The organism is Microbacterium sp. NPDC007973, from assembly GCF_042958465.1.
In the GTDB taxonomy this organism is placed as follows: domain Bacteria; phylum Actinomycetota; class Actinomycetes; order Actinomycetales; family Microbacteriaceae; genus Microbacterium; species Microbacterium galbum.
This window is the reverse complement of sequence record NZ_JBIBJJ010000002.1, coordinates 113927-169132: the sequence shown is the minus strand read 5'-3', so window position 1 is coordinate 169132 and position 55206 is coordinate 113927. Positions and strand designations below refer to the sequence as shown.

The window sequence follows — 55206 nt, the reverse complement described above, 5'->3', positions numbered from 1 at the left end:
CGCCGAACCAGATGCCCCAGGCGCTGGTGCGTCGAAGGACCCTCTGCACCGTCTCGGTCTCGTCGGCGCCCAGGGCGTGGCCGATGAGGGCCTGCGCGGCGATCGCGAGCGCGTCGAGGGCGAAGGCGGCCGTCGAGAAGATGGTGAAGGCGATCTGCCACCCGGCCAGTTCGTCGGAACCCAGTCCGGTGGCGACCGCCACGGTGGCGAGGAAGGCCACCCGCAGGCTGAGGGTCCGCAGGAACAGCCACCCCCCGGATCGTGCGGTCCCGCCCCATCCCTCGCGCTGCGGCCGGACGGAGGCGTCGTGTCGACGCGCGAGCGCGCGTACGACGAGGACGTACGCGCCCACCATGCCCCACTGCGCGGCGACCGTGCCGATCGCGGACCCCGCGATGCCCCATCCGAATCCGTAGATGAACACCGCATTGAGGGCCGCGTTCGCTCCGAAGCCGATCCCTGCGATCCAGAGCGGGGTGACCGTGTCCTGCAGCCCGCGCAGCAGCCCGGTGGCCGCGAACACCACCAGCATGGCGGGCAGGCCCCACATCGAGATCGAGAGGTAGACGCGGGCGTTCTCGGCCACGTCGGGGGCGGCGCCGAAGAGGTCGACGACCAAGGGGGTCACGATCGACCCGACCGCGGCGAGCACCCCGCCCAGCGCGAGAGCCAGCCACATCCCGTCGATGCCCACCGACACCGCGCGACCCGTCTCGCCCGCCCCGAACCGCCGCGCGACCGCGGGCGTCGTCGAATAGGCGAGGAACACCATGAGCCCGACGATCGTCTGCAGCACGGCGCTCGCGATGCCGAGACCCGCCAGGGGAGCGACACCGAGGTGCCCCACCATCGCGGCATCCACGATCAAGAAGAGCGGCTCGGCGATCAACGCGCCGAGCGCAGGCACCGCGAGCCGCAGGATCGAGCGGTTCAGCGTCGCGGGCGGCGGTGTCGTCACGGTCCGAGCCTAGGCCGGGCCTCCGACGTCGCTCGGCGCCCGCACGCCGCGCGGCGGCGGCCCCACCCGGCGCAGGGTCAGGGATCTGCCCCACGTTCGGCCCGATGCAGTGGATGCCGCTGAGGGTGGGCGGATCTCGGAGCGTGGGCGAGGCGCGTGAGGGCGGGGCGGGCGCGGCGCAGGGTCGGGGATCTGCGCAACCTCCGTCCGATTCGGGGGGATGCCGCTGAGGTTGTGTCGATCGCGGAGGTTGCGCGATGCGAGGGGGACGGGGCGGGCCCGCCCGGCGCGGGGGCGCTCGGGTCGATGCGCGGAACGGCGACGGCCTGCGTTCCGCGTCCACGCGTGGCGCGCCCCGCATTCCGAGCCCGCACGGATGCGGGGCACTTATCCTGTCTCCATGACCGACACCCCCCGCTCCGGTCTCGCGCTCGACGAGCTCAGCGACGAGATCCGCCCGCAGGACGACCTGTTCCGCTACGTGAACGGCCGCTGGCTGGAGCGCACCGAGATCCCCGACGACAAGGCCCGTTGGGGCTCGTTCCACCTCATCGCCGAGCAGGCCGAGGCGGACGTGCGCACCATCGTCCAGGAGTCGCAGGAAGCCGAGCCGGGCAGCGAAGCCCGCAAGATCGGCGGCCTCTTCGCGAGCTTCATGGACACCGAGCGCATCAACGCCCTCGGCGGCGAGCCGCTGGCTCCGCAGCTCGCGGCCGTCGACACCGTCACCGACATCCCCTCCCTGCTCCGGCTCATCGGCGAACTCGAGCGCGACGGCATCAGCGGCCTGCTGACGCTGTTCGTCGAGCCCGATCCGGGCGACCCCACCCGCTACGTGCCGGTGGTCTACCAGGGAGGCATCTCGCTGCCGGACGAGAGCTACTACCGGCTCGACAACTTCGACGAGACCCGCACCGCCTACCGGGCGCACATCGCCCGCGTGCTCGAGCTCGCCGGGGTCGCCGAGGCCGCGGCATCCGCCGATCGCGTGTTCGCGCTCGAGGCCGACCTGGCCGCGCATCACTGGTCGCGCGAAGACAGCCGCGACGCGGTCAAGACGTACAACCTCAAGACGTGGGACGACACGCTCGCCCTCGCCGGAGTCGACCTCGAGCCGTGGCGTGCGGGGGTCGCCCCGGGTCACGAGGACGCGCTCGCCGAGGTCGTCGTGTACCAGCCGAGCTTCATCGAGTCGCTCGGCGGTCTGCTCGTGGCCGAGCGTCTCGACGACTGGAAGGCGTGGCTGCGCTTCAAGATCGTGCACGCGGCGGCGGCGTTCCTGTCCGACGGGTTCGTGGCCGAGAACTTCGCGTTCTACGGCACGCAGCTCACGGGCGTGCCCGTGAACCGCGAACGCTGGAAGCGCGGCGTGAGCCTCGTCGAGGCGGCGCTGGGCGAGGCGATCGGCAAGGTCTACGTCGAGCGGCACTTCCCGCCCGCCGCGAAGGAGGCGATGGACGGCCTCGTCGCCCACCTCATCGAGGCGTACCGCCGATCGATCCGCACGCTCGAGTGGATGACCGAGGAGACGCGCGAGCGGGCGCTGGCCAAGCTCGACGCCTTCACGCCCAAGATCGGCTACCCGGTTCGCTGGAAGGACTACTCCGACCTCGAGATCGACGCCGACGACCTGGTCGGCAACGTGCGCCGCGCCCACGTGTGGGAGCACGACCGTCAGCTTGCCAAGGTGGGCCAGCCGATCGACCGCGACGAGTGGTACATGACCCCGCAGACGGTCAATGCGTACTACAACCCGCTCATGAACGAGATCGTGTTCCCCGCGGCGATCCTGCAGTACCCGTTCTTCGACGCCGAACGCGATGCGGCGGCGAACTACGGCGGCATCGGCGCGGTCATCGGTCACGAGATCGGTCACGGCTTCGACGACCAGGGCAGCCGCTTCGACGGCGACGGATCGCTGCGGGACTGGTGGACGGATGCCGACCGCGCGGCGTTCGAGGAGCGGACGAAGGCTCTCATCGCCCAGTACGAGGCGCTCGTGCCGCAGGGACTGAGCGAGGAGCACCACGTCAACGGCGCCCTCACCATCGGCGAGAACATCGGCGACCTGGGCGGGCTCGGCATCGCCATCGCCGCGTACCGTCTCTTCCTCGAGGAGCAGGGTGAGGCGGAGGGCGAGGGTCCCGTCGTCGACGGGTTTACCGGCATCCAGCGTCTGCTGCTGAGCTGGGCGCAGATCTGGCAGCAGAAGGGCCGGGATGCCGAGACCATCCGCCTTCTCACGATCGATCCGCACTCGCCGAACGAGTTCCGCTGCAATCAGATCGTGCGTAACATCGACGCGTTCTACGAGGCGTTCGAGGTCACCGAGGGCGACGCTCTCTGGCTGGACGCCGACCAGCGCGTCACCATCTGGTGAGACGGCGTTTGTTGTCCTGCTGACCCGGAAGGAGCCACGCTCGTGGGCATGCCCCCGCTTCCCGAGCCCGCCCTGCCCGAGCCCGCCGGAGGGCCGGTGGAATCGTCGCGACGCGACGCCCCGGCCCTCCGCGGCGCGGGGCGCAAGGGTCCGAAGCGACTGCCCCGGCGGGCGGCGGCTGGCCGCCGCTCCTTCACCGCGACGCTGCGCGCGCTCGACGAGCTCGCCGCCTCGGGGGCGAAGGTGTCGGTGCGCATCGACGACCTCGACGGCGGAACGGCCGTGCTCTCGGGCGACGACTTCGTCACTCTGCCGGTCGGCGGCCTCGGCGTCGTGCCCCTGCTCGTCGAGACGGCTGCTTCGTTCGAGTCGGGTCGCCTGGACGCCCTCGAGATCGTCGATCGCGCGGCGGTCGCCGGCGCCGTCAACGGCGGCACCTGGCAGCACCTCAAGGCGCCGGCACTGCCCCTGACCGATCTCGCGATGCTGGCGGCATCGACGGGCGACGCCCTCGCTGCGAACGCCCTGCTGCACCGGGTGGGCCTGCAATCGGTCCGCGCGCGCCTGGAGCAGTTGGGCCTGCGCCGCACCGCGCTGCTCGACCGGTTCCGCGACGATCGGGGTCCCGACGACGCTCCGCACGTGGCCCTGTCGACCGCCCGCGAGATGGCGCAGGTGTTCGCGGGACTGGTGAACTCGACGATCGTCTCGCCCGGGGTCAGCGCCCAGGTGGCGGAGTGGCTGAGTCTCAACCACGATCTCTCGCTCGTGGCATCCGCCACCGGCCTCGATCCCTTCGCCCACGAGAACGATCAGCACGGGCTGCTGTTCATCAACAAGACCGGTCGCGCGCCCGGGGTGCGCGCCGAGGCGGGGGTGCTCGGCGGACCGCGCGCGGGCGTCTCGTACGCCCTGATCGTGAACTTCGACGATCTGTCGATCGCGCACCGGCTGCGCGCCCACGACGCCTTCCGCGTGCTCGGCGTGGAGCTCATGGAGTACGTGTACTGAGCCTCAGGCGGCGCGGATGCTCCACACGCTCCGCGAGCACGTCGCGGCCGAGGTCGCCACGACGATGATCGCCGCGCAGCCCAGCAGCACCGGGGCCGCTCCCACCCGCTCGGCGAGGGGGCCGACGACGATCTCGCCGACCGGGACCGCGACGAACGACCCGACCATGTCGTAGGAATACACGCGCGACAGCGCCGCACGGGGGATGTGCGTCTGCAGCGACTGATCCCACGCGATCGCGAAGAGCTCGATCGCGATCCCCCCGATCGCGAAGGCCGCGATGAGCACCGGCACGACCGGCGCCGCCCCGAGGGCCGCGGCCGGCAGGGCCGCGAGGGCCATCGCCGCGACGCCGATGCCGAGCGCGCGTCGCGGCCGCCAGCGCAGCGCCACGACCGCACCGAGCGCGAGCCCCGCCGTCTGCGCGGCGACGATCAGGCCCCACGCGCCGCGCCCGAAGCTCTCGTCGGCCACGAGCGGTCCGAGCACCGTGGTCGCACCGACGAAGGCGGCGTTCAGCACGGCGAACTGCAGCACGACGATCCAGACCCATCGACGCGCCGCGAACTCGCGCCAGCCCTCGCGGAGGTCGCTCCAGACCGAGGCGCGCTCGCCGGGCGCGGCATTCCGCGTCGACGGCAGGCGAAGGCGTGAGAAGAGCATCGCGGCGACGGCGAAGGCGGCCGCGTCGATCGCGAGACCCCACCCCGGTCCGACGGCGGCGACGACCACGGCGCCGACCGACGCGCCCACGATGCTGCCGCCGTTCAGCCCGAGCCGCAGCAGCGCGTTGGCCGGTCGCAGGAGCGGAGCGGGCACCGTGTCGGGCACGAGCGCCGCCGCGGCCGGGAGGCTCACGGCGGCCACGGCACCGTTGACGACGCTCAGGATGACGAGCAGCGGGATGCCGGCGGTCCCGGTGAGCACGAGTGCGGCGATCGCCCCCTGGGTCAGCGCAGCGGCGACGGACGACCCCACGAGAACGGCGCCGCGGGGGAGACGGTCGGCGATCACTCCGCCGAACAGCAGCATCCCGACGTTGGCGATCGAGCGGGCGGCGACCACCAGCCCCAGATCCGCCGCCGACCCGGTGAGGTCGAGCACCGCGAAGGCCAGGGCGAGCGGCGCGACGGCGTTGCCCACGATCGTCGTGGTGCGCGCGGCGAGCAGCCATCGGAACGGCGCGAGGGCGAGGGGGCCGCTCACCGGGGATTCCCGTGACCGGCCGCCGGGCGCGGTGTCGAGATGCCCACGGGGAACAACGCCGCGGTCATCGACACCGGACGCGTGCCCGGCGTGCGCGGCGGACGGGCGGCGGCGTGCAGCAGCGCGGAGGCCTCGCCCACGTGCTGCACGATCCGGCGCCAGACGGCGGGGTCCACCCACAGCTCGGCGTCGGTCGATATCGCGGGGCCGTCCGCGCGCAGCGCGGCGCGGCGGCGCAGCTCCTCGACGATCGCTTCGAGGTACTCCGTCTCGCCCTCGGGGGAGCGCTCGCCGTGAGGCGTATCGGGGTCGTACCGCCGTGACGACGACTCGTGGCGGTAGCGCTTCGCCTCGCCGCCGCGCAGGCGCACGACCTCGACCACGCGGACGAGGCGCGCCCGCTCCAACACGCGCAGGTGATAGCTCGCCGACGCTTGCGACACGCCCAGTTCGCGCCCTGCCTCGGCCGCACTCATCGCCGCGCCGGTGAGCAGCGACAGCAGGCGCAGCCGCAGCGGATGGGCGGTGGCGCGGAGTTCCTCGAGGCGCGACATCCCGCCATCGTGCCGCGGTCTGCCTCGACCGTCAAATGAGTCTTTGGGGGTCGAGGGAATGGTGCCCCAACCGCGGCGTCCGCGCAATCCCTCCTCCACCGGTCCGGGCCGCTGGGACGCTGGTGGCCTCGAAACGAAAGGAAGGACCGAAGCCATGTCCGAGACTCCTGCCACCACCGACCCGTTCGCCGATTCGTCCGGCCCCGAGGGCCACTCGATCACCGACTGGACCGACCTCGGCCGCGAGATGTGGTCGTACCTCACCGGCCGCGGCGCTGCCGTGAACTACTCCTTCGTCGACATGACCGTCGAGGTGCCGCGCGACATCGGCCCCGACGCTCCCCGCGCGACGTGGAAGCTCAACGGCACCCTCCGCGTCACCACGAGCGACGACACCGCGGCCGGGTCCGACCCGTACCGCGGCAACTGAGAGGCGGCGCCGTCATGGTGCGCCTCGACATCGACCTCGCCTTCTCCGAGCAGGAGAGGGGGGATGCCGACTCCCCGCCGTTCGAGGGGACCGTCACGGCCTCCGGCACCGAGGTGCGCATCGTCGTGAACGACCCCTCGCGCCTGCCGGGGAACGGCCGGCGGACGCTCGCCGAGCTGTCCACGGTCGCCGATGCCCTGGCATCCCGGGGGATCTCCGTGAAGCTCGAAGGACCGGACGGGCCCATCCTGCAGCTCGGTGACATCAAGAGCGGCGCGCTGCAACGGGTGATCACCGGGTCGAAGCACATCCGGCTCGGCTCGGTGGCGGCCGTGGCGCCGTTGCTCGTCCGCCGCAACGGGGACCGGACGTTGACGTTCCCGGTTCCCCCCGAGACGCCGCTTCCGCTGGTGCCCACCGTCAACCGCACCGTGCGCCGCCGCGTCACCACCACCCACTACACCCCGGGGTCGGGCCGGCCGCGGCTCATCTTCGCGGTGGGCGACTCGTCGTGGGACGGCTCGCGGCCGCGAGAATTCGACCTGCTGCCCACCAAGACCGTGATCGGATCGGGTGACGAGGCCGACCTGCGTCTGCCCGGACTCGCTCCGGTGCACGCCGAGATCCGACACGAAGGCGATGACGAGTACGTGCTGTACGGCTTCGACGCCGTCGGCGGAGGCGGCGCGCGCGACCAGGGCCCCGGGCGCGACGGCGGGGGGCGCATCCTGCGCACCGGCGCGCGCATCGAGCTGGGCGACTGGCGGCTGGCGTACTTCCGCGCCGAGTTCGCCGACCACGGTCGCCCGTACGGCGGACGGCAGGGCGGCGAGTTCGCGCGTCAGCGCAAGCAGCCCCCGCGCGGCGGTTCGGGCCCGCTCAGCCGCGCGAGCGATCCCGACTGACGGCGCTCGACGCCGGCCGATGGTCTGTTGCCCACGGCGAGACGGCATCCCGCTGACGAAACCGGTGCAGCCTGCAACCGAGATTTCAGAGGGATGCCGTCTCGCCGTGGTCGGGCTGCTCGTAGTGCTGCAGAGAGCGTCGAGCCGCGGGCCCGCCATGCGGACGGGTGCCGAGCGGGGCGCGGTGGCCGGGCGCTCGGCATCCGCGATCTAGAAGACGATCGTGTGGTTCCCGTGCCGGATGACGCGGTCTTCCGCGTGCCACAGCACGGCGCGCGAGAGCACCTGCCGCTCGACGTCGGCGCCCCGGCGCGCGAGCTCGGCCGCCGAGTCCGCGTGGGTGACGCGCACGGTGTCCTGCTCGATGATCGGGCCCTCGTCGAGGTCGCTCGTGACGTAGTGCGACGTTGCGCCGATGAGCTTGACGCCGCGCTGCTTCGCCTTCTTGTACGGCTCGGCGCCGATGAAGGCCGGCAGGAACGAGTGGTGGATGTTGATGACGGGCACACCGATCTTCTCGAGGAAGTCGGGCGAGAGGATCTGCATGTAGCGCGCGAGCACGACGAAGTCGACGTTGCCGACGAGCAGCTCGAGGATGCGCGCCTCGGATGCCGACTTGTCGGGCCCGGGCGTCGACGGCACGTGGAAGAAGGGCACGCCGAACGAGCGCACGTCTTCTGCGGCCGTGGTGTGGTTCGACACGACCATCGGGATGCTCACGGGCAGGTCTCCGCGACGGTGACGCCAGAGCAGGTCGAGCAGGCAGTGGTCCTGCTTCGAGGCGAGGATGGCCATGCGCTTCGGCGTGGACAGGTCGGTGAGGGTCCACTCCAGCTCGAAGCCCTCGCCGAGGGTGGTGGCGATGTCGGCCTCGATCTCGGGCAGCGCGACGGTCAGGTTCGGGCGGTGGAAGACCACGCGCTGGAAGTACGCGCCCCCGCGCGGGTCGTCGGAGTACTGGTCGAAGGCGACGATGTTGCCGCCCTGACGCGCGATGAGGGCCGAGACCGCGGCGATGATGCCGGGGGTGTCGCTGCCGTGCATGATGAGGCACGCGTGATCGGGCTGCAGGTGGGGGCTCGCGGAGACCATCGGACCATTCTGCCGTGCGCGGGTGACCTCGCCGACCACCTGCTGCGACGTACCGGGGCGCGTTCGGTGGCCCCGGGGCCACTCTGTCGCCCCGGGGCCACCCGCGTACGGTGCCGCCGCCCACACAGCCAGGGCCGCCCGCGCCGGCAGAGTCGCCTGCGCACGGGGCCGCCGCCCGCGCCACCCCGCCCGGCGATGTCGGTGACCGGGTCTAGCCTGGAAGACGTGACCAGCACCCTCCGCCTCGACCGGCCGGGCTGGCGCACCTGGACGCTGTGGGCCGTCGGCGTGCTGGCCTACGTGGTCTCGATCGTCAACCGCACCTCGCTGTCGGCGGTGGGAGTGGATGCCGCCGTGCGCTTCGGCGCCGACGCGTCGGCGCTGTCGATGTTCGCCGTCATCCAGCTCTTCGTCTACGGCGCGATGCAGATCCCGGTCGGGCTGCTCCTCGACCGCTTCGGCGCGCGCCCGATGATCGCGATCGGCATGGTGCTGATGGCGGTGGGCCAGCTCGTGATGGCCTTCGCGGATGCCGTGGGGATCGGCATCCTGGCCCGCGTCCTCATCGGGGCGGGCGACGCCGCCGTCTTCCCCAGCGTCCTGCGCGTGATCGCGACGTGGTTCCCCGCGCAGCGGGCGCCGCTGCTGGTGCAGCTCACGGGCATCATCGGCCAGATGGGCCAGATCGTCGCGGTGGTGCCGCTGGCGGCCCTGCTGCACGCGACGAGCTGGAGCGTCGCCTTCGGCAGCGTCGCGGGGCTCGGCGTGCTCTTCGCGATCCTGACCTTCGCGATCATCCGCAACCGCCCGCCCGAGCGCCGAGCCGATCCGGTCGACACCTCCGTCGACACCCAGACCGGCGCGATCCGCGTGGTGCGTTCGGCGCCGGATCTGCGGCAGGGATTCCGCGAATCGTGGGCGCACCCCGGCACGCGGCTCGGGTTCTGGTCGCATTTCGCGACGCCCTTCGCGGGAACGGCGTTCATGCTGCTGTGGGGCTTCCCGTTCCTGACCGCAGGGGAGGGGCTGGAACCCGCGGCGGCATCGGGCATCATGACACTGTTCGTGCTGTTCGGGATCGTCAGCGGTCCCGTGATCGGCGCGCTCTCGAGCCGCCACCCGCGCCGTCGATCGCGGTGGCTCGTGCTGCCGACGGTCGTCTTCCAGGCGCTCGTGTGGATCGCGGTCGTCGCGTGGCCGGGGCCCGCCCCGCTGTGGCTGCTCATCGTGCTCATGTTCGCCCTCGCCACCGGGGGACCGGCGTCGATGATCGCGTTCGACCACGCGCGCACCTTCACACCCAGTCATCGCCTCAGCACCGCGACGGGCATCGTCAACGGCGGCGGCTTCCTCGCCGCCCTCCTGGCCATCCTCTTCATCGGCATCGCGATGGACGTGCAGGGCGCGGGCAGCCCCGAGAGCTACTCGCTCGACGCGTTCCGCGTGGCCTTCCTCACGCAGGTGCCGCTGTGGCTCATCGGGGGCATCGCGATCGTGGTGGAACGCGGCCGCACCATCCGCCACGTCGGCGGGGTGCTCCCGCGCTGACGCGGCGTACGGCTGACGCGCTGACGTCGGCGACCGGGATCGGCCGTACGTGGGACACGAGCCCCCCGCACCGCGGTGCGAGGATCGGAGGCATGAGCTCCATCGACATCCGCACGCTCGACACCGTCGGCGCCGTGCACGAGGCCTCCCGCGTGCTGGACCGCGTGTGGGGCGACCGGGGGACGATGCCGGCGAACATCCTGCGAGCACTGGAACACGCCGGTGATTACGTCGTCGGGCTGTACGACGGCGACGCCATGATCGGCGCGTCGGCGGCGTTCTTCGGGCCGCCCGCCGCGCGCACGATGCACTCGCACATCACCGGGATCGTCGACGGCTACCAGGGGCGAGGCCTCGGGCGACAGCTCAAGATCCACCAGCGCGACTGGGCGCTCGAGCGCGGCGTCGGGCACATCACGTGGACGTTCGACCCGCTCATCCCGCGCAACGCCCACTTCAACCTCGCGGTGCTCGGAACACGCGTCACCGACTACCTGGTGAACCAGTACGGCGAGATGGATGACGAGGTCAACCGCGGCGACGAGTCCGACCGGCTCCTGGTGTCGTGGGCGCTCGCCGAGCCGCCCGCGCCCACCCCGACGGATGCCGAGATCGCGGCGGTCGTCCCGGTGCCCGACGACATCGCGGGTCTGCGCCGCAGCGACCCGGCGTCCGCCGCCGTGTGGCGCCGGCGGGTGCGCGACGAGCTGCGCGGGCACGTGGCATCCGGTCGCCGGATCGGCGGATTCGACCGGCGCGGATACCTGATCATGGGATGACCGCGTCGCCGGGCCGGTCGAGGACCGATCGCCCGGCGACGCGGCGGCTCACTGCTCGGTGATCGGCTGGTCCTTCTCGGCGGCGGGGTCACCCGGGCCGGGTCCCGGCCGCACTGCGGCGTCGTCGCGCACGTCGATGCGCGTGACGCCGTCGTGCCGGCTCACATCGAAGCGGGGCGCGGCGTCGTCCTCCGTCGCCTTCGGTGCGCTCGTCAGTTGGTCGTGACGGTTCTCTTCGAAGCTCTTCTCGTCGCTCATGGTGTTGTGCTCACTCCTCGCCGGCCGAGCGCCAGGCGTCGGACTCCATGTGCGAGCCCGCCTGCGGGCCCATGTGCAGCATCCCGCCGTCGACGACCCAGCTCGCACCCGTCACGTACGAGCCTGACGGGGAGGCGAGGAACCGGATCACGTCGGCGATCTCCTCGGGCTTGCCGGGGCGGCCGAGGGGGATGCCGGGGCGGTGCACGCGATCGGCATCCTCGGCCGACATGTCGTTGATCGGGGTGGCGATCTCTCCCGGAGCGACGGCGTTGGCCGTGATGCCGTACTGGCCGAGCTCGAGGGCCATCGTCTTGATGAGGCCGCCGACGCCGTGCTTCGCGGCGACGTAGGGGGCGGAGCCGACGCGGGGCTGGTGCTCGTGCACGCTCGACACCACGATGAGGCGCCCGCCGTTGCCGGAGGTCACCATCCGCTTCGCCGCGGTGTGCAGGGCGAGGAAGGCGCCGTCGAGGTTCAGCGAGATGTCGGTGCGCCACGTGTCGAAGTCGAGGTCGAGGAACGAGCCGCCGATCCCGCCCCCGGCGTTGTTGACGAACACATCGAGACCGTCGAGCTCGTCGGCCATGGCGTTCACGGCATCCGGGACCGCGTCGAAGTCGGTCGCGTCGAACTGCGCGACGATCGCGCGCACGCCGCGCTCTCGGACGGCCGCGGCGGTCTCTTCCGCGCCGTCCTGATCGGAGTGGTACGTGACCGCGACGTCCATCCCGGCGTCGGCGAGGGCGAGGGCGGTGGCCGCGCCGATGCCCGAGTCGGAGCCGGTGACGATCGCGTGGCGGGGAGTGAAGTCGTCGCTCATGCCGGTGACGCTACGCGCGCGGCATCGCCGGGTCGTCGGCCTTGCCAGGGTCGCGCGCGGGCGTTACGGTCGCGGACCGTCTCCGCCGAGCGCCGTGCACGACTCCTGCAATTCCCTGCGTCGGCGACCGCTCGCGCTCGCCCGACGTCCTTCTGCAGGAGTTCGCACGGGCGCCATCCGCACCGGCGTCCGGCCTGCCATTCCGCCCGCGTACCGAGGCACCCACGAGCCCCCGATACCCTCCCCTCATGCCCCTCCTCCGTCCCGCCGCACCCGTGACCCTCGACGCCGTGGAACTCCGCGTGCTGCACATGCCGCTCGTGTCGCCGTTCACCACCTCCTTCGGCACCGAGACGGTGCGCGAGGTCATCATCGTCACCGCGGAGACGGCGGACGGCCGCGGGTGGGGCGAGGTGGTCACGCAGTCCGAACCGTCGTACTCCAGCGAGTACACGCAGGGGGCGTGGGACGTGCTCTCGCGTTTCCTCGCACCGGCGCTGCTCGCGCGCCGCTCCTTCGCTCCCGAGGAGGTCGCCGGCATCCTGAGCCCGGTCGTCGGGCACCGCATGGCCAAGGCGGGCCTCGAGCTCGCGGTGGTCGACGCTGCGCTCCGCGCCGAGGGGAGAAGCTTCGCGCAGTACCTCGGCGCCGTGCACGACCGGGTGCCCTCCGGCGTCTCGGTCGGCATCCAGCGCGACCCGGCCGCGCTCGTCGACGCCGTCGGGGGCTACCTCGACGAGGGGTACGTGCGCATCAAGATCAAGATCAAGCCCGGTCGCGACATCGACGACACCGCGGCGGTGCGCGAGGCGTTCGGCGGCATCCCTCTCCAGGTGGATGCCAACTCGGCTTACACCCTCGCCGACGCGGACACGCTGGCGGGGCTCGACGCCTTCGACCTGCTGCTCATCGAGCAGCCCCTGCAGGAGGACGACCTCGTCGACCACGCCACCCTCGCGAAGCGCCTGCGCACGCCGGTGTGCCTCGACGAGTCGATCGTCTCGGACAAGGCCGCCGCCGACGCGCTCGCCCTCGGCTCCGCGGCGATCATCAACATCAAAGCCGGCCGGGTCGGCGGCTACCTCGAGGCCGTCGCGATCCACGATCGCGGGCTCGCCGCGGGGATCCCGGTGTGGTGCGGGGGCATGCTCGAGACGGGGATCGGGCGCGCGGCCAACGCCGCCCTCGCGGCCCTGCCGGGGTTCACTCTGCCCGGCGACATCTCGGCATCCGCCCGCTTCTACACCCGCGACATCGTCACGGAGCCCGCGGTGGTCGAGGACGGACACGTGCGGGTTCCGACGGGACCCGGCCTCGGCGTCGACATCGACGCGGCGGCGCTCGAGGAGTTCACCGTGCACCGCGAGCGGATCACGCGATGAGCAGCGCAGGCTCGGGTCTCTCGGAGACCGACCGCCACGACGTGCCCTGGGGGCGGGCGCCCGTCGACGGCATCCCGATCCCGCCCTTCGCGGATGCCGCGGAGCACCGCACTTACCTCCGTGCCCTTCAGACGTTCGTGCTGCTGCTCGACCGGGGCGAGCCGACGGCCGCCACGATCGCGCTGGCCGCCGCGCTCGAAGCAGAGCTCACGCGGACCTCGCGCGAGGCGCCGACGCACCTGTCGCCGCTGGCGCTGCGGGTCAGCCTGTCGACGTTCTTCCCGGCCCCGTGGACGCCCGAGGCGCTCGCTTCGGCGCTCAACGGCTTCGGCTCCGGCGTGCCCGTCCGCGGTCGGGGCGGGTGGTCGTGGGGCGGGGATCCCGACTACGCCGCGCGGCCCGCGCGGCACGGGTGGGAGATCGAGCGGCACGAGCGCGGCTCGTTCAGCCACGCGACGCTCGCGCACGAGGGCGACCTCGTGCTGCTGTGGATGGACATGTTCCGCAACCGCTTCCCGTATCCGATCGCGCACGTCGCCGACCCCGCGGCGCCGGCCCCCGGCTCCCTCGCGGACGCCGCCCGCGCCACCCTGGCCGCCCACGCCGAGAACGTCGCGATGCCGTATCTGCAGAACTGGATGCGCGAGCGCGAGCACGCCCGCGACGGCGGGCCGGGAGAGGCGGGATCGCTTCGATAAACTGGATGCCGCGCCCTCGCGCTCGATCCCCACAGCTTTCCCGACCATTGGAGCCACCGTGGCCGAACAGTCCCGCCTCGACAAGGTCATCGCCCTCGCCCGCCACCGCGGGTTCGTCTTCCAGGCCGGTGAGATCTACGGCGGTTCGCGCTCCGCGTGGGACTACGGTCCCCTCGGCACGGAGCTGAAGGAGAACATCCGTCGCCAGTGGTGGCAGACGTTCGTCCGTGGCCGCGGCGACATGGTGGGTCTGGACTCGAGCATCATCCTCCCCAAGCGCGTGTGGGAGGCCTCGGGTCACGTCGCGACCTTCACCGACCCGCTCGTGGAGTGCCTGAGCTGCCACAAGCGCTTCCGCGCCGACACCCTCATCGAGGACTTCGAGGCCCGCAAGAACCGCAAGGCCGAGAACGGTCTCGCCGACATCCCGTGCCCGAACTGCGGCACCAAGGGCCAGTACACCGAGCCGAAGTCGTTCTCGGGCCTGGTCAAGACCTACCTCGGCGTCGTCGACGACGAGTCAGGCCTGTACTTCCTGCGTCCCGAGACCGCGCAGGGCATTTTCGTGAACTTCTCGAACGTGCTCACGGCATCCCGTCGCAAGCCGCCGTTCGGCGTCGGCCAGGTGGGCAAGGCGTTCCGCAACGAGATCACCCCCGGAAACTTCATCTTCCGCACGCGCGAGTTCGAGCAGATGGAGATCGAGTACTTCACCCCGCCGGCCGAGGCGAACGAGTGGTTCGAGCACTGGGTCGAGGCGTGCTGGAACTGGTTCATCGAGCTCGGCATCGACCCCGAGAACATGAAGCGCTTCGACGTCCCCGAAGACGACCGCGCGCACTACTCCGCGGGCACGATCGACGTCGAGTACCGCTTCGGGTTCCCGGGCAAGGAGTGGGGCGAGCTCATGGGCGTCGCCAACCGCACCGACTACGACCTCAAGAGCCACTCCGAGGCGTCGGGCCAGTCGCTCACCTTCTTCGACCAGGCCTCGGGCGAGAAGTACACGCCGTACGTGATCGAGCCGTCGTTCGGCCTGACGCGCGCGATGATGGCCTTCCTCGTCGACGCGTACCGCGAAGAAGAGGTGCCCAACGCCAAGGGCGGCACCGACACCCGCACCGTGCTCAAGCTCGACCCGCGCCTCGCGCCCGTCAAGGTCGCGGTGCTGCCGCTGTCGCGCAACGAGCGCCTGTCGCCGCTGGCCCGCGAGACCGCCGACGCGCTGCGCGCGGCGGGATGGAACATCGACTTCGACGACGCCGGCGCGATCGGTCGCCGCTACCGCCGCCAGGACGAGATCGGCACCCCGTTCTGCGTCACGGTCGACTTCGACTCGCTCGACGACAACGCCGTGACCGTGCGCGACCGCGACACGATGGGCCAGGAGCGCATCGGCCTCGACGCGCTGCACGGTTACCTCGCGGAGCGCTTGCGCGGCGCCTGACCTGCGTCACGGGAGACCGGATGCCGGGGCCTCGGGGCCGTGGCATCCGGTCTTCGCGTTTCGAGGATGCGGGGTGCCGCGGGTGACGGCGTCTTCGCGCCCGGTTTCCGGGCCAGACAGCCGGGCCGGCGTGCGCGACGGGGTCTCGCGCCGGGTGGGACGGCGTCCGCGGTGCGGAACGGGGGAGGAGCCGTGCGCGGCCCACTGTGGACGATGGCCGAGGGGGCGGCGGGGTCTTCGCTAGCCTGGGGCGACGACCGACGCCGAGGGGGCACGATGGAAGTCGAACACACGGGCGCACGCTCGGGAATCTCCTGGCCCCCGCAGCCGGGGGCGCTCGTCGACACCGGGCGGTGCCCCTCGTGCTTCACCGCGATCACGGTCTCGCCCTGTCCCGCGTGCGGTCTCGACCTCACCGACGCACGCACGGCCCGTGTGCTCGATCTGTCGCAGCGCATCGTCGCCCTCGTCGACGAACGCGCGGAGGCCCTCCTCCTCATCCACCGGGCGAGCGAGGGCGCCGCATCGAGCCCGGTCCTCGCGACCGAGGCCGAACGGCATCCCGTGCGTCCCGCGCCCACGCCCGAGCCGGCGCCGGCGTCGGCGCCGGTGCTCGCTGGGCCCGCTGCGGCCCCCGCGGAAGTCCCCGCCGCAGCGATGTTCCCCCCGCCCGGTTCGGCGACCGACATCGCGGCACCGCCGTCCCCCCGCCCGCCGTTGCCCGCGGCCCCGGGCGTCCCCCGCACCTCCACGACCCCGGTCGCCGCGGCCCCCGCCGATGTGCACGTGCCGCCCGGCGACGAACCCTCTGCCGTCGGCTCGACCGCAGCCGATCCGGCGAAACCGCGGCGTTCGAGCGTGCAGGTCTTCCTGCTCTCGACCGGTGTGGTGCTGCTGGCGGTGGCAGCGGTGTTCTTCCTCACGGTCGCGTGGATCAGCGGCGGTCTCGTCCTGCGCTCGGTCATCATCGGCCTCGTCACCGCGGCCGTGATCGCCACGGCCTCGCTCCTCCGCCGGCGCCGGCTCGAGGCGACGGCCGAGGGCATCTCGCTACTCGGTATCGCCCTGGTGGCGCTGGATGTCTGGGCCGTGCGCGCCAACGACCTGGGGGGAGCGGCATCCCTCGATGCGGCCGTGTACTGGGGTGCGGCGACCACCGCCGCGGGGGCCGCCTTCGTCGGCTGGTCGCGGCTGTCCCGGTTGCGCGCGCCGTTGTCGATGGCGGTGGTCGCCCTGACCGTCGGCCCCGCCGTCCTGGCCGCGGGAGTGGTCGGATCCGACACGCTGCTCGCCTGGTACGTCTCGGGCCTCGTCGTGGTGGTGCTGGCGATCGCCGCCCCCCTTGCTCCGTTGCTCGGCCGCCCGACGCGTGCTCCGCTGCGGCCGGAGATCGCCGCGGTGCGTGCCGTCGCCGGCCTGGCGGCGATCGTGGCGCTCGCGGCCGCCCTGTTCCTCGACCCGGAGTCCACGTGGGCGCCGGTCCTGCCGTCCGCGGTGCTCGCCCTGGCCCTCGCGGCACACGCGTGGACGATGACCCGCCGGGGCGAGTCGCGACTCGCACCGGTCGCCGCGATCACCGCGGTGCTCTCCCTGGGCGCCGGGGTGGCCGTCGCCGTGGTGCGGGCGGCCGATGCGACGCTCACCGTGACGGTGCCCGTCGTGGTCGCCGCGGTGGTGGCACTCGCCCTCGACGTCGCGGGGCGTCGGGCGGCGCCCGGCCTTGCGCGCACGACGTTCGCCGCCGGCGCGATCACCGCCCTCGCGGTCGCCGGGCTGGCGTCCCTCGCGCCGGTGGGCGCCGCCACGGGCGCGGTGTTCGTCCAGCTCAGCGGCGTCGTCCCGGTCTTCGGGCGGTCCGCCTTCGACGTCCGCCACCCGGATGCCGAGGCCACAGCCGCCGTGATCGCCCTCGCGGCCGTCGTGGCTCTCGCCGCCATCGCCTGGCGCCTCACGGGTGCGTGGGGCAGCCGGCGTCTCGCCGCCCTCGCGGCCGGTGCCGCGATCGCGCTCCTCGCCGGACCCCAGCTGCGGGTCCTGCTGCTCGTCGTCGCGTGGTACCTCGCCCTCGCGCTGGTCGCGGTCGTGGTGCTGCTCCGCCGTCGCGGCGTGCTGACCCGCGAGGGGACCACCCCTGTCGGGGCCGCGTTCTCGCCCGTCCCCGGTGCGACGGCGGCGGTTCCTCCGACGCGCGCCGACGCGCCGCGCGCGGTCGGTCATCCGGACGCTCCGGCATCCATCGCGGCCGGGCCCGTTCCGATCGCCCCCGCTCCCGCTGCGCCGACGCCAGGAGCGGAGCCGATGGTTCCGGCGGATCCCGGGGCGATGCCGCTCGAATCGGCGGTCCCCTCGGCGGTCCCCGTGGTCGCCGGCGGCGTCGTGCTCGCCGTCATCGCGGGGACGATCGCGCTGCTCGGCGGGTGGGTCCTGTCGTTGGCCTCACCGCTGGCGTGGGGTGTCAGCACGGTCGTCGTGATGGGCGTCATCGCCATGGCGGCGGGGGTTCACCGCTCGGTCCGGGTGGCCTCCACCGCCGGCGTCGTCGCCTTCGTCTCGGCCAGCGCGTTGCTCCTCCCCTCCGCTCTGCGCGCGGGCGCCGAGGTATCGCTCGCGGGGGGAGCCCCCGCGGCATCCGCCGGTGTCGTGGCCGCCGGCTGCCTTCTGTTCCTGGTGTCGCCGCTCGCCCGTCGGGTGCGACTCGACGTGACCCAGCGTGCGGCCGGTGCGCTCACGGCGACCATCGGCGCGGGGCTCTCGATCGGGGTGGCGCTGCTCACGGCGCCGCCCGCCGCCGACGCCTGGATCGCGGGGGCGGGCCTCGTCGCCGCCGTCGCCACGATCGCCCTCGCGGGGGCGCCGAGCCTGGCCTCGTGGCGGATCGCGCGACCCGCGGCCGCGCTGACGGCACCGTTGTTCGCCGCCGCCACCACCGACACGGTGCTCCGCCTCGCCGGCGCGACCGCGTCCGCGAGGACGATCGCCGCCGCCGCCCTCGGCGTGGTCGTGGCGGGGGTCGCTCTGCGCGCCCTGCGATCGGAACCCGCCGTGCGGGCGCTCACCGATGCCGGTACGGCTGTGGTCCTCGTGCTGGCGGTCGCCGCCGCCCCGTCGGAGGGCCTGCGCTGGGTGCCGCTCCTCCTCGCCGCCGTCGCGGTGCTGTTGTGGGCCACCGATTCCGAGGGGCTCTTCTCCTCGAGCGGCGCGCGGCGTCACCTCGTCTGGCTCGCGCTCGCCGTCGGGGCTGCCGCCCTCTGGTCCCGCCTCTTGTGGCAGGGCACCGACACCGTCGAGTTCTTCACCCTCCCGGTCGGTGTCGCGCTGCTCTCCCTCGCGGCCGGTACCGAGCGCGCCCGTCGACGCCGTCCGGAGCGCTCGGCCGTGACGCCCGCGGTGATCGCGGCGGCGGGCACGGGTGTCGCCCTCCTCCCCACCGCCCTGGCCGACCCCGACGATCTCGTCCGTGCGGTGGTCGCAGGCGGGCTCGCCCTCGTCGTCCTCGTCGTAGGCGCGTGGGTCCGCCCCGCGCGCACGCCCGACGTGCTGCCCGTCGGCGTCGCCGCCGCGGGGGCATTGACGCTGGTGCTGTGCGCCGCGGTGCGCGTCACCCGCGCCGTCGACCTCGGCGCGGCAGAATCCCCGGCACCGGATGCCGTGCTGGTCGTCGCCGCGCTGGCCTTCGCCGTCGCGGCGGTCGGCCTCTCGCGGCGGGCGACGACGTGGGCCGCCCCGGCCTCGCGCGGTGTCGCGATCGCCGCCGTGGCCGTCCTCGCCCTCGGCGAGGCGGTACTCGTCGCGGCCGCGGTCGGTCCGGTCCTCCGCGTCGTGACGGCCATCGCGGTGCTCGGCGCCGCGGGCGTCGTGCTGCTGCACCGGCACCTCGGCATGGGCGACCCGACCGTCGCCGCGATGTCGGTCGGCGGTGCGGCCCTCGGCGGTGCGGCGCTCGTGGCGGCCGCCGCGACGGCCGGGGGCGTGCGCCCGATCGAGTGGGCGACCATTCCCCTCGCGCTCGTCGCCCTGGCGGCGGCACTGATGCGGTGGTCCCGCCCGCGCCCGGAGCCGCTGCCGATGCCCCTGCCCTTCGTCGTCACGGCGGCGGTCGGCCTCGCCGTGGGGCTGCTCCCCTCAGCGGTCCTCGCCGGCGACTCCCCCACTCGCGCGATCGGCGTCGCCCTAGCCGCCGCGATCGTGCTGGCAACCGCGCCGCGACTGCTGACCGGCCCACGGACGGTGCTTCTCGTGCCGTCCGTGGCGATCTCCGGCGTGGCCCTCGCCATCGCGACGGCGCTGCGCGCCGTACACGACGTCCGCGCCGCGTCGTTCGACCTCTGGCTCGTCGTGCTCGTGGTCGTGCTGATGGGCGCGGCCGTCCTGCTCGCGCGCCGACGCACGGGCGTTCCCGTGTGGACGCCGCCCGCTCTCGCCGTCTCCGCGCTCGCTCTGGCGACGGGTCTGTCGGCGGTGCGTTTGATCGCCGTTCCCGGTCAGGACGTCGTGCGGGTGGTCGTCACGCTCGCGGTCGTCTTCGCCGTCGGCGTGCTGTGGCGCGGTCCGCGTGCCGCCCTCGTGCGGTGGACGGCTCTCGGACTCGGCCTGACCCTTTCCATCGTGGCGGTCGCCGTCGGCGCCGCCGATCCGGTGGAGACCGCGACGCTTCCGCTCGCGGTTGCGTTGCTCGTACACGGCATCCGATCGCTGCGCTCGACGCCCGAGCTCGGCAGCTGGCCCGCGCTCGGTGCGGGTCTCGGCGTGCTCCTGGTCCCCTCGCTGCTGTTCGACTTCTCCGGCGACTCGGCGCTGTGGCGCGTCATCGGCCTCGGCGCGGCAGCCCTCGTCGCCCTGCTGTGGGGTGTGCGACGGCGTCTCCAGGCTCCGGTGGTGCTCGGTGGCGTGGTGCTGATCGTGCACGCCGTCGCGCAGCTGTGGCCCTGGATCACCGCGCTGTACGAGAGCGCTTCGGGGCTGTGGTGGCTGTGGCTGGGCATCGCGGGTGCGCTGCTCATCGTGGTCGCCGCGACCTACGAGCGTCGCATCCGGGAGGTGAAGGCGGTCGCCCTGGCGTTGCGCGCCCTGCGGTGAGACCCGGTGGAGAACGCCGCGCAGCTCGTGCCTCGACCCGAGCGCCGCGCCGTCGGCCCCGCGCCGTGGGCGCGGCGCCGTCGGCCCCGCGCCGTGAGCGCCGCGCCGTCAGTCCCGCGCCGTGGGCGGGGCGCCCGCCGTTCATGGTCCGTGGCTCTCGCCCGCCGAGGGCCTCGACGCCCGCCCCGCGCCCCGGCTTCGACGCCCGCCCGCCGGCCCCGGCCTGAACGCCCGCCCGCCGGCCCCGACCTCGACCGCCCGCCCGCCGGCCCCGCCGGCCCCGGCGCGAGGAGACGACGCGGCCTCGCGGCTAGTCCTTCTTCGCCTCTTTCGCCGCTGCCTTCGCGGCGCGCTTGTGCTCGCGCACCTTCGTCAGCGACTCGGGGCTGACGATGTCGGCGACCGAGCGGAACGATCCGTCCTCGCCGTAGGGCGCGGAGGCCTTGCGCCATCCCGCGCCGTCGAAGCCGCGCTGCTTGCCGAGCAGAGCGAGGAAGATCTTCGCCTTCTGCTCGCCGAACCCGGGCAGGGCCTTCAGGCGCTTCAGAACCGTCGCGCCGTCGGGGTCGTCACGGGTCCAGATGGCCGCGGCGTCGCCGTCCCAGTCCTGTTCGACCGCGGCACAGAGGGCCTGCACACGCTTCGCCATCGAACCCGGGTATCGATGCACGGCCGGCGACTGCGAGAAAGCCGCCGCGAAGGCCTCGGGGTCTTCGTGTGCGATGTTCGCGGCATCCATCGACCCGGTTCGCTCCCGGATCTTCAACGGTCCCGCGAAAGCCGTCTCCATCGCCACCTGCTGGTCGAGCAGCATGCCGATCAGCAGCGCGAGGGGGTTGGCCGAGAGCAGTTCGTCGGCGGCGGGATCATCGGTGATGCGCAGGCTCATAGGCCCATTCTCGCGCGACCGGCCGGCGCCCGGCCGTGCGGACCCCCGGTTCCCCCGGGCGCGGCACGACCCGCCTCACTCCGGAGCGGCGATCCACTTCCGCGCGAAGGGCACGGCATCCATCGACGCGAGGTCGAGCGTGATCTCGTTCAGCTGCGAGCGGAAGTCATCGACGTCGCCGGGAGGGAGGCGCTTCACGAGCGATCCGTCCACCCGCCGGATGACGACCTCGCTCACCGCCGGCGCGCCCCCGCCCGCGTCGAGCAGACCGAGCACCACGGTCGCCGCCCACCGCAGTCCGTTGCGGGCGCGGTCCTCGCCCGCGACGACGTAGACCTCGGATGCCGGTGTGCTCACGGCATCCATCCTGCCCGAGGACAGCAGGCGAAAGGGGGCTCAGCCCGCGTCGGCGATGTCGCGACGCGCGGCGGCGGACTCCGGGGAGCCCTCGACCTCGATGCCGAAGAGCGCCGAGAGGGCGTCGATGTACTCGTCGGCGCGGCCCGTCTCGGCCAGCTCGTGCGCACGCGTGGTGGGGGTGTGCAGCAGCACGCCCACGAGGTGCCGCAGCGCCTGCTCGGTCTGGCCGCCCTCGTCGCCGCGAGCGCGCACGCGGGCGACCTCGGCGTCGAGCACGCCGAAGACGTGCGCGCGCAGCGCGACGACCGCGGGGGTGATGTTCTTGCGCTCACCGACGGAGGCGAAGCGGCGGGCGGCGTCGCGCACGAGGTCGCGCGCGGCGTCGGTCGCCTGCAGCTCCTCGAGCGGGGCGTGCAGGCGGATGGTCTCGAGGTCGAGCAGGTCGACGCCCGGCACGGTCGCGACGTCGGGGTCGACGTTGCGCGGGAGGCCGAGGTCGATGACGAGACGGCGGCCCGCGTGGTCGACCGGGCACCCGGCGGCCGCGGTGGTCTCGGCGCCGGTGCGGCCGGCGGCGAAGGTCGCGGCGCTGACGACGTGGTGCTCGCTGGTCGTGCAGGTGATGACGAGGTCGGCGTGCGCGACGGCGGAGGGGAACGTCTCGGCCGAGACGGCGCGCAGACCGTGCTTGGCGGCGAACTTCGCGGCGCGACCCGAGGGCGAGTGCACCGAGATGTCTTCGGCGCCCTGATCGCGCAGGGCGGCGACCGTGGCGGCGGCGTACGCGCCGGTGCCGACCAGCAGCACGCGCTGGGTCGACCAGTCGGCGATGCGGCTGTCGGCGAGCTCAAGGCCCAGGCGCACGAGCGAGCGACCGGCGCGGCCGATGGCGGTGGAGTTCTTCACGCCGCGCTGCGCCTCGGACGCGCGCTGGAACAGCCGCTCGAGCTCGGCCGAGGTGGTGCCCAGCTGCCGCGACTCGGTGAGCGCGCGACGCACCTGGCCGGCGATCTCGCCCTCGCCCACGACGACGGACTCGAGGCCGGAGGCGACCGAGAAGAGATGCTCCGCGACGTCGTCGCCGCCGAGCACGGTGTAGGAGCCCTCGAGCTCGCTGGCGGGGACGCCGGTGGCGGCCTCGATGGCGCTCAGGGTGGCGTCGACGCCGAGGGCGACGGCCGCGGTGACGGGCTCGTCCATGTCGACGTAGGCCTCGAAGCGGTTGCACGTGGCGACGACGACCGCGCCCTGCACGAGCTCGGCGTGCTCGGCGATCAGGGGGGCGACGGGGGTGCGGGGTACGCTGAGGCGCTCGAGGAGCTCGAAGGACGCGGTCTTGTGACTCGCGCTGACGCACAGCAACACGCTCATATTCTACGCCCGGGCGCCTCGGGGTATTCCGAGCGGCCTCTCGACGTCAAGGCATCCCCCTCGCGCACAGGGGCTGAATGGGAGGATGGATGCCATGGCATCCGCATCCCCCGACGCTCCCCTCCTCCGCGCCCTCCGAGGCGACCGTCCCGAGCGGCAGCCGGTGTGGTTCATGCGGCAGGCGGGGCGCTCGCTGCCGGAGTACCGGGAGCTGCGCGTCGGCACGCGCATGCTCGACGCGTGCCTGACGCCCGATCTCGCGGCCGAGATCACGCTGCAGCCGATCCGTCGGCATGACGTGGATGCCGCCATCTTCTTCAGCGACATCGTGGTGCCCCTGCGCCTGGCCGGCGTCGACGTCGTGATCGAGCCCGGCCGCGGGCCGGTGTTCGCCGACCCCGTGCGCACCGCCGACGACGTCGCGCGGGTGACGGCGATCGATCCGGCCGACGTGGCCGCGGCGGCGGAGCCCGTGCGCGAGGCCGCCCGGCGCGTGACGGCCGAGCTCAGCGACAGCGTCCCCCTCATCGGCTTCGCCGGGGCGCCGTTCACGCTCGCCGCGTATCTGGTCGAGGGCGGCCCGTCGAAGGAGCACCTGCGCGCCCGCGGCATGATGCACGCCGACCCCGCCTCATGGCACCGTCTGGCCGGATGGCTGGCGAAGGTGTCGCGCGCCTTCCTCGACGCGCAGATCGAGGGCGGTGCGCAGGCCGTGCAGCTGTTCGACTCGTGGGCGGGGTCGCTGTCACCGGCGACGTTCCGCGAGTTCATCGCCCCGCACTCCACCGAGGCCCTGCAGGGCATCGAGGTCCCCCGCATCCACTTCGGCGTCGGAACCGGGGCGTTCCTCGACGACATGCGTCTGGGCGGACTCGCCGACGCGGTGGGTGTCGACTGGCGGATGCCGCTCGACGAGGCCGCCGCGCTCGTCGGCCCCGACGTGACCCTGCAGGGCAACATCGATCCGGCCCTTCTCGGAGCGCCCTGGCCCGTCCTCGCGGCGCACATCGACGACGTGCTCGCCCGCGGACGCGCGGCGCGCGCGCACATCCTCAACCTCGGCCACGGCGTGCCGCCCGACACCGACCCCGACGTGCTGACGCGCATCGTCGCCCACGCGCACGCAGCCTCGGTCGACGCCGCTCCCGCGCAGGGGGCCCCGGCCGACGGGGAGCGGGCGTGAGCGAGCCCCTCGATCGTCTCGTGCAGCACGCGCACGAGACGCGCGTGATCGTGATCGGCGGGGGCGTCTCCGGCCTGGTCGCCGCGCGCGAGTGCGCGAAGGTGGGCCTGCGGGTCACGGTTCTCGAGGCCTCCGACGAGCTCGGCGGCGTGGTGCGCTCCGCCGAGGTGGGCGGGATGACGCTCGACGTGGGAGCCGAGAGCTTCGCCACCCGCGGGGGTGTGGTCCGCGACCTGCTCGACGAACTCGGCCTCGGCGCCGACGTGGTCTCGCCGAATCCGGCGGGAGCCTGGGTCGCGGGCGTCCCCGGCGTGGGCGCCGCGCCCCTGCCGAAGGGCGGGGTGCTCGGCATCCCCGACAACCCCTTCGCCCCCGACGTGCGGCGCGTCATCGGCTGGTCGGGAGCCTGGCGGGCCTACGTCGATCGCGTGCGGCCTCCGCTCACGATCGGCCATGCCCTCAGCCTCGGAAAGCTCGTGCGCTCGCGCCTGGGCGCGCGGGTGCTCGACCGCCTCGTCGCCCCCGTCACGAGCGGGGTGTACTCCGCGCGGCCCGACGACATCGACGTCGACCTCGCCGCCCCCGGCCTCAACGCCGCCCTCACCCGCACCGGCTCGCTCACGGGTGCCGTCGCCGAGTTGCGCGCCCGCCGCCCTCCGTCCCGTCCGGCCGATGCCCCGGCATCCGACGTCCCGGTCACCGCCGGCGCCGCCAAGGCCCCGGCGCCGGGGGGAGCCGTGCAGGGGATCGTCGGGGGGATGGCGCGCCTGGTCGACGCGCTCGCGGCGGGCCTGCGCGACGCCGACGTCGAGGTGCGCACCGGCGTGCGAGCCGAGGGGCTCAGCCAGGTCGACGACGGCTGGGCGGTGTCGACGTCGGTCGACGACGAGCCGCTGCGCGCGCAGGCCGTGATCGTCGCCCTGCCCGAGGGGCCGGCCCGACAGCTGCTCGCGCCCGTCGTGCCGGGGCTCGAGGAGGGCGATCCGATCGCGCCCGTGGTCGAGGTCGTGACCCTCGTGCTCGACGCCCCCGTGCTCGACAGCGCGCCGCGGGGGACCGGCGTGCTCACCGTGCCCGGCAGTCACGTGGCCAAGGCCCTCACCCACTCGAGCGCCAAATGGGACTGGGTCCGGGATGCCGCCGACCCCGGCGTCCACGTCGTGCGCGTCTCGTTCGGCGCGCAGGGGGAGGAGCCCGCCACCGCTGCCCTCGACGACGATGGCGCGGCGAACCTCGCGCTCTCGGAAGCCGCCGCGATGCTCGGCGTCGAGCTGCCGGCATCCGTCCTCCGGGCCGCGCACCGCGTGCGCTACGTGCAGTCGCAGCCGGCCGCGACGATCGGCCGCGCCGCCGTCACGCAGGCGGCGCGCGGCGCGGTCCGCGCCGTCCCCGGGCTCGGCGCGACGGGCGCGTGGCTGTCGGGGACGGGACTCGCGCAGGTCATCCCCGACGCGCGCGACGAGGCCGATCGCGTCCGCAGCGTCGCGCTCTGGCGCAGCTGACCCGCGTCACCGTCGGCCATGCCGCGCCGCCTGTCAAGGCCGGATGCCGGACGCGGCATACATGACTACTGTGAGACTCGACCAGCACTCGATCGAGCGTGAGGAGACCCCATGAGGGGCAAAGCAGCACTCGTCGTCGGACTCGTGGCGGGCTACGTGCTCGGAGCACGCGCCGGCCGCCAGCGGTACGAGCAGATCAAGGAGCAGGCCGACAAGGTCTGGAGCCAGCCCGTCGTTCAGGGACAGGTCGAGAAGGTGAAGGCGCTCGGCGTCTCCGCCCTCAAGTCCGTCCCCGGTGTGGTGTGGAAGGGCGCCAAGTCCGTCACCAGCGCAGCGTCCGGTTCGGGCACGGTGCAGGAGCGCGCCGAGCGCGCCGGCCGTGCCGCCAAGCGCTCGGCGAGCGAGGTGGCCGATGTCGTCGAGGACGCCGTCGACGACGCCGAGCAGGCGGAGAAGTCGGCGACCACGCGCGCTCGCGCGGCCAAGAGCGGCTCCACCTCGTCCGGGAGCTGACCGCATGACCACTCCGCGCGGATTCCGCGACCGTTCCGACGACAGCCTGTTCGAGCTGCTCGGCGACATCCCCGAGCTGGTGCGCAACCTCGTCGTCGCCGAGATCAACGGGGCGAAGGCGTGGGCGCAGCGGACGGCGAAGGATGCCGGTATCGGCGCCGGCTGGTTCGTCGGCGCCCTCATCGTGCTGTTCTGGGCGATTCCGGTGTTCTTCGCCTTCGTCATCGCCGGGCTGTCGTCGTGGTGGCCGGTGTGGCTGTCGGCCCTCGTCGTCTTCGGCGTGATGGTCGTGATCACGGCGATCCTGGCGCTGCTCGGCTACCTGCGGTTCAAGAAGCTCTCGAACCGCGAGAACCCGGGCGAGGCCATCGCCGAAGACGTCCGCATCGTCAAGGAGGCCCGCGATGAGTATTGAGCGTCCCGTCCCCGTGCCCCGCACCGCGGTGCCGCTGGGCATCACCGATCCGGTGGAATCGGCCCGCGCCGAGCTCAAGGCCGCGCTCGCCGCCATCGAGGTCAAGGCCAACGTGCCGCGCCGTGCGAGCGACGCCGTCGACCGCACGATCCACGACGTCCGCGAGAAGGCTCAGCGCAACCCCGGTGCCGCCGCCGCGGCCGTGGCGGGCGTCGCCGCCCTCGTCGGCTTCGCCGTGTGGGGCATCGTGCGCGCCTACACGCGCTGAACATCACCGAAGCGGCCCGTCCCTCACCGGGGGCGGGTCGCTTCGGCATATCCGGCCGCCGCTCGGCGGAGGTGGCTGAGCGTGTCGAAGCCACCGGTGGGGCGTGGGCTCAGGGTCGCCCGCACGCCCGGCGCTCGGCGGAGGTGGCTGAGCTCGTCGAAGCCACCGGTGGCCTGCGGGGCCCGGACCCTTCGACGGGCTCAGGGTCCTCTGGCGCGCCTCGGCTCACGGCTCGTTCAGGAACAGGCCGCTCAGCAGGTCTTCGAAGTACTCCGGCGTCACCGCGATCGGACCCGCGTAGGCGTGGTCGAAGCCGGCGATTGCGTACAGCAGCAGCGCCACGAAGAGGGCCAGCAGGCTCGACATCAGCAGGTGCACGCGGAGGTTGCGCACCTCGATGAGGGCGATGAGGATGGCGTTCAGAACGGCGCCCACGCTCAGCACGATCCACAGGACGCTCGGCAGGGCCAGGTGGGTCAGGGCGATGCGGTCGCGGCGGTTCTCCACGAGCAGCTGGAATTGATCGAGCGACTGCTGCACGTACAGCGTCTCGGCCGCCGTCGTCGGCTGCACCTGGCCGATCGCCTGCTGCATGGCCGAGATGTTGGCATCCGTCTCGGCCGGGATCTCCAGTCGCCGCTGCATCGGCCAGTCGAGGTCGATCACGTTGCGGGTGTACTGCACGATCTGGTTCTGCAGCTCGTCGCCCTGCGGATCGGGCAGCAGAGCCGCGGTGCGGTAGAGGGATGCCAGCGACGACGACTCCTGCAGCACGACGCCGTCGACCTCGGTGAAGTTGCCGTAGGCGGCCGCGGCGATGAGGGCGAGGGTCACGCCGTAGAAGACGCCGTAGGCGCCGACCGCGTAGCTGAGGACCCGGTCCCATTCCTCGCCCTGCGGGGCGACGCGGAACACCCATTTGCGCAGGATGAGCAGGATCACGCACGATCCGCCCACGACCAGCACGATGAACAACGGCAGGCCCACGGACATGGGCAGGTCGTAGAGCCACATCGGGCACCCCTTCGGCGGGCGTCCCCCGACGCCGTCAGCGCACGATACCAACGGCCTCGGACGGGCGGGGGTGCTTCGTCGGCGAGTCAACGGGTTTGGCCCGCCGCCCGGGCGAGACGAGACTAGGAGCCATGTCCCACGACAGCTCCTCCTCCGTGTACACGCTGTGGGCGGTCTTCCGCCGCGACCCCGAGAACCCGGTGACCACCGCCGAGTCCACCGAGCTCGCCGACCTCGTCTCGCTGATCGAGGCCGACGGCGTCACCGTCCGCGGCTTCTACGACGTCAGCGGCCTGCGCGCCGACGCCGACCTGATGGTCTGGCTGCACGGCGAAGACCCGCAGGCGCTGCAGCGCGACCTGCGGCGCCTTCGTCGCACCGAGCTGCTGAAGAACCTGCTGCCCACGTGGAACGCGATGGGCGTGCACCGCGACGCGGAGTTCAACCGCTCGCACGTCCCCGGATTCCTCCGCGGCATCGAAGCGCAGCAGTGGCTGTGCCTGTACCCGTTCGTGCGCAGCTACGAGTGGTACCTGCTGCCCGAGGAGGAGCGTCGCGAGATGCTCATCGAGCACGGCAAGAAGGGCAGCGCCTACAAGGGTGTCATCGCCAACACCGTGGCATCCTTCGCCCTCGGCGACTACGAGTGGCTCCTGCCCATGGAGGCGGACGTGCTGACCGACCTCGTCGACATGATGCGCGACCTCCGCTACACCGAGGCCCGTCGTCATGTGCGCGAGGAAGTTCCGTTCTACACCGGTCGTCTCGTGACGCTCGACGAGATCCCCGAGATCCTCCAGTGAGCGCGCCTCTGCGGCTTGGAACGCGTCGCAGCACCCTCGCGATGGCGCAGTCGCAGATGGTCGCCGACGCCGTGGCCGCGGCATCCGGCCGGGCGGTCGAACTCGTGCCGATCGTGTCGGAGGGCGACGTCAACCGCGCCTCGCTGTCGCAACTCGGCGGGCGCGGCGTGTTCGCGAACGGGCTGCGCGAGGCGCTCGCCGCCGACCGCTGCGACTTCCTCGTCCACTCGCTGAAAGACCTGCCGACCGTGCAGCCAGAGGGCCTCGTCATCGCCGCGACGCCGCCGCGGGAGGACGCCCGCGACGTCGTCGTGACGCGCGACGGCACCCCCCTCGGCGCGCTCGCGCCGGGATCGCGGGTCGGAACGGGCTCGCCCCGCCGCATCGCGCAGGCGTTGCGGCACAACCCGCGGCTCGACATCCACGACATCCGCGGCAACGTCGACTCCCGCCTCGCGCGCGTGCGCGACGGAGAGCTGGATGCCGTGATCCTCGCCGCGGCGGGCATCTCGCGCCTCGGCGGCGACCTGGGTGGGCTGCAGGCCGAGGCGCTCGGGCTGGCGGAGTGGCCCACCGCGCCCGGCCAGGGCTCGCTCGCGATCGAGACCCGCAGCGACATCGACCCGGAGGTGCACGCCGCCCTCGCCGAGCTCGACGACGAGGACACCCGCGTCGCGATCACGGCGGAACGCGTGGTGCTGAACGCCCTCGACGCCGGGTGCAGCGCGCCGGTCGGCACACACGCGTCACTGGCCGGGGGCGACCTGCGGCTGCGCGCCGTGGTCTACGCCCTCGACGGCACGCAACGGATCGGTATCGACCGGACCGTGCGCCTCGCCCCGGGGTATGGTGGGGAAACGGGCAGTGGCAATGGAGCGGATGCTGCCGACGACGGGGGACCGATCGCGCGAGCGGCGCGAGCGGGCCGAGAAGCCGCGCGTCGGTTGCTCGAACGTGGGGCGGCCGACCTGGTACCACGAGAGTCGACCACATGAATGAAGGCCACTGGAACACGCCGAACCCCTCGACGGGCGGCGTGCCCAAACCTCTGTCCGGTCGTCGCGTGCTCGTGCCGCGCGGGGGTCCGTGGGGCGACGGCGTCGCCGCCAGCCTGCGCCAGCTCGGAGCCGTCCCGGTCATCGCGCCGTTGATCAACTTCGCGCCCACCAACGATCAGGCGACCCTCGACGAGGCGCTCGCCGACCTCGCGGCGGGCGCCTTCGACTGGCTCACGCTCACCAGCGCGACCACCGTCGACGTCCTCTACGCCTACAAGGCCGTCATCCCCGCCGAGACGAAGGTCGCCGTGGTCGGCGAGACCACCGCGGCGGCGATGCAGGCCGTCGGCTACCGCGTCGACCTCGTGCCCGAGCGCGACAACTCGGCCCAGGGCATGGCCGAGCAGATGATCGAGATCGAGACCGAGCCGCGCAAGGTCCTGACCCTGCGCAGCGAGATCGCCAAGCCGGTCCTCACGCGCCTGCTGATCGAGGCCGGGCACGACGTGCGCAGCGTCGTGGCGTACCGCACGGTCGGCGTGCCCGTGACCGAGAAGATCGCCGGCGACGTCCAGTCGGGCCGCATCAACGCCATCCTCGTCACCAGTGGTTCGGTGGCGGAACAGGTGGTCGAGCAGTTCCCCGAGATCCCGGCATCCACGGTGATCGCGGCGATCGGACCCCGCACGGCCAAAGACGCCAAGCGCGCCGGACTCAGCGTCGACGTCGTGGCCGAGCGGCAGACCGTGGACTCCCTCATCGAGGCGGTCGCCCGCTTCCCCCTCACCCCCGACGAATCGACCCCATGAGCTTCCCCGAGCACCGCCCGCGGCGTCTGCGCCGCACCCCCGCCGTCCGTCGTCTCGCCCGCGAGACGCATCTCGTGCCGTCGCAGCTCGTGCTGCCGATGTTCGTGCGCGAGGGCATCACCGAACCGAGCCCGATCGGGTCGATGCCCGGGATCGTGCAGCACTCGATGGACTCGCTCCGCCGCGCCGTCGCCGAGGCCGCCGAGCAGCGCATCGGGGGCGTCATGCTCTTCGGCGTTCCCGAGGTGCGCGACGCCGTGGGTTCCGGGGCCGACGACCCGAACGGCATCCTGAACCGCGCGACCGAGGCCGTCGTGGCCGAGGTCGGCGACGCGGTCGTCGTGCAGACCGATCTCTGCCTCGACGAGTTCACGGACCACGGTCACTGCGGCGTGCTCCGCTCCGACGGCGCGGTCGACAACGACGCGACCCTCGACCGCTACACGGCGATGGGTCTGGCGCAGGCCCGCGCGGGCTCGGCGATGCTGGGACTGTCGGGGATGATGGACGGCCAGGTGGGCGCGGTGCGCGAAGCGCTGGATGCCGAGGGCTTCACCGACACGCTGATCCTCGCGTACTCCGCGAAGTACGCCGGCGCGTTCTACGGTCCGTTCCGCGAGGCCGTCGACTCGCAGCTGAAGGGCGACCGTCGCTCGTACCAGCTCGACCCCGGCAACGGCCGTGAGGGCGTGCGCGAGGCGCTGCTCGACGTCGAAGAGGGTGCCGACGTCGTGATGGTCAAGCCCGCGCTGCCGTACCTCGACGTGCTCGCCGACGTGAAGGCGTCGGTCGACGTGCCGGTGTGGGCATACCAGGTCTCGGGCGAGTACGCGATGGTCGAGGCCGCCGCCGCCCACGGCTGGATCGACCGCCGCGGCGCGATCCTCGAGAGCCTCCTGGGCATCCGTCGCGCCGGCGCCGACGCGATCCTGACGTACTGGGCGGTCGAGGCCGCCCGCTGGCTCCGCGAAGAGCTGTAAGCCCCCGTCCGCCGACCGGCCGCTGAGAAGAGTCCGGGTCCGGCCTTTCCCGCGCGCCCGCCCGGAAGAATGGATGTCATGACCGACCTCAACGACCAGTGGTTCGCCCGCGCCAAGGACGTCATCCCCGGCGGCGTCAACTCGCCCGTGCGCGCATACGGCTCCGTCGGCGGGACGCCGCGGTTCGTGCAGTCGGCGTCGGGACCGCGGATCACGGATGCCGCGGGTCGCGAGTACGTCGACCTCGTCGCGTCGTGGGGCCCGGCGCTCCTCGGCCACGCGCATCCCGAGGTGGTCGGCGCGGTGCAGTCCGCGGCATCCCGGGGTCTGTCGTTCGGCGCGCCCACGGGTGCCGAGGTGGAGCTGGCCGACCTCGTCGCCCAGCGCGTCCAGGTCGGCGATCTGAAGCCGATCGAGAAGGTGCGCCTGGTCTCGACCGGCACCGAGGCGACGATGACGGCGATCCGCCTCGCCCGCGGAGTCACCGGACGCGACCTGCTGATCAAGTTCGCCGGGCACTACCACGGGCACTCCGACGGGCTCCTCGCCGCGGCGGGCTCGGGTGTCGCCACCCTCGCGCTCCCCGGATCGGCGGGCGTCCCCGCGCCGATCGCGGCGCAGACGCTCGTGCTGCCCTACAACGACCTCGACGCGGTGCGCGAAGTGTTCGCCGTGCACGGCGAGAACATCGCCGCGATCATCGTCGAGGCGGCCTCGGCGAACATGGGGGTCGTGCCACCGCTGCCCGGCTTCAACGCCGCGCTCGCCGACATCGCGCACAGCCACGGCGCCCTGCTGATCATGGACGAGGTGCTCACCGGATTCCGCGTGCACCCCGCCGGCTTCTGGGGCCTGCAGGCCTCGCAGGGCGAGCGCTACCTGCCCGACATCCTCACCTACGGCAAGGTCATCGGCGGCGGGATGCCGCTGGCCGCTCTCGCCGGCCGCGCCGAGGTCATGGACCACCTCGCCCCCCTCGGCCCGGTGTACCAGGCCGGAACCCTGTCGGGGAACCCGCTGTCGGTGGCCGCGGGCCTGGCGACGCTGCGTCTGGCGACGCCCGAGGTGTACGCGGCCGTCGACGCCGCGGCCACGCGGATCGCCGACGCGCTCGACGCCGCCCTGACCGCCGAGGGAGTGGTGCACACCGTGCCGCGCGCGGGCTCGTTGTTCGGCGTCGCCTTCTTGCCCGAGGTGCCGCGCGACTACGCCACCGCGCTCATGCAGCAGTCCTACCGCTACGCCCCGTTCTTCCACGCGATGCTGGACGCCGGTGTCTCGCTTCCCCCGAGCGTGTTCGAAGCGTGGTTCCTCACCGCCGCCCACGACGACGTCGCCCTCGAGCGCGTGCTCGAGGCGCTGCCGGTCGCGGCGAAGGCCGCGGCGGAAGCGCTGGATCCGACGCTGCTTGCGCAATAGTCGACGCCGGCGCTGACACCGTCGAGACCGCTTGATACGGTCGAACGGGGGGTGGGGGATGACCGCATCGAGTTTCTGGCTGGCGCCCGAGGCGTTGGAGCACCAGGCCATACCGTTCGACGACTACGCCGCGCAGGCGCAGAGCGCGAAGCAGTACCTCGCGGCGCATCCCTTCGATGACACGGGGGATCACCCGGCCTATCGGTTCGCCGCCGAGCGCGCGCGGGAGCTGCGTTCGTCGCTCATCGACTGGTTCGACCATCTCGCGAGCGTCCTGACGGGCGTGGCGGTCGAGCTGCGGTCGGTGGCGGACGAAGGACGCTCGATCGATGCGGAGGAAGCCGCCCGCATCGATGCGTCGGATCCGTCCGTGTACAACGGGAACTCGTCGTCGGCGAGCGAAGTCGTCTCGGACTCGGCGGGCGGGCGCAGCACCGACCTCATGCCCGTCTGGGGGCCGCCCGCGGGCGGCGCGGCACGATTCTGCGACTTCGGACCGGCCTACGACCACCTCAACGACCTGACGCTGAACCTCGTGCCCGGAGACCTCCTGAGTCCCGTCGAGTGGATCGACACGATCCTCGGCTGGCTGGGTGCCACGCCGCTCCCCGAGACGGTGATGCGCGACTTCGGAGGGCGCTGGGGTGACCTGCGGGCCTTCGCCGACACGTTGACGGGGCTCAGCCAGCTCATCGACGACATGCGCGGGCACTTGGGCAGTGCGGCATCCTTCATCAAGGTCGCGTGGCAGGGCTACGCCGCCAGTAGCGCGCAGGACTACTTCGACCGGCTCTCCGCGGTGCTCGGCAACGCCGTGCAGGAATTCCAGGATGCGGGCGACGCCTTCGCGTCGTACGCCGACGGGGTCGAGGGGACGGCGGAGGCCGTCAGCAGCGCGCTCTACGGTCTGCTGGACTCGATCCTCATCGCCGCGGTCGCCGCCGGATTGGGAACGGCGACGATCGAGACGGTCGTGGGCGGGATCCTGGGATGGGGGGCCGCGGGAGTGGCGCTGCTCAACGCGGGCCGCCTCGTGGCCGAAGTCAACGACCAGTTGCAGTTCCTCAACGACCTCGGCAACATCCTGGGGTCCATCAGCAACCTCTCCTCCGACCTCTCGGACTTCTCGTCGGAGCTCCCCGTCCCCGCCATGGAGGTCACGAATTGAGCGACGACGCGCGCCGGCCCACCCCCGCCGAGGTGAGCGAAGCCTTCCGAGCGGATCGGGCGGCTTCCTCCAGCGGTCTCGATTTCGCGACCGTTCCGGGGACCGCGCCCGTTCTCGGCATGCTGCGCACGGAGATGCAGCGCCGCTTGCGCGAGGAGCATCCCGACAGCGACGTCGCCCGTGCCCTGCGCGCCGTGCTCGACGGATCCGCTGAACCGCGGTCGCTGCTCGAGATGCCCGCCTTCGCGCCACCCTCGGCTTTGAGAGATCCCGCCGTGACAGAATCGGTGCGCGCCGCGATGCGCGGCGGGGAGCGTGATGATGCATCTTGACGAAGACTCGGCGGTGGGTTCGATCGCGATCGTCCGCGAGGCGATCGATCGGATCGACGAGCACCTGACGACGCTCGAGAACGAAGCGGCGCGTCTGCAGGCCTCGTGGGACGGCGACGCGCGCGACGCCTTCGCCACGGCGATGCGCGAATGGGACGAATCCGTCCGCGTGCTGCGCGCCGCCGCCGCGACGGCCGGGGAACGGGCGCACGGCGCCGTTCGGCGCTTCGGGGACTTCGATCGGCGTCGAGCCGGAGCGTGGGCGTGATGCGGCGTCGTCTTCTCGCCGCCGCGGTCGTCGCGGTGGGGTTCGCTCTGGCCGGCTGCGCGCCGGCCGCCTCGCCCTCGACCATCACCGTCACCTGGACCGGACCCGACGGCGAACAGACGGTCACGATGACCCCCGATGTGGTCGAGTGCGACGACACCGGCGCGCGCGGGACGGCGGTGCAGGTGACGCCGCAGGGCACCTTCTCGTTCCGCACGAACGTCGACGAGGGGGCGCGCGGGTCGGTCGGTGTCGGCGCGGACGGCGTGTTGGTCTCTTTCGAGTCCGACGACATCGACCTCACCGTCGGCGGTGAGAACGTGTCGGTGGCCTCCAGCGACGGCGAGGCCGCGGTCGTGGAGGGGTGGAAACCCGAGGACGGCATCGTCGAGTCCCCGGACGACGCGACACGCTATCCCGCGACGGTGACCGCGAGTCTGCGCTGCGAGTGACGCGCGGCTCCGCCTGACGCCACCCCTCGGCACGCGGTCTCGGCGCGGGACAGCGAGGTGGAAGACTGGATCGATGCGTCCTCCTCAACCCCGTGTCGTCGTGCTCGCCGGTGGAGTCGGGGGGTCGAAGTTCACGCTCGGCGTGCGCGCTGCCCTGCACCGGCTCGGCGCCCCCGAGGCCACCGTCGTGGTCAACACCGGTGACGACCTCTGGCTCTCCGGTGTGCGACTCCAACCCGATGTCGACTCGATCACCTACGCCCTCGCCGGGGTCAACGACACCGTGCGCGGCTGGGGTCGCGCGGGCGACACCGAGCGCGTCAACGAGGAACTGCAGGCGTGGGGCGCCGGCTGGCCCTGGTTCACCCTCGGCGATCTCGACCTCGGGACCCACCTCGCGCGCACCGGCTGGCTGCGCGAGGGCCTCACCCCGACCCAGGTGCTCGGTCGGATGGCGCAGCGCTGGGCGCTCGGCATCCGGATGCTGCCCATGACCGACAGCGAGGTCGACACGCACGTGCTGCTCGAAGACGGGCGTCGCCTGCACTTCCAGGAGTGGTGGACGCGCCATCGCGCCCAGCTGACCCCCCGTGCGTTCGAGAACCCCGGGATCACGGATGCCGTGCCCGCGCCGGGAGTGACGGATGCCATCGCGGCGGCCGACGTGGTGCTGCTGGCGCCGTCGAACCCGGTCGTGTCGATCGGTCCGATCCTCGCCGTCCCCGGCATCCGGGAGGCCCTGCGCGCCACCTCGGCGCGGGTCGTCGGGGTCTCGCCCATCATCGGCGGCCGCGTCGTGCGTGGGATGGCCGACGTGTGCCTGACGGCGATCGGCGTCGAGACCTCGGCCGCGGCCGTCGCGCGGCACTACGGCGCGCGGTCGGCGGAGGGGGTGCTGGACGCGTGGGTGCTCGCCGAGGAGGACGCAGCGTCGGCGGCCCAGGTCGAGGCGGCGGGGATCCACGCGGTCGTGCGGCCGCTGTGGATGAGCGACGACGACGCGTCGGCGGCGATCGCCGAGGCGGCGCTGGGGGCCTGAGCCGCCCGGTCGCGCCCCGTGGTGAGCGCGGAAGAGGAGATGCGCGGCGTATCCGCGGGTGAGTGGCGGCGGCCGCGGCGCAGGGCCGCGGGGGCCCTGCGGGGACGGGTCGGGCCGCGGCGGGCCGTGCGCCCGGGCTGAGGCTGCGCCGGGGTCGGGCCGTGCCCGCCTCAGGCCGCGGCGGATGCCAGGACGGCCGCGGTCCGCGGACCCACGCCGAGGGCGACGGCCTGCGCGAGTTGCACGGCCGTGTCGACGTCGCGGCGCAGCGTCGAATCGCGGGGGACCGCGAGGTCGGCGCACCCGAGCAGACGGTGGCGCGCGGCGGAGTCGGCGCCGAACGCCGACACCCACACCGCGTTCGGTCGGGCGGTGACGAGCGTGGAGCCGGTGCCCTCGGCATCCGGGACCAGACCCCGCTCCACGCGGCCGGCGAGCTCGAGGGCGGCGTCGAGGTCGTGCGGGGTGAGCGCGGGCACATCGCCGAGGAGGGCGGCGCGCGCAGTGCCCCGTCCGGCTTCCTCGGCGCCGAGCGCGACCGCGGCATCGAGACCGCGCACGTCTCCCTCGGCGACGACATCGACGGCGGGCCACTGCGCGACGAGGGCCGCGAGCTCGACGTCGTCGGTGACGACGACCACTCGCGAGACGCGCGGGGTCGCCGCGGCGGCCGCGATCGTGTCGAGCGCGAGGGCGCGGGCGAGCGCCTCGCGATCGGAGACGCCCGTCAGGCGCGATTTGCCGATCGCGGCCGGCTTGACCGGCACCACGATCGTCCAGCCGTCACGGATCTCAGAAGTGCTCATCGCATCCATTGTGCGTCGAACCCCGGACATCCGCGGGTGGGGGTAGCGCGGCCCCGCTGTTCCGTGCAGCCGGTCGCAGGACCCGGCGCCACCGAGATGACCCCCGTCTTGCGAGATGACGCGCATTCCGCGCGAATCGCGTGTCATGTCGGCGAACGCGGGTGATCTCGTCGCCGTGCCCCTGCCCGGCGCACCGGCGCCCCGGGCCTCAGCCGAAGCGCTTGCGCAGCCGGGGCAGGATCTCCTCGCCGTACATGCGCAGGAACTCCTTCTGGTCGTGCCCGGGGTCGTGGAACACGAGGTGGCGGAAGCCGAGGTCGACGTAGCGCGCGATGCGCTCGACGTGCTCGTCGGGGTCGGTGGAGACGATGAACCGGGATGCCACGCGCTCGATCGGCAACTCGTTCGCGAGGCGCTGCATCTCGAGGGGGTCGTGCACGCTCATCTTCTCGTCGGCGGTGAGGGCGAGCGGGGCCCAGAAGCGCGTCTTCTCGAGCGCGGTGTCGTGGTCGGGGTGGTACGAGACCTTGACCTCCATGAGCGTGTCGACGTCGTCGCGGGTGCGGCCGGCCTTGGCGAGGCCGTCGTCGAGCGCGGGGAGCAACTTCTCGGTGTACAGCTCGGGGTCCTTGCCGCTGGTGGTGATGTAGCCCTCCGCGATGCGGCCGGCCAGGCGGGTGGCGGCGGGACCCGAGGCGCCGATGTAGATCGGCACCTTCTGCGCGGGGCGGTCGTAGATGGTGGCATCCTTCACCGAGTAGTAGGTGCCCTCGTAGGTGACCCGCTCGCCGGCCCAGAGCTCGTTGATGATCGTGATGGCCTCTTTGAGGCGCTGGAAGCGCTCGGGTGCCTCGGGCCACTCGAGACCCAGGGTGACCTCGTTCAGCGCCTCGCCGGTGCCCACCCCCAGGACCACGCGACCCGGGTACATGACCCCGAGGGTGGCGAACACCTGGGCGATGACGCCGGGGTGGTAGCGGAACGTCGGGGTGAGCACGCTCGTGCCGATGATCACGCGCTCCGTGCGGGCACCGAGGGCGCCGAGCCACGGGAGGGCGTTCGGGGCGTGGCCGCCGTCGTGCATCCAGGGCTGCAGATGATCGGAGAGGAAGACGGAGTCGAAGCCCATCTTCTCCGCGAGCACCCCGAACTCGAGCAGCTCGTTGGGGCCGAACTGCTCGCTCGAGGCCTTGTAACCGAAACGCAGGGGGATGGTCATCGCTGTCTCCTCTAGATGTCGACGCTGGGAAGGGTCGCCCGCACGGGCGCGACGAACTCGGAACCGTCGGTGCCGGCCAGTCTTTCGTGGAACGCCTGCACCGTGCCCGGCCACAGCAGCGTCAGGCGGCCCGAGCGGTGGTCGACGTACCAGTTCCGGCATCCGCCGGTGAGCCAGGGGGTGGATGCCGCGGCCTCGGCGATCTCGGCGGTGTACGCCGCCTCGGCATCCGGGCGCACTCGCAGCACGCGATCGGTGCGACGGTCGCGCTCGCACAGAGCGCGCACCACGTAGGCGGCCTGCTCCTCGGCCATGAGCACCGCGGAGTTGTGGCCGAGGCTCGCGTTGGGGCCGTTCAGGACGAACAGGTTGGGGAAGCCCGCGACCACCGTGGAGCCGAACGAGGTCATGCCGTCGGACCAGTGCGCCGCGAGCGTGCCCTCCTCGCCGTGCACGAGATCGGCGTAGGGCTGCTGGGCCGAGGCGAAGCCGGTCGCCAGCACGAGCACGTCGGCGTCGTGGCGCGTCCCGCTCGCGGCGGTCAGCGCCGAGCCCTCGACCGACACCAGCGCCGTGGGCTCGAGGGTCACGGCATCCGAGGCGACGGCGGGGTAGAACGCGTCGGACAGCAGGACGCGCTTGCATCCGAAGGCGTAGTCGGGCGTGAGAGCCTCGCGCAGCGCGGGGTCGGCGACCTGCGCGTGCAGGTGCGCGAGAGCGACCTCCCGAGCGGCGGCGGATGCCACGGCGTCGCCCGAGCGGGAGGCGAAGCGCCGCTCGCCCTCGGCGTAGAGCTCCGCCCGCAGGCGCGCGAGGTCGCCGGGGTGTGCGGCGAGACGCTCGCGCTCGGCGAGCGGGATCTCGTCGCCGCCGCGCGGCACGATCCACGCCGGGGTGCGCTGGAAGAGCGTGACGTGGGCGGCGCGGCGGGCGAGTTCGGGGACGAGCTGCACGGCGCTCGCGCCGGTGCCGACGACGGCGACCGGTTTTCCGCTGAGATCGACGTCGTGGTCCCACCGGGCCGAGTGGAACAGGGGACCGTCGAACGACTCGAGTCCGTCGATCGCGGGGACGTGCGGCTCGGTCAGGCGTCCGCAGGCGAGAACCAGGGAGCGGGCGACGACGGGCTCGGCCCCGGTGTCGATCCGCCAGACCGCGTCGGCGGCATCCCACCGCGCCCCGAGGAGGGGGGTGCGCAGGCGCAGGCGATCGCCGAGGTTCTCGCGCTCGGCGACCTCGCGCAGGTACCGCTGGATCTCACCGCCCGCCGCGAACATGCGGGTCCATCCCGGGTTCGGGTGCGCGGCGAGGCTGTAGAGATGGGCCGGAACGTCGCACGCGACACCGGGGTAGGTGTTGTCGCGCCAGGTGCCGCCCACGTCGGACGCGCGTTCGAGCAGCACGATGTCGTCGCGACCGGCCCGCCGCAGAGCGCCGGCCATGGCGAGGCCGGCGAAGCCCGCGCCGACGATCGCGACGTCGACGACTCTCACGCGGGGGCTCCGTCGGGTGCGGGGGTCTCGTCGGGCGTCCGGCTCGCGTCGGCGGGGACGGGGAAGCGCGTGCCGCCGCTGGTCACGACGTACGGCGCCGAGGCATCGGTCACGCGGTAGTCGGTCGTGCGCAGCCGGAACGGCCGCATGAGGCTCCGCGCGAGGCGCTCGGCGGCGGGGACGGGCAGTTCGAGGCCCTGCTCGATCCCGGTGTCGGGCAGCACCCGCCCGTCGTAGAGCGTGCCGCCGAGGTCGTCGCCGCCGGAACGCAGCAGCACGGCAGCGGTGTCGCGGCCGACGCGGGTCCACGGGATCTGCACGTGCGCGATGCTGCCCGAGAGCAGCAGCCGCGACACCGCGACCATCGCCCGGTGCTCGTCGACGGGCGCGCGCCCCGCCACCAGCGGCACGTCGCCGCCGGGCAGGGGGATCGGGACGAATTCCGCGAAGCCGCGCGTGCGGTCCTGGATCTCGCGCAGGCGCCGCAGGTGGGCGATGCGCTCCTCAGCCGTCTCGGCGTGCCCGTAGAAGAGCACCGAGGTCGACCGGAAACCGCTGAGGTGCGCGGCGGTGATGGTCTCGATCCACGCGTCGATCTCGAGATCGCCCGGGGCGACGAGCCCGCGCACGCGCTCGCTGAGCACCTTCACGCCCGTCCCCGGCACGGTGTCGACCCCCGCGGCGTGCATCGCGGCGAGGGCGCCGCCGATGCCGAGGCCGCCTCGGTCGGCGAGGTCGCGCACGTCGAGGGGCCGGTAGGCGTGCACGTGGATGCCGGGGGCGGCGCCCTTCACGGCCCGCACGAGGTCGAGGTACCCGGCGGGGTCTTCGTCGCCGGGCAGTGCGCCCTGGATGCAGATCTCGGTCGCGCCGAGGTCGACGGCATCCACCGCGATGGCCGCGGCGTCGTCGAGGCCGAACTCGCCCGGTGCCGCGCGGCCGCCGCGGCGCAGTCCCGACGAGGTGAGGTTGCGGTTCTGCACGAGCGTGATCGGTTCGCCGACGGTGTAACGGCGGGCGTCGTCGGCGACCGCTGTCAGATCGTCGAGCTCACCGCCCGTGGCGTGCAGCAGGCGGGTCCAGTCGGCGTCGTCGAGCGCGAGAGGGGCGGATGCCGCCCGCTCGGCGAGGCGGCGCACGCCGGGGTCGGGAGAGACGGCGCCGGTGCGGGGCGTGGGCACGGGGCGGGCGGAGGAGCCCATGGGGGCCGTGGGGGTCACGTCGGCGGCGAGGCCCTCGGCATCCGCCAGGGCCCGGACGGGCGCACGCAGGGCGGGGTCGATCCAGGTCTCGGCATCCCGCACGAACTCGGGATGCGCGGTCAGACGCTCGCGCAGCGTGTAGCCGTGGGTCGCGGTGGAGGCGGCCAGGTCGTCGATGTGGGGCCAGGGCCGTTCGGGGTTCACGTGATCGGCGGTGAGCGGTGAGACTCCGCCCCAGTCGTCGATGCCGGCGGCGACGAGCAGCCCGAGCTCGCGCGGATCGGAGAGGTTGGGTGGCACCTGCACGCGCATGTCGGGCCCGAGCACGAGCCGCGCGACCGCGACCGCCGCGAGGTACTCCCGCATGTCGGCGTCGGGGGCGCCCTGCATGGCGGTGCGGGGCTTCGCGCGGAAGTTCTGCACGATCACCTCCTGCACGTGGCCGTGGCGGTCGGCGCTCTCGCGGAGGGCGACCAGCGACTCCGCGCGATCGCGGACGGTCTCGCCGATGCCGACGAGGATGCCGGTGGTGAACGGGATGCCGGCGGCCCCGGCATCGTCGATGACCTTCAGTCGCAGGTCCGGGTCTTTGTCGGGCGAGCCGAAGTGCACCTGCCCGGGCTCCTCGAACAGGCGCCGGGAGGTGGTCTCGAGCATCATGCCCATCGACGGGGAGACCGGTCGCAGCGCGGCCAGCTCGTCAGGGTGCATGACTCCCGGGTTGGCGTGCACGAGCATCCCGGTCTCGGTGGTGATGAGGCGGGCGATGTGCACGACGTAGTCGATGGTCGAGGCGAAGCCGTGCTCGTCGAGCCACGCCCGGGCCTCGGGCCAGCGCTCCTCGGGGCGGTCGCCCAGGGTGAGCAGCGCCTCTTTGCATCCGAGGGCCTGGCCTTGCCGCACGACCGTGAGCACCTGCTCGGGCGTCATGTACGCGGGCTTGCGCAGCAGCGCGAGCTGGCCGGGGGTGTCGACGAAGATGCAGTAATGGCACCGATCGCGACAGAGCGTCGTGAGCGGCACGAACACCTTGCGCGAATACGTGATGACGCCCGCTCGGCCGGCCCGGTCGAGACCCTCGTCGCGCAGGGCCGCGGCCACCGGGAGAAGGACGTCCAGATCGGCCCCGAGGAGGGTCTCCGTCTCGTCGACGTCGGGCCGGTGACCGGCGCGCACGCGCGCGAGCAGGTCGTCGATCGAGGTGCCTCGGGCCGGTGCGACTCGCGGCGCAGCGCTGCCCGTGCTCATCGCTCCAGGCTATCCCCCCGCTCCGACATCGGGGCCGAGGGGGAGGGGGACCGCGGCCGGTTGCGCGCGTGGCGTCCCGGCATCCGTTCCAGCGATCGTTGCCGTCCTGTGAGGTGCCCGGCGGATCGACGTGCGGCGACGCTGGCAGGATGGAGGGCATGGTGACCCTGCTGCTCGATTCGACGCAGCTCGAGGTCGTGCTCTCGCCGACCGAGCGGGCTCTGTCGTTCCGCAAGTCCAACATCGTCGTCCCCCGGGAGCACATCGACCGGGTGCAGCTGACCGACGACGCATGGACCTGGATCCGCGGGGTGCCCAACCCCGGGATCAACCTCCCCGTCGCCGTCGGGGCCGGCACGTGGAAGTCCGCCGGCGGCAACGACTTCGTCATCATCCGGGGGCGCAAGCCCAGCGTGGTCGTCGACCTCGTCGGTCACGACGAGTTCGAGCGCCTGGTGCTCACCACCAAGCACGGGGTGGCGCTGGTGAAGGCGCTGCGCCTCGACGTGGCATCCGAGCCCGAGGACGTCGCCGACATCGTCGCCTGAGCATCCCCCGCGCTCCCGCGCACATGCGCGCCGAGTGTCCAGAACACCCGGACGAGATGTCGTTCCGTCCGGGTTTCCTGGACGCTCGACCGGTGGGACCGCCGCGATCGGTGCGATCGGTGCTGCGCGAAGCGCTGGATCAGCCCGCGAACTGCGCCACGGTGTCCCACGCGAGCTTGACGATCAGGATCGACAACGTCACCAGGAACACGATGCGCACGAAGCCGCTGCCACGACGCGTGGCCATATGTGCGCCGATGAAACCCCCGGTGATGTTCATCACGGCCATGGCGAGGCCCAGCGCGAGGATGATCTCGCCGTGCACGCCGTACACCGCGAGGGCCGCGAGATTCGTCGTGAGGTTCGCGATCTTGGCGTTCACGCTGGCCTGCAGGAAGCCGTAGCCGAGCACGCCCACGATGAGGATGACGAAGAACGAGCCCGTGCCCGGACCCAGGATGCCGTCGTAGAACCCGACCAGCAGACCGATCGCCCCTGCCCGCCAGGCGACGGCCGCCCGGGAGTCGTGGCGCGGGGCGTGCTCGAGACCCATCTTCGGCTTGAACAACGTGTACAGCGCGACGGCCACCACGGCCACGAGCACGATCGGTGTGAGCACCTCGCGCGGGACGAAACGCGACAGCGCCGCACCGACCGTCGAACCGGCGTACGCCCCCGCCACCAGCGGCACGAGGAGCACGAGCTGCACCCGGATGCGGCGGAGGTAGACCCAGCTGGCCGAGAGCGTCCCGAAGAACGACGACAGCTTGTTCGTTCCCAGGATGAAGGGTGTCGCGACGTCCTTCGGCACGCCGATGACGAGAGCGGGAAGCTGGATCAGGCCGCCGCCGCCGACCACCGCGTCGACCCACCCGGCGACCCCCGCCGCCACGAGCAGCAGGACGAGAGCGGCCACCGAGACGGGGAGCCACTCGGCGATCACCGGTCCATCGAGCACGGTTGATTCTCGCCGCTGCGGGCTGGGCCGACAAAAAGCGCAGCTCGGAACGGGTCAGTCGATGTCGCGGCGCCAGGTGGTGAACAGGCCGATCACGAGCAGCACCACGGCGTAGCCGAGCAGCACGAGGCCGCCCATCCACCACTCGAGGGCGTCTGCACCCGCCGTGCCCATCGCGCCGAAGATGGTCTGCCCCACGAGCGCGTCGCTCGCGGCGCTGGGGAACCACTTCACGACCTCGCCGAAGCCGTCGACCACTCCGCCCAGGGTACGGATGATCGGTTCGACGAACAGTGTCACCGCGAGCACGATGACGATCGCGGCGACCTGGTTGCGCACGACCGTGCCGACGCCGATGCCGACCACGGCCCACAGTGCGAACGCCAGCAGCATGCGGCCGAGGAGCACCCACGTGTCGGAGGAGGCCAGTTCCGCGTCGATCCCGAAGATGCTCAGCACGCCCGCGCCCGCCGCGATCGCGGCGAGGGAGCCCAGGATGCCGTAGAGCAGGCCGACCAGGATGCCGACGACGAACTTGCCGCCGAGCACGACGCCGCGGCGCGGCGTCGAGAGGAACGTGGGGGTCAGCGTCTTGTGGCGGAACTCGGTGGTCACCATGAGGGTGCCGATGAGCAGGGGGAAGACGTATCCGACCGCGGATGCCGTGCTGTAGACGAGCGCGGGGACGCCGTCGGCCGACATCGCGGGACCCGTGCCGCCGGAGAGGCGCCCCGAGGCCACGCCGCCGAAGACGAAGGCGAGCAGGCCCGCGGTGAAGGCGACGTAGACCATGAGCACGATGCCCAGCACCCACCAGCCGGCGGTGGTGAACTGCTTGGTGTACTCGGAGCGCGTGGCGGCGAGGAGCGTCATCGCGACACCTCCTGCTCGTGACGGACGAGGTGGTCGTCGTCGGGCGTCTCGCCGCCGTGCGCGACTCCCACCGGAACGATGTCGATCACCCCGGTGGAGGCGACGGCGTACGAGGGGCGGGGGACGTCCTCAGCCTCGGCGCGGGCGGGAGCGGCCGCGACGGGGGCGATGACCGCGACCAGCGCCGTCGACGGGCGGGGCTCGTCGGCGACGCGGTCCTCGGTGGAAGGCGGGGCGTGCGCGGGCGCCGGCGCGGCCGCGGGGGCGTCCGCCGGTGTCGGGACGTCCGCGGTCGCGGCGACCGGCTCGGGCGCTGCCCCGTCACCGGCCGTCGCGGAGGTGGCATCCGTGGTCGGGATCGACGTTCCCCCGGCGCTCGCGTGCACGCGCGCGCCGCTCACGAGTTCGAGGAAGATGTCCTCCAGGCTCGCGCCCTTGCTCTGCAGGTTCGACAGCGTGATGCCCGCAGCGGCGGCCAGACCGCCGATCTCCACCGGTTCGTGATGGCGGATCGTGAAGCCGTTGCGCAGCAGCTGGTAGTCGATTCCCCGCTCGTCGAGCAGCCGCGACAGCGCGGCGCGATCGGGCGAGTCGACCACCGTGGCGTACTCGTCGGGGTCGGCGAGGTCTTCGATACCGCCCTGGAACACGAGGCGGCCGCGCGAGATGATCAGCAGCGCGTCGACGGTCTGCTGCACCTCGGCGAGCAGGTGCGAGGAGATGAGCACCGTGCGTCCCTCTTCGGCGAGGTGGCGCAGCAGGGAGCGCATCCAGCGGATGCCCTCGGGGTCGAGACCGTTCGACGGCTCGTCGAGCACCAGCACGCCGGGGTCGCCCAGCAGTGCCGTCGCCAGCCCCAGACGCTGGCGCATCCCGAGTGAGAAGCCGCCGACGCGGCGCCCGGCCACGTCGGCGAGACCGACGAGTGCCAGCACGTCGTCGATGCGGGTGGTGGGCAGGTTCGCGGCGCGGGCGTAGACCTTGAGGTGGTTCGCGGCCGATCGGCCGGGGTGGAAGCTCGACGCCTCGAGAGCCGCGCCCACCGTCTGAAGGGGGGAATCGAGGTCGGCGAACGCCTTGCCGCCGATCGTGGCGGTCCCCGACGTCGGGCGCACGAGCCCGAGCAGCATGCGCAGCGAGGTGGTCTTGCCGGCGCCGTTCGGCCCGAGGAACCCGGTGACCTGACCCGGCTCGATCCGGGCGGAGAGATCATCGACCGCCGAGACCGCTCCGAAGCGTTTGGTGAGGCCGGCGAGCTCCAGCACCTGTCCGTCGGGCATTCGGCACCTCTCGTTCGGTGGGCGTTCCGTCCATCTTCCCCGATCCGGGGCCGAAAACCCATCTGGCGGCGTGTGTAACGTGGCACCGTGCACGCACAACGATCCGCAGACGACAGCGTCCTCGTGGGGGGTCGTCGCGGCCTCGGCCACCTGACCCTCAACAAGCCCCGCGCGATCAACGCCCTCGACCTGGAGATGATCCGTGCGCTGAACGTCACGCTCGACCGCTGGGAGCGCGACACCGACGTCGATGTCATCCTGCTCGACGGCGCCGGCGACCGGGGCTTCTGCGCGGGTGGTGACGTGCGCGCGCTGCACGAGATGGTCACCGCCGGACGCGTCGACGAGGTGCACGCCTTCTTCCGCGAGGAGTACGCCCTCGACCACCGCATCGCCACGTCGCGCAAGCCCGTGATCGCGATCGCCGACGGCGTCTGCATGGGCGGCGGCATCGGACTGGCCGGTCACGCCGCCATCCGCATCGTCACCGAGCGCTCCCGCCTGGCCATGCCCGAGACGCGCATCGGCTTCACCCCCGACGTGGGCGGTTCGTGGCTGCTCGCCCGTGCCCCCGGCCGCCTCGGCGAGTACCTGGCCCTGACCGGCGGAACGATGGATGCCGCCGACGCGCTGTACGCGGGATTCGCCGACCACATGGTGCCCACCGCCCACCTCGAGGCGCTCTACGAGGCGCTGGAGAACCGGGCCGACCCCTCGAGTCCGACGGAGCTCGTGCTGCTGTTCGACGAGAGCCCGGAGCCGTCACGCCTGATCGCGGCGCGGGAGTGGATCGACGACGCCTTCGCCGCCGCCGACGTGCCGGCGATCATCGACCGCCTGCGGGCACGGCCCGAGCCCGAGGCGCGCGAGACCGCCGACCTCCTCGCCGCGTCCGCCCCGACGGCGGTGGCGGTGACGCTCGAGGCCGTGCGTCGCGCGCGCGAGCTGCCGTCCCTGCGCGCCGCCCTCGCGCAGGAGTACGGCCTCGTGCTGTGGTTCGCGTTCACGCAACCCGACCTCGTCGAAGGGATCCGCGCGCAGGTCGTCGACAAGGACCGCTCGCCGCGATGGACGCCCGCGCGGCTCGAGGAGCTGCCCAGCGGCCGCGTGCCGGAGGCCTTCGCCTATGAGCCGGAGCCGGCGCTGTGGTGACGCGCCGGCGGCCGGGATCGCGCCGGCGATGACCCCTCCGCGGCGCCGCTGGTCGTTCGGTCGAGCCCTCGACGGGTTCTTCTTCGTCTTCGCCGGTCTCGCCGCGTTCTGGCTCGCGTATCTCAGCTTCACCGAGTCGTTCTCGCTCGGATGGGCCGGCATCGCGATGGCGATCGCCTTCTGGGTGCTGCTCGCCTATCTCGTGCTGCCGCGGCTGCATCGCATCCTCACCGCCATCTACGTCCCCGACTACTTCATGGGGCGTACGCGCACGTCCGACGGGCTGTTGGGCGACCCCGTCAACCTGGCTTTCCTGGGCGAACGGGAGCAGATCGAGGACGTGCTGGGGGACGCCGGCTGGATCGCCGCCGATCCGGTCACCCTGCGCTCCTCGTGGCAGATCATCAGCTCGACCCTGCGACGGCGCAGTTATCCCCGTGCGCCGGTCAGCCCGCTGTTCCTCTTCGGGCACGTGCAGGATCTCGCGTATCAGCAGGAGGTCGCCGGATCCCCCGCGCAGCGGCACCACGTGCGCCTGTGGCGATGCCCCGACGGATGGCTCCTCCCGGGTGGACGCCGCGTCGACTGGCTGGCCGCCGGCACCTTCGATCGCGCGGTCGGCCTCTCGCTGTTCACGCTGCAGGTGACCCACCGGATCGATGCCGACACCGACATCGAGAGGGACCACATCGTGGGCAGCGTCGCCGGGGTCCGCGGGGTGGAGGTCGACGTCATCCGGGACTTCTCGACCGGATACCACTCGCGAAACGGCGGCGGAGACAGCATCACCACCGACGGCGACCTGCCCATCATCGACGTGCGAGCCGTCTCGGCGGTCGGTGGGAAGCGGACACCGTGAACGAGCAGCGGTATCCGCGCAAACGCGTGGCCTTCGAGCCGCCTCTGGATCCCACGGCGGGGGATGCCGCGATGCACCGTCCCACCGCGACCGTCGCGGGAGCGGTGCTCGTCCTCCTCCGCGCCATCGCGGGGGCCCTCTGGGCGGTGAGCGTGGCGTTCTCGCTCCCGCCGTGGCTGCAGCAGATCGCCGGCGCCGCCAGCGGCGACGCGAGCGCGTCGACCGACCCGGAGCTCGCCGCGTTCGCCGACCTCGGTATCGGCACCGCGGTCTTCCTGAGCGTCATGGGCGCCCTCTTCGTGGTGCAGGTGGTGTTCGGCATCCGGATCCTGTTCGGGGGCAACGTCTCGCGCGTGCTCGTCATGCTCATCTCGGTCGGTTCGATCAGCGCGAGTTTCGTGGGCTGGTGGGAGCTGGGGCTCGAGATCACCGTGCGCACCACGCTGCTGACGCTGAGCCTCGACATCCTCGTGCTGCTGGCCCTGTCGAGTCGCGATGCGGCGGCGTACGCGCGGCGCCCGCGCCGGAGCCGCCCCCGGGCGCACGGATCCCGCACAGGCGCGGCGCGTTAGCCTGAGAAGCGCCGCGCCCCGCGGCGGAACGGATGACGCACGTGTTCGACAGTCCTATGTCGTCCTCGGCATACGAGGTGCTCCGCGTCGCGGCCGATGTCGACGACGAGGGCCTGCGCCGCGCCTACCGGGTGCGCCTGCGCGAGACGCACCCCGACACCGGCGGCGACGCCGCCCTGTTCGTGCAGGTGCAGCGGGCATGGGAGCTCGTCGGCACGCCCGAGGCGCGCAGCGCCTACGACCGGGGCCACGGAGCGGCGACGACCGGGGACTGGGGTGGCGCGCCGACGGCATCCACGCCCTCCCGTCCCGCGGACACCCGCCCGCGCGCGCGGTCGCACGGCCAGCCGGGCGGCTGGCGGCGTGAGCGCTACCTCGACCTGATCCGCGAGTGGGTCGGGCGCGGGGTCGACATCGCCGACCCCTACGACCCGGCGCTCGTGCGCTCGGCGCCGCCGGAGATCCGCCACATCCTCGCGGACGCGCTCGCCGAAGAGGAGACCGCGCGCCTGGTGTCGGAGCTCGGCATGGGGTACACCGTGTGGCACGACGTCTTCGCCGACCGCGACGGGGTGGATCCGGAGCAGAAGATCGACCACCTCGTGCTCGGCCCGAGCGGCCTGTACGCCCTGCTCAGCGAAGACTTCGGCGGCCCGGTCGGGGTACGCCGGGGCGAGATCACCGGTCCGAACGTCATCGGGGCGCCGGTCACGGAGCTCGTCTCCCGCGCCCGCGTCATCGCGCGTTCCGCGGGGGTGCGCTTCAGCGGGGCGATCGTCGTCCTGCCCGACGACGACGTGTTCGATGCGATCACCGAGCTCGGCAAGGTGCGGGGAACCCCCGTCGCGCTGGTCACGCGCAGCGCGCTGACCACGCTGTTGCGCCGCGGCATCACGGGCGCGCGCGAGGTGGGCGGCACTGAGCTGTTCGACATCCGCACGCGTCTGCAGCAGCGGGTCCGCCACGTCTGACCGGTGGTCCGTGTCGCGGAGCGTGCCTAGGGTGGGGGCATGAGTACCGATGAGACCTCGGATGCCACGGCATCCGCCGAGATGAAGCGCAAGTTCCAAGAGGCGCTCGCGAAGAAGAACGGTCAGCAGCGGGCGGGCCAGGCGCACCTCGACGGTCATTCCGCCGTCCAGGGCACGCACGCGGCCGTGACGAAACGCGAGTTCCGTCGCAAGAGCGGCTGACCCTCCGGCGCCGCGCGAGTCGCCGGGAATCGTCGCCACCGGCCCGTCCGACGCGACAGAACGTGGCGACTCGCGCGAGCGGGGTCAGCGCAGGGGCGCCTCGAAGAACGCCCGCTCGAGGGCCATCGAGCGGTCGTAGGCCGCGGCCATCGCGGAACGGACGGCGGGGGATGCCGCTCGCGCGGCGGCATCCACGATCCCCGCCGCCTCGGCCGACGACGCCGCGAACACCTCGTCGCCGTAGGCGGTGAGCCAATCGGCGTAGGCGTGGTCGGGGCCGAATGTTCCGCGCCAGCGCGCACCGATGTCGGTGTACAGCACGAAGCAGGGGAGGATCGCCGCCACGAGCACCGCGTACGAACCCGTGCTCGACGCGGCGTGCAGGTGGTCGGTGTAGTCGAGGGTGGATGCCGCGGGCTCGAGACCCGCGGGGTCGACGTGCGAGCGGTGCAGCTCCGCCTCCTCGGCCAGGCACGACACCGACGCCGCGGCCCAGAAGCGCTGCTCGTCGACCGTGGGCGCGAGGGCCGCGGCGCGGGCGAGGACGCGCGCGTACTCGCGGAGGTAGAGCAGATCCTGGCCCAGGTACCAGGCGAACGCCGCGCGATCGAGGGTGCCGGATGCCAGGCCCCGTACGAAGGCGCAGGCGTCGACGTCGGCGCGGGTTCGGGCCGTGGCATCCCACCGCTCGGCGCTCCACGACCGGCCGAGGTCGATGTGCGGGCGCAGCTCGTGCAGGTGGTCGATCGGGCCGTTGCCGTGGCCGACGTGCAGCGCCTCGGCGTGCTCGAGCGCGCCGGTCAGCCAGCGCTTCGCGCGGGGTAGGGCGTCCGGCCACGACAGGCCGTGGGCGGCGAGGGTGGCCATGGCCGACGACAGCGAACAGCCGGTGCCGTGGGTGTGGCGGGTGTCGACGCGGGGTCCGGCGACCGGATGCACGCCCGAGCCGTCGATGATGGCATCCGGGCTCTGCTCTCCGCCGAGGTGGCCGCCCTTGAGCAGAACGGTCGCGCGGGAGCGCCCGGCGAGGAGCTGCGCCTGAGCGACGGCGGCGTCCCAGGACGCGGCGCGCGGCTGCCCCACGAGCACGGCGAGCTCGGGGAGGTTGGGGGTGACGAGGTGCGCTCGGTGGCAGAGGGCGCGTACGGCTTCTTCGGCGTCAGGGTCGAGCAGGCGGTCGCCGCTGGTGGCGACCATGACCGGGTCGAGCACGACGATCGGCGGCTGCACCTCCGCGAGCCAGCCCTCGACCGTCGCCGCGACCTCGACGGAGCCGAGCATGCCGATCTTGACCGCGTCGATCTCGACGTCGTCGCTGACCGCGCGCAGCTGCGCGTCGAGGAAGGCGGTGGGCGGCACGTGCACCTCGCGCACGCCTCGGGTGTTCTGCGCGACGAGCGCCGTGACCGCGGCCATGCCGTAGCCGCCGAAGGCGGCGATCGACTTGAGGTCGGCCTGCACGCCGGCGCCGCCCGTCGGGTCGGTGCCGGCGATGCTCAGGACGCGCGGGCTCACGCTCCCGCCTCCCACTCACCGCGGAGGTCGCGGACGACCGCGCCAGGATCGTCGGCGCCGCTCACCACCGACACGACGGCCACGCCGGCCGCCCCCGCGCCCCGCAGAGCGGCGACGTCGTCGACGCCAATCCCGCCGATCGCCACGCAGGGTACGGGTGTGGATGCTGCGAGCGCGGCGAACCCGTCGACGCCGAGCGGGCGCGGGTGGTCGGGTTTGGTGGCGGTGGCGCGGATCACCCCCACGCCGAGGTAGTCCACGGTGCCGGCGGGGAGCGCGGCGGCGGAGGCGAGATGGGCGGGCGTGTTCGCGGTCCACCCGACGAGGGCGTCGGGGCCGAGCAGCGCGCGGGCGGCGTCGACCGGCAGGTCGCTCTGCCCCAGATGGATGCCGTCGACCCGCGCCCCGCGGTCGCGGGCGGCGAGCACGACGTCGAGGCGGTCGTCGACCACGAACGCGCACCGTCCGGCGACGACGTCGGCCAGGTCGAGGGCGCGCGCGAACAGCTCGCCGCCCGTGGCGATCTTGTCGCGCAGCTGCACGACGGTCACCCCCGCGGTGACCGCAGCATCGACGATGTCGCGCAGTCGCGCGAAGGGCACGCGATGATCGGTGACGAGGTGCAGCGAGAGGTCGCGGGTCATCGTCGGACCCCCGTCTCGACGGTGTCGGCTCGTTCCGTCTCGATGCCGACCGATCGCAGGTCGGACGGCTCGAGCGCGGTCAGCTCGTCGAGGAAGGCGACGGCGAACGACCCCGGACCGCGGGAGACGGATGCCGCCCGCTCCGACGCGATCGCCCAGACCGCGCTCGCGGCGATCGCCGCATCGAACGGTGCGGTCATCGCCGAGAAGGCCGCCATCGCCGCGCCGAGGGCGCAGCCGCCGCCGGTGACCCGGGTGAGCAGGACACTGCCGCCGGCTACGCGCACTGTGCGCTCGGCATCCACGATGAGGTCGACCTCTCCCGATACGGCGACGGTCGCTCCCGTCTCCCGCGCCAGGGCTCGGGCGGCTTCGAGGGCGTCGTCGGGCGAGTCGGTCGCGTCGACGCCGCGGCCGCCCGCTCCCGATCCGGCGAGGGCGAGGATCTCGGAGGCGTTGCCGCGGATGATCGCCGGCCGTGCGGCGAGCAGCTCACGGGCGAGGGCGGTGCGGACCGGCAGAGCGCCGACGGCGACGGGGTCCAGCACCCACGGGGTTCCGGTGCCCACGGCCTCGCGGGCGGCATCCCGCTGCTCGGCGGTCGGGGTGCCGAGGTTCACCAGCACCCCGCCCGCGACGCCCGCGAACAGACCCGCCTCGCCGGGGATGTCGCACATGGCGGGGGCCGCCCCGAGGGCGAGCAGTGCGTTGGCGGTGAAGTTCGTCACCACCGCGTTCGTGATGCACTGCGTCAGCGGAGCGGCCCGACGGAGGGCCTCGAGGCTCTCAGTGGGGGCGGGCCATGCGGGGGTGGACGGAGACGACGACGTGCGAACGACCATTCGCGACATCCCTTCGCTAGTACGAACTAGATCAGGTTCGACGGGTGTGTTCTCAGCCCTGGCGGGCACCCCGTGTCACTGCGGGCGACGCTAGCACAGGGGGAGGGGCGGGGTTGTCGGGTGGGCGGCGCGGGGCGCGGTCGGTCGTGGTGGTGGTTCGCGCCGGGTGCTCGCGTGCTGACTCCCGTGGCGCGCAGGTCGCTCCCCGGTGGATGCTGTGGTGCTCGTGCCCGGGTCGCTTCCTGGCGTGTATTGCGCGGGCGGTGCGTCGCGGGTCGCTGCTCGGTGTGTGCGGCCCGGTCGTGAAGCGGGTCGCTTCCCGGTGTCTGCTGTGCTGGTGGCGCAGCGCGGTATCTGCGTGCGGGTTCTCTGGCGCTGGTGCGAGCGCGGGTTCTCCTGTGCGCTGCGGTGCGCGAGGTTCAGAACCGGGCGGAGAACCCGCCGTCGGTGTGCAGGAGCTGCCCGCTGACCCACCGGCCGGCGTCGGACAGCAGGAAGGCCGTCACGGCGGCGATGTCGCGGGGAGTGCCGAAGCGCCCGAGCGGGTGGTGCCCGGCCAGGCCGTCGCGGGTCTCGTCGTCCATCCAGCCGGTGTCGATCGGCCCCGGATTGACGACGTTGGCGGAGATGCCGCGGGGTCCGAGCTCGCGTGCGGCCGAGATGACGATGCGGTCGAGCGCGCCTTTCGAGGCGCCGTAGGGGAGATTGCCGGTGGTGTGGTCGCTGGTGAACGCGACGATCGCCCCTCCCGTGTCGTCCACCTGTCGGGCGAACGCGGCGATCATCAGGAGGGCCGCGCGCGCGTTGACGGCGATGTGGCGGTCGAAGCTTGCCGCCGTGGTGTCGAGGATGCCGGACTCGACGCCGTGCGCGTGGCTGAGGACGAGGGCGTGGATCGGCCCGCGTTCGCCCGAGACGCGCTCGACGAGCTGTGTGGGTGCTGCGGAGTCGGCGAGGTCGCACGGATAGTCGCCGGAATCGATCTCGCTGGTCACGACGTCCCACCCGTCGGCGTGCAGGCGCGGGATGATCCCGGCGGCGATGCTGTTCGCGCGCGCGGCGCCGGTGACGAGGGCGAGGGGCATGAACGCAGGCTACGCCGTCGGTGCGCCGGGCCGGGGGCGATCAGGAGGCTCGCGGGCGCGTTCGTCGAACCGGCCGACGGTGGGACGGTTGCGGGAGTGGCCGTCAGAACGGCGCGGGAGCCTCATCCGGATCGGGTGGCGCGAGGTCGTCGGGAAGGAAACGGACCGCGGGGGAATAGGGCAACGGTTCGTCGGTGTACGTGCGGCCGGTCGGCGAGGTCCACTCGAGGACTCCGCCGGGGAGTTGTCGCACCTTCCAGCGCGTGAACTGCTTCTGCGTGTGATGGCGCTGGCACAGGTGGGCGAGATTGGCGACGGCGGTGGGGCCGCCCAGAGCATGGTCGACGGTGTGGTCGACCTCGCAGCGGACGGCGGGCACGATGCAGCCGGGCCACCGGCAGTGCCGGTCACGCGCCCGGAGGTGGCGGTCGATCGCAGACGTGCGGTGATACGTGTCCGTGTGGAGCACCGCGCCGGTGACGGGGTGGGTGAGGACGCGGTCCCACGGGGTGGCTGTGGACTCCGCGAGCGTGCGGGCGGTGTACGCGTCGACGGGTCCGTGCCCGACCAAGTGAGCAGGATCGGCGTTCTCGGTGCCGGGGTCGAGGATGCTGAGTGCGGGCACCACCACCTGCACGCGAGCGCGAATGGCGCCGAGGGTTCCCGGGCCGTCATCCCCGCGGGTGGGGTCGGCCTCGGGGGCCGCCGTGAGGAGGAGATCGGCGAAGATGTCGGCGCGCAGCTGCGCGGTGGTGCGCTCGTCGGCGAGAGCGGTCGGCACGGGGTCGGTAACCGCATCGCGATGATCGATGATGGCGCGGGCCTGCTGAGTCAGTCGGTCGTGGATGCCGACGGCGAGGACCGTGGGAAGGGTGGCGATGAGATCCGACATGCCGGCGTCCCCCGTGACGACGCGTACGCCGCGGGTCTCTCGCCCGCGCGCGTGACGTTCGGTGAGGGTCGTAGGGTGAAGGCGCTCCGCCAGCACGGCCAGGCGGGAGCGGAGTCGGCCGGGGCTGAGCCCGGGTGCAAGCGCGACGGCGAGCCGGTCGAGCTCGCTGCGCGTGTCGGGCGGGATCTCCCCGCCGATGTCGGCGATGACGTGCGCGTGGGTGCGGCTGAGGAGGCCGGCCTCCCACGCGGCGAGGGTCGCGGGATAGTCGTCGACCAGGGTCATCGCGCGGGTGATCTGACGCTGGAGCGACCGATCGGAGAGGTTCTCGGCCGCGGCGAGTTCCGACGCGATCTCGCGCAGCGCCAACTCGGCCGCACGTGACGAGGCGCGCTGGCCGGCTATCACGTTGAGGGCGAGGAGCCCGGCTTCGGCGAGTGCGCGGGTGCGGGCGACGTCGGCGGCCGCCAGGCTCTTTCCCGCTCGCACGACCTC

The 55206-nt window shown here is 72.9% G+C and carries 53 protein-coding genes and 1 riboswitch (2 of these 54 only partly in view); of the genes, 31 read left to right on the top strand and 22 right to left on the bottom strand.

Going from position 1 to position 55206, the window contains the following annotated elements; genetic code table 11:
- Positions 1-958: the 5' portion of an MATE family efflux transporter gene (locus ACFZA2_RS05875; protein ID WP_391401934.1), read on the bottom strand. Its footprint begins 371 nt before the window's first position; the window shows 958 of its 1329 coding nt (coding positions 1-958); its start codon is at positions 956-958; the stop codon falls past the left edge of the window.
- A gap of 400 nt (positions 959-1358) precedes the next feature.
- Between ACFZA2_RS05875 and ACFZA2_RS05870 the strand changes: the two genes are divergently transcribed.
- Positions 1359-3338, top strand: coding sequence for a M13 family metallopeptidase (locus ACFZA2_RS05870; RefSeq protein ID WP_391401931.1), 1980 nt, complete (start codon positions 1359-1361; stop codon positions 3336-3338).
- A 48-nt stretch (positions 3339-3386) separates the two neighbouring features.
- The gene (locus tag ACFZA2_RS05865; protein ID WP_391401928.1) at positions 3387-4349 is read left to right on the top strand and encodes a serine hydrolase; all 963 of its coding nucleotides are present in this window, start codon (positions 3387-3389) and stop codon (positions 4347-4349) included.
- Positions 4350-4352: 3 nt separating this feature from the next.
- Here ACFZA2_RS05865 and ACFZA2_RS05860 read toward each other — a convergent pair whose 3' ends face one another.
- Together ACFZA2_RS05860 and ACFZA2_RS05855 are read right to left on the bottom strand one after the other, a co-directional pair.
- A complete protein-coding gene (locus tag ACFZA2_RS05860; RefSeq protein ID WP_391401925.1) occupies positions 4353-5555 on the bottom strand; it encodes an MFS transporter in 1203 nt (400 codons plus the stop codon).
- Complete coding sequence (locus ACFZA2_RS05855; RefSeq protein WP_391401922.1) at positions 5552-6109, bottom strand: helix-turn-helix domain-containing protein; 558 nt, start codon at positions 6107-6109, stop codon at positions 5552-5554. Before ACFZA2_RS05855 ends, ACFZA2_RS05860 begins: the two co-directional genes overlap by 4 nt.
- A 154-nt stretch (positions 6110-6263) precedes the next feature.
- Between ACFZA2_RS05855 and ACFZA2_RS05850 the strand changes: the two genes are divergently transcribed.
- Both ACFZA2_RS05850 and ACFZA2_RS05845 read left to right on the top strand, forming a co-directional pair.
- Positions 6264-6539, top strand: coding sequence for a hypothetical protein (locus ACFZA2_RS05850; protein WP_315994298.1), 276 nt, complete (start codon positions 6264-6266; stop codon positions 6537-6539).
- A 14-nt stretch (positions 6540-6553) separates the two neighbouring features.
- Positions 6554-7444 (top strand): FHA domain-containing protein, encoded by an 891-nt coding sequence (locus ACFZA2_RS05845; RefSeq protein WP_391401918.1) that lies wholly within the window; start codon positions 6554-6556, stop codon positions 7442-7444.
- 210 nt (positions 7445-7654) lie between these two features.
- Here the strand turns inward: ACFZA2_RS05845 and purU are convergent, their stop codons facing one another.
- Complete coding sequence (gene purU, locus ACFZA2_RS05840) at positions 7655-8536, bottom strand: formyltetrahydrofolate deformylase (RefSeq protein ID WP_315994300.1); 882 nt, start codon at positions 8534-8536, stop codon at positions 7655-7657.
- Between the two features lie 225 nt (positions 8537-8761).
- On the opposite strand from purU, the gene ACFZA2_RS05835 reads away from it, so the two are divergent.
- Together ACFZA2_RS05835 and ACFZA2_RS05830 are read left to right on the top strand one after the other, a co-directional pair.
- Positions 8762-10084: a nitrate/nitrite transporter gene (locus ACFZA2_RS05835; RefSeq protein WP_391401914.1), complete on the top strand. Its 1323-nt coding sequence runs from the start codon at positions 8762-8764 to the stop codon at positions 10082-10084.
- Positions 10085-10176: 92 nt separating this feature from the next.
- Positions 10177-10863: a GNAT family N-acetyltransferase gene (locus ACFZA2_RS05830; protein ID WP_391401910.1), complete on the top strand. Its 687-nt coding sequence runs from the start codon at positions 10177-10179 to the stop codon at positions 10861-10863.
- Positions 10864-10911: 48 nt separating this feature from the next.
- On the opposite strand, the gene ACFZA2_RS05825 is transcribed toward ACFZA2_RS05830, so the two are convergent.
- Together ACFZA2_RS05825 and ACFZA2_RS05820 are read right to left on the bottom strand one after the other, a co-directional pair.
- Positions 10912-11121 (bottom strand): multidrug transporter, encoded by a 210-nt coding sequence (locus ACFZA2_RS05825; RefSeq protein ID WP_391401907.1) that lies wholly within the window; start codon positions 11119-11121, stop codon positions 10912-10914.
- Between the two features lie 10 nt (positions 11122-11131).
- On the bottom strand, positions 11132-11944 hold the full coding sequence (locus tag ACFZA2_RS05820; RefSeq protein ID WP_391401904.1) for an SDR family oxidoreductase: 813 nt from the start codon (positions 11942-11944) through the stop codon (positions 11132-11134).
- Positions 11945-12192: 248 nt separating this feature from the next.
- Here ACFZA2_RS05820 and menC point away from each other — a divergent pair, with 248 nt between their 5' ends.
- The 4 genes from menC (at position 12193) to ACFZA2_RS05800 (ending at position 20547) form a co-directional block, all read left to right on the top strand.
- Entirely contained in the window at positions 12193-13326 is a 1134-nt protein-coding gene (gene menC, locus ACFZA2_RS05815; protein WP_391401901.1) for an o-succinylbenzoate synthase, read from the top strand.
- Complete coding sequence (locus ACFZA2_RS05810; protein WP_391401898.1) at positions 13323-14024, top strand: hypothetical protein; 702 nt, start codon at positions 13323-13325, stop codon at positions 14022-14024. Before menC ends, ACFZA2_RS05810 begins: the two co-directional genes overlap by 4 nt.
- 58 nt (positions 14025-14082) lie before the next feature.
- A complete protein-coding gene (locus tag ACFZA2_RS05805) occupies positions 14083-15471 on the top strand; it encodes a glycine--tRNA ligase (protein ID WP_315994309.1) in 1389 nt (462 codons plus the stop codon).
- Positions 15472-15747: 276 nt separating this feature from the next.
- Positions 15748-20547, top strand: a complete 4800-nt coding sequence (locus tag ACFZA2_RS05800) for an SCO7613 C-terminal domain-containing membrane protein (protein ID WP_391401894.1) — start codon at positions 15748-15750, stop codon at positions 20545-20547.
- A 310-nt stretch (positions 20548-20857) separates the two neighbouring features.
- On the opposite strand, the gene ACFZA2_RS05795 is transcribed toward ACFZA2_RS05800, so the two are convergent.
- The 3 genes from ACFZA2_RS05795 to ACFZA2_RS05785 form a co-directional block, all read right to left on the bottom strand.
- On the bottom strand, positions 20858-21436 hold the full coding sequence (locus ACFZA2_RS05795) for an HhH-GPD-type base excision DNA repair protein (protein ID WP_391401891.1): 579 nt from the start codon (positions 21434-21436) through the stop codon (positions 20858-20860).
- 75 nt (positions 21437-21511) lie between these two features.
- Entirely contained in the window at positions 21512-21793 is a 282-nt protein-coding gene (locus tag ACFZA2_RS05790) for a hypothetical protein (RefSeq protein WP_391401888.1), read from the bottom strand.
- A 39-nt stretch (positions 21794-21832) separates the two neighbouring features.
- Entirely contained in the window at positions 21833-23161 is a 1329-nt protein-coding gene (locus tag ACFZA2_RS05785; protein ID WP_391401885.1) for a glutamyl-tRNA reductase, read from the bottom strand.
- A gap of 91 nt (positions 23162-23252) precedes the next feature.
- On the opposite strand from ACFZA2_RS05785, the gene hemE reads away from it, so the two are divergent.
- The 5 genes from hemE (at position 23253) to ACFZA2_RS05760 (ending at position 27048) form a co-directional block, all read left to right on the top strand.
- Positions 23253-24350: a uroporphyrinogen decarboxylase gene (gene hemE, locus ACFZA2_RS05780; RefSeq protein WP_391401882.1), complete on the top strand. Its 1098-nt coding sequence runs from the start codon at positions 23253-23255 to the stop codon at positions 24348-24350.
- Positions 24347-25852, top strand: a complete 1506-nt coding sequence (gene hemG, locus ACFZA2_RS05775; RefSeq protein ID WP_391401879.1) for a protoporphyrinogen oxidase — start codon at positions 24347-24349, stop codon at positions 25850-25852. The genes hemE and hemG overlap by 4 nt, the downstream gene beginning before the upstream one ends.
- 111 nt (positions 25853-25963) lie before the next feature.
- A complete protein-coding gene (locus ACFZA2_RS05770; protein ID WP_315994316.1) occupies positions 25964-26365 on the top strand; it encodes a hypothetical protein in 402 nt (133 codons plus the stop codon).
- Between the two features lie 4 nt (positions 26366-26369).
- Positions 26370-26780 carry a phage holin family protein gene (locus ACFZA2_RS05765; protein ID WP_366376512.1) on the top strand — a complete coding sequence of 137 codons (411 nt, stop codon included), beginning with the start codon at positions 26370-26372 and terminating at the stop codon, positions 26778-26780.
- On the top strand, positions 26770-27048 hold the full coding sequence (locus ACFZA2_RS05760; protein ID WP_315994318.1) for a hypothetical protein: 279 nt from the start codon (positions 26770-26772) through the stop codon (positions 27046-27048). The genes ACFZA2_RS05765 and ACFZA2_RS05760 overlap by 11 nt, the downstream gene beginning before the upstream one ends.
- 225 nt (positions 27049-27273) lie before the next feature.
- Here the strand turns inward: ACFZA2_RS05760 and ACFZA2_RS05755 are convergent, their stop codons facing one another.
- Positions 27274-28062, bottom strand: a complete 789-nt coding sequence (locus tag ACFZA2_RS05755) for a DUF4239 domain-containing protein (RefSeq protein ID WP_315994319.1) — start codon at positions 28060-28062, stop codon at positions 27274-27276.
- 131 nt (positions 28063-28193) lie between these two features.
- On the opposite strand from ACFZA2_RS05755, the gene hemQ reads away from it, so the two are divergent.
- The 10 genes from hemQ to cofD all read left to right on the top strand — a co-directional run bounded on the left by hemQ (position 28194) and on the right by cofD (position 36330).
- A complete protein-coding gene (hemQ, locus tag ACFZA2_RS05750) occupies positions 28194-28865 on the top strand; it encodes a hydrogen peroxide-dependent heme synthase (RefSeq protein ID WP_391401874.1) in 672 nt (223 codons plus the stop codon).
- Complete coding sequence (gene hemC, locus ACFZA2_RS05745) at positions 28862-29860, top strand: hydroxymethylbilane synthase (RefSeq protein ID WP_391401871.1); 999 nt, start codon at positions 28862-28864, stop codon at positions 29858-29860. The genes hemQ and hemC overlap by 4 nt, the downstream gene beginning before the upstream one ends.
- Positions 29857-30672 carry a uroporphyrinogen-III synthase gene (locus ACFZA2_RS05740; RefSeq protein ID WP_391401868.1) on the top strand — a complete coding sequence of 272 codons (816 nt, stop codon included), beginning with the start codon at positions 29857-29859 and terminating at the stop codon, positions 30670-30672. The genes hemC and ACFZA2_RS05740 overlap by 4 nt, the downstream gene beginning before the upstream one ends.
- Positions 30669-31652 carry a porphobilinogen synthase gene (hemB, locus tag ACFZA2_RS05735; protein ID WP_315994323.1) on the top strand — a complete coding sequence of 328 codons (984 nt, stop codon included), beginning with the start codon at positions 30669-30671 and terminating at the stop codon, positions 31650-31652. Before ACFZA2_RS05740 ends, hemB begins: the two co-directional genes overlap by 4 nt.
- Positions 31653-31730: 78 nt before the next feature.
- The gene (gene hemL / locus ACFZA2_RS05730) at positions 31731-33071 is read left to right on the top strand and encodes a glutamate-1-semialdehyde 2,1-aminomutase (RefSeq protein WP_391401865.1); all 1341 of its coding nucleotides are present in this window, start codon (positions 31731-31733) and stop codon (positions 33069-33071) included.
- A 58-nt stretch (positions 33072-33129) separates the two neighbouring features.
- On the top strand, positions 33130-34239 hold the full coding sequence (locus ACFZA2_RS05725) for a WXG100 family type VII secretion target (protein WP_391401862.1): 1110 nt from the start codon (positions 33130-33132) through the stop codon (positions 34237-34239).
- Entirely contained in the window at positions 34236-34571 is a 336-nt protein-coding gene (locus ACFZA2_RS05720) for a hypothetical protein (RefSeq protein WP_391401859.1), read from the top strand. Before ACFZA2_RS05725 ends, ACFZA2_RS05720 begins: the two co-directional genes overlap by 4 nt.
- Positions 34558-34839 (top strand): WXG100 family type VII secretion target, encoded by a 282-nt coding sequence (locus ACFZA2_RS05715; RefSeq protein WP_315994327.1) that lies wholly within the window; start codon positions 34558-34560, stop codon positions 34837-34839. The genes ACFZA2_RS05720 and ACFZA2_RS05715 overlap by 14 nt, the downstream gene beginning before the upstream one ends.
- Entirely contained in the window at positions 34839-35291 is a 453-nt protein-coding gene (locus ACFZA2_RS05710) for a hypothetical protein (protein WP_391401855.1), read from the top strand. The genes ACFZA2_RS05715 and ACFZA2_RS05710 overlap by 1 nt, the downstream gene beginning before the upstream one ends.
- Positions 35292-35364: 73 nt before the next feature.
- On the top strand, positions 35365-36330 hold the full coding sequence (gene cofD / locus ACFZA2_RS05705; protein ID WP_391401852.1) for a 2-phospho-L-lactate transferase: 966 nt from the start codon (positions 35365-35367) through the stop codon (positions 36328-36330).
- A 170-nt stretch (positions 36331-36500) separates the two neighbouring features.
- Here cofD and cofC read toward each other — a convergent pair whose 3' ends face one another.
- From cofC to cofG, 4 genes are all read right to left on the bottom strand, one after another.
- Entirely contained in the window at positions 36501-37136 is a 636-nt protein-coding gene (cofC, locus tag ACFZA2_RS05700; RefSeq protein WP_391401849.1) for a 2-phospho-L-lactate guanylyltransferase, read from the bottom strand.
- A 208-nt stretch (positions 37137-37344) separates the two neighbouring features.
- The gene (fgd, locus tag ACFZA2_RS05695) at positions 37345-38355 is read right to left on the bottom strand and encodes a glucose-6-phosphate dehydrogenase (coenzyme-F420) (protein ID WP_391401846.1); all 1011 of its coding nucleotides are present in this window, start codon (positions 38353-38355) and stop codon (positions 37345-37347) included.
- 11 nt (positions 38356-38366) lie between these two features.
- Positions 38367-39848, bottom strand: coding sequence for a flavin-containing monooxygenase (locus ACFZA2_RS05690; protein WP_391401843.1), 1482 nt, complete (start codon positions 39846-39848; stop codon positions 38367-38369).
- Entirely contained in the window at positions 39845-42298 is a 2454-nt protein-coding gene (gene cofG / locus ACFZA2_RS05685) for a 7,8-didemethyl-8-hydroxy-5-deazariboflavin synthase CofG (RefSeq protein WP_391401840.1), read from the bottom strand. Before cofG ends, ACFZA2_RS05690 begins: the two co-directional genes overlap by 4 nt.
- Positions 42299-42456: 158 nt before the next feature.
- On the opposite strand from cofG, the gene ACFZA2_RS05680 reads away from it, so the two are divergent.
- Complete coding sequence (locus ACFZA2_RS05680) at positions 42457-42846, top strand: hypothetical protein (RefSeq protein WP_391401837.1); 390 nt, start codon at positions 42457-42459, stop codon at positions 42844-42846.
- A gap of 139 nt (positions 42847-42985) precedes the next feature.
- Here the strand turns inward: ACFZA2_RS05680 and ACFZA2_RS05675 are convergent, their stop codons facing one another.
- The 3 genes from ACFZA2_RS05675 to ACFZA2_RS05665 are packed head-to-tail and all read right to left on the bottom strand — an operon-like array spanning position 42986 to position 45957.
- A complete protein-coding gene (locus tag ACFZA2_RS05675; protein WP_366376496.1) occupies positions 42986-43804 on the bottom strand; it encodes a TSUP family transporter in 819 nt (272 codons plus the stop codon).
- 54 nt (positions 43805-43858) lie between these two features.
- Positions 43859-44677 (bottom strand): ABC transporter permease, encoded by an 819-nt coding sequence (locus tag ACFZA2_RS05670; RefSeq protein ID WP_391401833.1) that lies wholly within the window; start codon positions 44675-44677, stop codon positions 43859-43861.
- On the bottom strand, positions 44674-45957 hold the full coding sequence (locus ACFZA2_RS05665) for an ABC transporter ATP-binding protein (protein ID WP_391401830.1): 1284 nt from the start codon (positions 45955-45957) through the stop codon (positions 44674-44676). Before ACFZA2_RS05665 ends, ACFZA2_RS05670 begins: the two co-directional genes overlap by 4 nt.
- Before the next feature lie 87 nt (positions 45958-46044).
- Here ACFZA2_RS05665 and ACFZA2_RS05660 point away from each other — a divergent pair, with 87 nt between their 5' ends.
- From ACFZA2_RS05660 to ACFZA2_RS05640, 5 genes are read left to right on the top strand one after another with little or no spacing between them, the layout of a single operon-like run.
- On the top strand, positions 46045-47109 hold the full coding sequence (locus tag ACFZA2_RS05660; protein WP_391401827.1) for an enoyl-CoA hydratase/isomerase family protein: 1065 nt from the start codon (positions 46045-46047) through the stop codon (positions 47107-47109).
- 28 nt (positions 47110-47137) lie between these two features.
- Positions 47138-47968, top strand: a complete 831-nt coding sequence (locus ACFZA2_RS05655) for an LssY C-terminal domain-containing protein (RefSeq protein WP_391401825.1) — start codon at positions 47138-47140, stop codon at positions 47966-47968.
- Positions 47965-48540, top strand: coding sequence for a hypothetical protein (locus ACFZA2_RS05650; protein WP_391401822.1), 576 nt, complete (start codon positions 47965-47967; stop codon positions 48538-48540). Before ACFZA2_RS05655 ends, ACFZA2_RS05650 begins: the two co-directional genes overlap by 4 nt.
- Positions 48541-48581: 41 nt before the next feature.
- Positions 48582-49511, top strand: a complete 930-nt coding sequence (locus tag ACFZA2_RS05645) for a DnaJ domain-containing protein (RefSeq protein WP_391401819.1) — start codon at positions 48582-48584, stop codon at positions 49509-49511.
- 39 nt (positions 49512-49550) lie between these two features.
- Positions 49551-49733, top strand: a complete 183-nt coding sequence (locus ACFZA2_RS05640) for a DUF5302 domain-containing protein (protein WP_391401815.1) — start codon at positions 49551-49553, stop codon at positions 49731-49733.
- 84 nt (positions 49734-49817) lie between these two features.
- On the opposite strand, the gene thiD is transcribed toward ACFZA2_RS05640, so the two are convergent.
- The 5 genes from thiD to ACFZA2_RS05615 form a co-directional block, all read right to left on the bottom strand.
- A complete protein-coding gene (gene thiD / locus ACFZA2_RS05635; RefSeq protein WP_391401812.1) occupies positions 49818-51248 on the bottom strand; it encodes a bifunctional hydroxymethylpyrimidine kinase/phosphomethylpyrimidine kinase in 1431 nt (476 codons plus the stop codon).
- Entirely contained in the window at positions 51245-51892 is a 648-nt protein-coding gene (gene thiE / locus ACFZA2_RS05630; protein WP_391401809.1) for a thiamine phosphate synthase, read from the bottom strand. The genes thiD and thiE overlap by 4 nt, the downstream gene beginning before the upstream one ends.
- Positions 51889-52734 (bottom strand): hydroxyethylthiazole kinase, encoded by an 846-nt coding sequence (thiM, locus tag ACFZA2_RS05625; protein ID WP_391401806.1) that lies wholly within the window; start codon positions 52732-52734, stop codon positions 51889-51891. Before thiM ends, thiE begins: the two co-directional genes overlap by 4 nt.
- Positions 52726-52817: riboswitch (TPP riboswitch) on the bottom strand. (Overlaps the previous gene by 9 nt.)
- Positions 52818-53153: 336 nt before the next feature.
- A complete protein-coding gene (locus ACFZA2_RS05620) occupies positions 53154-53819 on the bottom strand; it encodes an SDR family oxidoreductase (RefSeq protein WP_391401803.1) in 666 nt (221 codons plus the stop codon).
- Positions 53820-53922: 103 nt separating this feature from the next.
- Positions 53923-55206, bottom strand: partial view of a DUF222 domain-containing protein gene (locus ACFZA2_RS05615; RefSeq protein ID WP_391401800.1) — the 3' portion only. The gene runs 66 nt beyond the window's last position; 1284 of the gene's 1350 nt are visible here — the last part of the coding sequence; the start codon falls outside the window, past its right edge; its stop codon occupies positions 53923-53925.

What these genes read in the sequence shown, in the direction of transcription:
- ACFZA2_RS05870 (WP_391401931.1), top strand. Translation starts at nt 1,359, where the DNA reads ATGACCGACACCCCCCGCTCCGGTCTCGCGCTCGACGAGCTCAGCGAC.
- ACFZA2_RS05865 (WP_391401928.1), top strand. Translation starts at nt 3,387, where the DNA reads ATGCCCCCGCTTCCCGAGCCCGCCCTGCCCGAGCCCGCCGGAGGGCCG.
- ACFZA2_RS05855 (WP_391401922.1), bottom strand. Translation starts at nt 6,109, where the DNA reads ATGTCGCGCCTCGAGGAACTCCGCGCCACCGCCCATCCGCTGCGGCTG.
- ACFZA2_RS05850 (WP_315994298.1), top strand. Translation starts at nt 6,264, where the DNA reads ATGTCCGAGACTCCTGCCACCACCGACCCGTTCGCCGATTCGTCCGGC.
- ACFZA2_RS05845 (WP_391401918.1), top strand. Translation starts at nt 6,554, where the DNA reads ATGGTGCGCCTCGACATCGACCTCGCCTTCTCCGAGCAGGAGAGGGGG.
- purU (WP_315994300.1), bottom strand. Translation starts at nt 8,536, where the DNA reads ATGGTCTCCGCGAGCCCCCACCTGCAGCCCGATCACGCGTGCCTCATC.
- ACFZA2_RS05830 (WP_391401910.1), top strand. Translation starts at nt 10,177, where the DNA reads ATGAGCTCCATCGACATCCGCACGCTCGACACCGTCGGCGCCGTGCAC.
- ACFZA2_RS05825 (WP_391401907.1), bottom strand. Translation starts at nt 11,121, where the DNA reads ATGAGCGACGAGAAGAGCTTCGAAGAGAACCGTCACGACCAACTGACG.
- ACFZA2_RS05820 (WP_391401904.1), bottom strand. Translation starts at nt 11,944, where the DNA reads ATGAGCGACGACTTCACTCCCCGCCACGCGATCGTCACCGGCTCCGAC.
- menC (WP_391401901.1), top strand. Translation starts at nt 12,193, where the DNA reads ATGCCCCTCCTCCGTCCCGCCGCACCCGTGACCCTCGACGCCGTGGAA.
- ACFZA2_RS05810 (WP_391401898.1), top strand. Translation starts at nt 13,323, where the DNA reads ATGAGCAGCGCAGGCTCGGGTCTCTCGGAGACCGACCGCCACGACGTG.
- ACFZA2_RS05800 (WP_391401894.1), top strand. Translation starts at nt 15,748, where the DNA reads ATGGAAGTCGAACACACGGGCGCACGCTCGGGAATCTCCTGGCCCCCG.
- ACFZA2_RS05795 (WP_391401891.1), bottom strand. Translation starts at nt 21,436, where the DNA reads ATGAGCCTGCGCATCACCGATGATCCCGCCGCCGACGAACTGCTCTCG.
- hemE (WP_391401882.1), top strand. Translation starts at nt 23,253, where the DNA reads ATGGATGCCATGGCATCCGCATCCCCCGACGCTCCCCTCCTCCGCGCC.
- ACFZA2_RS05770 (WP_315994316.1), top strand. Translation starts at nt 25,964, where the DNA reads ATGAGGGGCAAAGCAGCACTCGTCGTCGGACTCGTGGCGGGCTACGTG.
- ACFZA2_RS05765 (WP_366376512.1), top strand. Translation starts at nt 26,370, where the DNA reads ATGACCACTCCGCGCGGATTCCGCGACCGTTCCGACGACAGCCTGTTC.
- ACFZA2_RS05760 (WP_315994318.1), top strand. Translation starts at nt 26,770, where the DNA reads ATGAGTATTGAGCGTCCCGTCCCCGTGCCCCGCACCGCGGTGCCGCTG.
- ACFZA2_RS05755 (WP_315994319.1), bottom strand. Translation starts at nt 28,062, where the DNA reads ATGTGGCTCTACGACCTGCCCATGTCCGTGGGCCTGCCGTTGTTCATC.
- hemQ (WP_391401874.1), top strand. Translation starts at nt 28,194, where the DNA reads ATGTCCCACGACAGCTCCTCCTCCGTGTACACGCTGTGGGCGGTCTTC.
- ACFZA2_RS05740 (WP_391401868.1), top strand. Translation starts at nt 29,857, where the DNA reads ATGAATGAAGGCCACTGGAACACGCCGAACCCCTCGACGGGCGGCGTG.
- hemB (WP_315994323.1), top strand. Translation starts at nt 30,669, where the DNA reads ATGAGCTTCCCCGAGCACCGCCCGCGGCGTCTGCGCCGCACCCCCGCC.
- hemL (WP_391401865.1), top strand. Translation starts at nt 31,731, where the DNA reads ATGACCGACCTCAACGACCAGTGGTTCGCCCGCGCCAAGGACGTCATC.
- ACFZA2_RS05725 (WP_391401862.1), top strand. Translation starts at nt 33,130, where the DNA reads ATGACCGCATCGAGTTTCTGGCTGGCGCCCGAGGCGTTGGAGCACCAG.
- ACFZA2_RS05715 (WP_315994327.1), top strand. Translation starts at nt 34,558, where the DNA reads ATGATGCATCTTGACGAAGACTCGGCGGTGGGTTCGATCGCGATCGTC.
- ACFZA2_RS05710 (WP_391401855.1), top strand. Translation starts at nt 34,839, where the DNA reads ATGCGGCGTCGTCTTCTCGCCGCCGCGGTCGTCGCGGTGGGGTTCGCT.
- cofD (WP_391401852.1), top strand. Translation starts at nt 35,365, where the DNA reads ATGCGTCCTCCTCAACCCCGTGTCGTCGTGCTCGCCGGTGGAGTCGGG.
- cofC (WP_391401849.1), bottom strand. Translation starts at nt 37,136, where the DNA reads ATGAGCACTTCTGAGATCCGTGACGGCTGGACGATCGTGGTGCCGGTC.
- fgd (WP_391401846.1), bottom strand. Translation starts at nt 38,355, where the DNA reads ATGACCATCCCCCTGCGTTTCGGTTACAAGGCCTCGAGCGAGCAGTTC.
- cofG (WP_391401840.1), bottom strand. Translation starts at nt 42,298, where the DNA reads ATGAGCACGGGCAGCGCTGCGCCGCGAGTCGCACCGGCCCGAGGCACC.
- ACFZA2_RS05680 (WP_391401837.1), top strand. Translation starts at nt 42,457, where the DNA reads ATGGTGACCCTGCTGCTCGATTCGACGCAGCTCGAGGTCGTGCTCTCG.
- ACFZA2_RS05670 (WP_391401833.1), bottom strand. Translation starts at nt 44,677, where the DNA reads ATGACGCTCCTCGCCGCCACGCGCTCCGAGTACACCAAGCAGTTCACC.
- ACFZA2_RS05665 (WP_391401830.1), bottom strand. Translation starts at nt 45,957, where the DNA reads ATGCCCGACGGACAGGTGCTGGAGCTCGCCGGCCTCACCAAACGCTTC.
- ACFZA2_RS05655 (WP_391401825.1), top strand. Translation starts at nt 47,138, where the DNA reads ATGACCCCTCCGCGGCGCCGCTGGTCGTTCGGTCGAGCCCTCGACGGG.
- ACFZA2_RS05640 (WP_391401815.1), top strand. Translation starts at nt 49,551, where the DNA reads ATGAGTACCGATGAGACCTCGGATGCCACGGCATCCGCCGAGATGAAG.
- thiE (WP_391401809.1), bottom strand. Translation starts at nt 51,892, where the DNA reads ATGACCCGCGACCTCTCGCTGCACCTCGTCACCGATCATCGCGTGCCC.
- thiM (WP_391401806.1), bottom strand. Translation starts at nt 52,734, where the DNA reads ATGGTCGTTCGCACGTCGTCGTCTCCGTCCACCCCCGCATGGCCCGCC.
- ACFZA2_RS05620 (WP_391401803.1), bottom strand. Translation starts at nt 53,819, where the DNA reads ATGCCCCTCGCCCTCGTCACCGGCGCCGCGCGCGCGAACAGCATCGCC.